46 protein-coding genes and 1 riboswitch (2 of these 47 cut by a window edge) are annotated in these 57,671 nt (G+C 53.3%); of the genes, 18 read left to right on the plus strand and 28 right to left on the minus strand.

What is annotated here, in order from left to right:
- The 7 genes from CKO12_RS06920 to CKO12_RS06950 form a co-directional block, all read right to left on the minus strand.
- Positions 1 to 3,670, minus strand: partial view of a glycosyltransferase gene (locus CKO12_RS06920; RefSeq protein ID WP_200154011.1) — the 5' portion only. The gene continues 1,757 nt to the left of window position 1, outside the view; only the first 3,670 of its 5,427 coding nucleotides appear in the window; its start codon is at positions 3,668 to 3,670; its stop codon lies off the left edge, out of view.
- A gap of 20 nt (positions 3,671 to 3,690) precedes the next feature.
- Complete coding sequence (locus CKO12_RS06925) at positions 3,691 to 5,037, minus strand: ABC transporter ATP-binding protein (RefSeq protein ID WP_200154012.1); 1,347 nt, start codon at positions 5,035 to 5,037, stop codon at positions 3,691 to 3,693.
- Entirely contained in the window at positions 5,027 to 5,902 is an 876-nt protein-coding gene (locus CKO12_RS06930) for an ABC transporter permease (RefSeq protein WP_200154013.1), read from the minus strand. The genes CKO12_RS06925 and CKO12_RS06930 overlap by 11 nt, the downstream gene beginning before the upstream one ends.
- On the minus strand, positions 5,877 to 6,680 hold the full coding sequence (locus CKO12_RS06935) for a SapC family protein (RefSeq protein ID WP_200154014.1): 804 nt from the start codon (positions 6,678 to 6,680) through the stop codon (positions 5,877 to 5,879). The genes CKO12_RS06930 and CKO12_RS06935 overlap by 26 nt, the downstream gene beginning before the upstream one ends.
- Before the next feature lie 11 nt (positions 6,681 to 6,691).
- Positions 6,692 to 8,416: a hypothetical protein gene (locus tag CKO12_RS06940; RefSeq protein WP_200154015.1), complete on the minus strand. Its 1,725-nt coding sequence runs from the start codon at positions 8,414 to 8,416 to the stop codon at positions 6,692 to 6,694.
- 245 nt (positions 8,417 to 8,661) lie between these two features.
- On the minus strand, positions 8,662 to 9,981 hold the full coding sequence (locus CKO12_RS06945) for a metallopeptidase TldD-related protein (protein ID WP_200154016.1): 1,320 nt from the start codon (positions 9,979 to 9,981) through the stop codon (positions 8,662 to 8,664).
- Positions 9,978 to 11,420 carry a TldD/PmbA family protein gene (locus tag CKO12_RS06950; protein WP_200154017.1) on the minus strand — a complete coding sequence of 481 codons (1,443 nt, stop codon included), beginning with the start codon at positions 11,418 to 11,420 and terminating at the stop codon, positions 9,978 to 9,980. Before CKO12_RS06950 ends, CKO12_RS06945 begins: the two co-directional genes overlap by 4 nt.
- A gap of 239 nt (positions 11,421 to 11,659) precedes the next feature.
- Here CKO12_RS06950 and fnr point away from each other — a divergent pair, with 239 nt between their 5' ends.
- Entirely contained in the window at positions 11,660 to 12,415 is a 756-nt protein-coding gene (fnr, locus tag CKO12_RS06955; RefSeq protein ID WP_200154018.1) for a fumarate/nitrate reduction transcriptional regulator Fnr, read from the plus strand.
- A 19-nt stretch (positions 12,416 to 12,434) separates the two neighbouring features.
- Here fnr and CKO12_RS06960 read toward each other — a convergent pair whose 3' ends face one another.
- The 3 genes from CKO12_RS06960 to CKO12_RS06970 form a co-directional block, all read right to left on the minus strand.
- On the minus strand, positions 12,435 to 12,620 hold the full coding sequence (locus CKO12_RS06960; RefSeq protein WP_200154019.1) for a PA3496 family putative envelope integrity protein: 186 nt from the start codon (positions 12,618 to 12,620) through the stop codon (positions 12,435 to 12,437).
- 166 nt (positions 12,621 to 12,786) lie between these two features.
- Positions 12,787 to 13,266 (minus strand): sulfur carrier protein DsrE2, encoded by a 480-nt coding sequence (gene dsrE2, locus CKO12_RS06965; protein WP_200154020.1) that lies wholly within the window; start codon positions 13,264 to 13,266, stop codon positions 12,787 to 12,789.
- Positions 13,267 to 13,323: 57 nt separating this feature from the next.
- Entirely contained in the window at positions 13,324 to 13,554 is a 231-nt protein-coding gene (locus tag CKO12_RS06970) for a sulfurtransferase TusA family protein (protein ID WP_200154021.1), read from the minus strand.
- A gap of 187 nt (positions 13,555 to 13,741) precedes the next feature.
- Here CKO12_RS06970 and infA point away from each other — a divergent pair, with 187 nt between their 5' ends.
- Complete coding sequence (gene infA / locus CKO12_RS06975; RefSeq protein WP_007193303.1) at positions 13,742 to 13,960, plus strand: translation initiation factor IF-1; 219 nt, start codon at positions 13,742 to 13,744, stop codon at positions 13,958 to 13,960.
- 6 nt (positions 13,961 to 13,966) lie between these two features.
- Here infA and CKO12_RS06980 read toward each other — a convergent pair whose 3' ends face one another.
- The gene (locus CKO12_RS06980; RefSeq protein WP_200154022.1) at positions 13,967 to 15,049 is read right to left on the minus strand and encodes an adenylate/guanylate cyclase domain-containing protein; all 1,083 of its coding nucleotides are present in this window, start codon (positions 15,047 to 15,049) and stop codon (positions 13,967 to 13,969) included.
- A gap of 138 nt (positions 15,050 to 15,187) precedes the next feature.
- On the opposite strand from CKO12_RS06980, the gene CKO12_RS06985 reads away from it, so the two are divergent.
- On the plus strand, positions 15,188 to 15,619 hold the full coding sequence (locus tag CKO12_RS06985; RefSeq protein WP_200154023.1) for a hypothetical protein: 432 nt from the start codon (positions 15,188 to 15,190) through the stop codon (positions 15,617 to 15,619).
- On the opposite strand, the gene CKO12_RS06990 is transcribed toward CKO12_RS06985, so the two are convergent.
- The gene (locus tag CKO12_RS06990) at positions 15,616 to 16,926 is read right to left on the minus strand and encodes an MFS transporter (RefSeq protein WP_200154024.1); all 1,311 of its coding nucleotides are present in this window, start codon (positions 16,924 to 16,926) and stop codon (positions 15,616 to 15,618) included. The two genes, CKO12_RS06985 and CKO12_RS06990, sit on opposite strands and share 4 nt — an antisense overlap.
- 147 nt (positions 16,927 to 17,073) lie before the next feature.
- Between CKO12_RS06990 and CKO12_RS06995 the strand changes: the two genes are divergently transcribed.
- Entirely contained in the window at positions 17,074 to 17,964 is an 891-nt protein-coding gene (locus tag CKO12_RS06995) for a phosphoribulokinase (protein WP_200154025.1), read from the plus strand.
- A 78-nt stretch (positions 17,965 to 18,042) separates the two neighbouring features.
- Here the strand turns inward: CKO12_RS06995 and CKO12_RS07000 are convergent, their stop codons facing one another.
- Entirely contained in the window at positions 18,043 to 18,348 is a 306-nt protein-coding gene (locus CKO12_RS07000) for a hypothetical protein (RefSeq protein ID WP_200154026.1), read from the minus strand.
- Positions 18,349 to 18,478: 130 nt separating this feature from the next.
- Positions 18,479 to 19,501, minus strand: a complete 1,023-nt coding sequence (locus CKO12_RS07005) for an SPOR domain-containing protein (protein WP_200154027.1) — start codon at positions 19,499 to 19,501, stop codon at positions 18,479 to 18,481.
- Positions 19,502 to 19,600: 99 nt separating this feature from the next.
- Here CKO12_RS07005 and CKO12_RS07010 point away from each other — a divergent pair, with 99 nt between their 5' ends.
- The 6 genes from CKO12_RS07010 (at position 19,601) to CKO12_RS07035 (ending at position 26,395) form a co-directional block, all read left to right on the plus strand.
- Positions 19,601 to 20,470, plus strand: coding sequence for a trypsin-like serine protease (locus tag CKO12_RS07010; protein ID WP_200154028.1), 870 nt, complete (start codon positions 19,601 to 19,603; stop codon positions 20,468 to 20,470).
- Positions 20,467 to 21,459 (plus strand): phosphoglycerate mutase, encoded by a 993-nt coding sequence (locus tag CKO12_RS07015; RefSeq protein ID WP_200154029.1) that lies wholly within the window; start codon positions 20,467 to 20,469, stop codon positions 21,457 to 21,459. The genes CKO12_RS07010 and CKO12_RS07015 overlap by 4 nt, the downstream gene beginning before the upstream one ends.
- A 96-nt stretch (positions 21,460 to 21,555) precedes the next feature.
- A complete protein-coding gene (locus CKO12_RS07020; protein ID WP_200154030.1) occupies positions 21,556 to 24,585 on the plus strand; it encodes a beta strand repeat-containing protein in 3,030 nt (1,009 codons plus the stop codon).
- Between the two features lie 89 nt (positions 24,586 to 24,674).
- The gene (locus tag CKO12_RS07025; RefSeq protein ID WP_200154031.1) at positions 24,675 to 25,010 is read left to right on the plus strand and encodes a zinc ribbon domain-containing protein YjdM; all 336 of its coding nucleotides are present in this window, start codon (positions 24,675 to 24,677) and stop codon (positions 25,008 to 25,010) included.
- A gap of 82 nt (positions 25,011 to 25,092) precedes the next feature.
- Positions 25,093 to 26,001 (plus strand): LysR family transcriptional regulator, encoded by a 909-nt coding sequence (locus CKO12_RS07030; RefSeq protein WP_200154032.1) that lies wholly within the window; start codon positions 25,093 to 25,095, stop codon positions 25,999 to 26,001.
- Position 26,002: 1 nt separating this feature from the next.
- Positions 26,003 to 26,395: a hypothetical protein gene (locus CKO12_RS07035; RefSeq protein ID WP_338032710.1), complete on the plus strand. Its 393-nt coding sequence runs from the start codon at positions 26,003 to 26,005 to the stop codon at positions 26,393 to 26,395.
- On the opposite strand, the gene CKO12_RS07040 is transcribed toward CKO12_RS07035, so the two are convergent.
- Positions 26,392 to 27,483 (minus strand): GGDEF domain-containing protein, encoded by a 1,092-nt coding sequence (locus tag CKO12_RS07040; protein WP_200154033.1) that lies wholly within the window; start codon positions 27,481 to 27,483, stop codon positions 26,392 to 26,394. The two genes, CKO12_RS07035 and CKO12_RS07040, sit on opposite strands and share 4 nt — an antisense overlap.
- Positions 27,484 to 27,621: 138 nt before the next feature.
- Positions 27,622 to 27,879, minus strand: coding sequence for a zinc ribbon domain-containing protein (locus CKO12_RS07045; RefSeq protein ID WP_200154034.1), 258 nt, complete (start codon positions 27,877 to 27,879; stop codon positions 27,622 to 27,624).
- 181 nt (positions 27,880 to 28,060) lie between these two features.
- Here CKO12_RS07045 and moaA point away from each other — a divergent pair, with 181 nt between their 5' ends.
- Positions 28,061 to 29,074 (plus strand): GTP 3',8-cyclase MoaA, encoded by a 1,014-nt coding sequence (gene moaA, locus CKO12_RS07050; RefSeq protein ID WP_200154035.1) that lies wholly within the window; start codon positions 28,061 to 28,063, stop codon positions 29,072 to 29,074.
- On the opposite strand, the gene cobT is transcribed toward moaA, so the two are convergent.
- Together cobT and btuB are read right to left on the minus strand one after the other, a co-directional pair.
- Entirely contained in the window at positions 29,071 to 30,126 is a 1,056-nt protein-coding gene (cobT, locus tag CKO12_RS07055) for a nicotinate-nucleotide--dimethylbenzimidazole phosphoribosyltransferase (RefSeq protein WP_200154036.1), read from the minus strand. The two genes, moaA and cobT, sit on opposite strands and share 4 nt — an antisense overlap.
- Before the next feature lie 93 nt (positions 30,127 to 30,219).
- Positions 30,220 to 32,079: a TonB-dependent vitamin B12 receptor gene (gene btuB / locus CKO12_RS07060; protein WP_200154037.1), complete on the minus strand. Its 1,860-nt coding sequence runs from the start codon at positions 32,077 to 32,079 to the stop codon at positions 30,220 to 30,222.
- 132 nt (positions 32,080 to 32,211) lie between these two features.
- A riboswitch (cobalamin riboswitch) is annotated at positions 32,212 to 32,416 on the minus strand.
- Positions 32,417 to 32,569: 153 nt separating this feature from the next.
- On the opposite strand from btuB, the gene CKO12_RS15140 reads away from it, so the two are divergent.
- Positions 32,570 to 35,476, plus strand: coding sequence for a methyl-accepting chemotaxis protein (locus tag CKO12_RS15140; RefSeq protein ID WP_200154038.1), 2,907 nt, complete (start codon positions 32,570 to 32,572; stop codon positions 35,474 to 35,476).
- 44 nt (positions 35,477 to 35,520) lie between these two features.
- Here CKO12_RS15140 and CKO12_RS07070 read toward each other — a convergent pair whose 3' ends face one another.
- Complete coding sequence (locus tag CKO12_RS07070) at positions 35,521 to 36,339, minus strand: undecaprenyl-diphosphate phosphatase (protein ID WP_242466242.1); 819 nt, start codon at positions 36,337 to 36,339, stop codon at positions 35,521 to 35,523.
- Positions 36,340 to 36,528: 189 nt separating this feature from the next.
- On the opposite strand from CKO12_RS07070, the gene carA reads away from it, so the two are divergent.
- From carA to greA, 3 genes are all read left to right on the plus strand, one after another.
- The gene (gene carA, locus CKO12_RS07075; protein WP_200154039.1) at positions 36,529 to 37,671 is read left to right on the plus strand and encodes a glutamine-hydrolyzing carbamoyl-phosphate synthase small subunit; all 1,143 of its coding nucleotides are present in this window, start codon (positions 36,529 to 36,531) and stop codon (positions 37,669 to 37,671) included.
- 88 nt (positions 37,672 to 37,759) lie between these two features.
- Entirely contained in the window at positions 37,760 to 40,969 is a 3,210-nt protein-coding gene (gene carB / locus CKO12_RS07080; RefSeq protein ID WP_200154040.1) for a carbamoyl-phosphate synthase large subunit, read from the plus strand.
- 39 nt (positions 40,970 to 41,008) lie between these two features.
- Entirely contained in the window at positions 41,009 to 41,485 is a 477-nt protein-coding gene (gene greA / locus CKO12_RS07085) for a transcription elongation factor GreA (protein WP_200154041.1), read from the plus strand.
- A 192-nt stretch (positions 41,486 to 41,677) separates the two neighbouring features.
- Here greA and CKO12_RS07090 read toward each other — a convergent pair whose 3' ends face one another.
- From CKO12_RS07090 to CKO12_RS07110, 5 genes are all read right to left on the minus strand, one after another.
- A complete protein-coding gene (locus tag CKO12_RS07090; protein ID WP_200154042.1) occupies positions 41,678 to 43,456 on the minus strand; it encodes an N-acetylglutaminylglutamine amidotransferase in 1,779 nt (592 codons plus the stop codon).
- A gap of 73 nt (positions 43,457 to 43,529) precedes the next feature.
- Positions 43,530 to 45,995 carry a sensor domain-containing protein gene (locus CKO12_RS07095; RefSeq protein ID WP_200154043.1) on the minus strand — a complete coding sequence of 822 codons (2,466 nt, stop codon included), beginning with the start codon at positions 45,993 to 45,995 and terminating at the stop codon, positions 43,530 to 43,532.
- Positions 45,992 to 47,272: an HD-GYP domain-containing protein gene (locus CKO12_RS07100; protein WP_200154044.1), complete on the minus strand. Its 1,281-nt coding sequence runs from the start codon at positions 47,270 to 47,272 to the stop codon at positions 45,992 to 45,994. Before CKO12_RS07100 ends, CKO12_RS07095 begins: the two co-directional genes overlap by 4 nt.
- Before the next feature lie 18 nt (positions 47,273 to 47,290).
- A complete protein-coding gene (locus CKO12_RS07105; RefSeq protein ID WP_200154045.1) occupies positions 47,291 to 47,977 on the minus strand; it encodes a YggS family pyridoxal phosphate-dependent enzyme in 687 nt (228 codons plus the stop codon).
- A 48-nt stretch (positions 47,978 to 48,025) separates the two neighbouring features.
- Entirely contained in the window at positions 48,026 to 48,733 is a 708-nt protein-coding gene (locus CKO12_RS07110) for a Crp/Fnr family transcriptional regulator (RefSeq protein WP_200154046.1), read from the minus strand.
- Between the two features lie 262 nt (positions 48,734 to 48,995).
- Between CKO12_RS07110 and CKO12_RS07115 the strand changes: the two genes are divergently transcribed.
- Genes CKO12_RS07115 through CKO12_RS07125 form a run of 3 tightly spaced genes read left to right on the plus strand, consistent with a single transcriptional unit; the run spans position 48,996 to position 53,271 of the window.
- Positions 48,996 to 50,915 carry an ATP-binding cassette domain-containing protein gene (locus tag CKO12_RS07115; RefSeq protein ID WP_200154047.1) on the plus strand — a complete coding sequence of 640 codons (1,920 nt, stop codon included), beginning with the start codon at positions 48,996 to 48,998 and terminating at the stop codon, positions 50,913 to 50,915.
- The gene (locus tag CKO12_RS07120; protein WP_200154048.1) at positions 50,912 to 52,480 is read left to right on the plus strand and encodes an AmpG family muropeptide MFS transporter; all 1,569 of its coding nucleotides are present in this window, start codon (positions 50,912 to 50,914) and stop codon (positions 52,478 to 52,480) included. The genes CKO12_RS07115 and CKO12_RS07120 overlap by 4 nt, the downstream gene beginning before the upstream one ends.
- On the plus strand, positions 52,477 to 53,271 hold the full coding sequence (locus CKO12_RS07125; RefSeq protein WP_200154049.1) for a hypothetical protein: 795 nt from the start codon (positions 52,477 to 52,479) through the stop codon (positions 53,269 to 53,271). The genes CKO12_RS07120 and CKO12_RS07125 overlap by 4 nt, the downstream gene beginning before the upstream one ends.
- Position 53,272: 1 nt before the next feature.
- Here CKO12_RS07125 and CKO12_RS07130 read toward each other — a convergent pair whose 3' ends face one another.
- The 4 genes in view from CKO12_RS07130 to CKO12_RS07145 are tightly spaced (at most 53 nt apart) and all read right to left on the minus strand, a layout consistent with a single transcriptional unit that may run on beyond the window.
- Entirely contained in the window at positions 53,273 to 53,662 is a 390-nt protein-coding gene (locus CKO12_RS07130; protein ID WP_200154050.1) for a DUF4280 domain-containing protein, read from the minus strand.
- A 27-nt stretch (positions 53,663 to 53,689) separates the two neighbouring features.
- Positions 53,690 to 54,217, minus strand: coding sequence for a DUF4123 domain-containing protein (locus tag CKO12_RS07135; protein WP_200154051.1), 528 nt, complete (start codon positions 54,215 to 54,217; stop codon positions 53,690 to 53,692).
- Complete coding sequence (locus tag CKO12_RS07140; protein ID WP_200154052.1) at positions 54,214 to 56,328, minus strand: type VI secretion system Vgr family protein; 2,115 nt, start codon at positions 56,326 to 56,328, stop codon at positions 54,214 to 54,216. The genes CKO12_RS07135 and CKO12_RS07140 overlap by 4 nt, the downstream gene beginning before the upstream one ends.
- 53 nt (positions 56,329 to 56,381) lie before the next feature.
- Positions 56,382 to 57,671, minus strand: the 3' portion of a protein-coding gene (locus CKO12_RS07145) for a methyl-accepting chemotaxis protein (protein ID WP_200154053.1). 699 nt of this gene lie beyond the right edge of the window; 1,290 of the gene's 1,989 nt are visible here — the last part of the coding sequence; its start codon lies beyond the right edge, outside the window; it ends in the stop codon at positions 56,382 to 56,384.

The raw sequence follows: 57,671 nt of genomic DNA on the forward strand, positions 1-57,671 counted from the left end.
TTAATTCGCGCTCAGTATCATCGTTAGAATGATCATCAATGACTAAGACTTCAATTGCCACTTGCGGCAACTGTTCGGCAATCGAATCTAAACATGCTAGCGTGTAATCAAGTTTATTAAAAACCGGAATAATGATTGATACCAATGGCGCAGCAGCGACACCGCCCGCAATGCGCAAATTTTTTACAACTGGCGTATTATGCGTTGGCAATGATGATGTGAATTGCGGCGCTTGCGCCCAGCGCGTTTGTTCAAGCCATGCCGAATACGCTGCGGTGCCACGAAATAATGGCGCGGCACTCCGAAATGCAATACTTTTTAATTGATACCGCGCCGTCGGTGGAACCGGCAACCGTTGCCAAATAAATTGTAACCTTGTTACCAAATTTGATCGCGCCATCCGCAGCGCCCGCCCTAAACCACGCAATGGACGTGTGAATTGCCACGACCACGAGCGATAAATTTGTGCTATTTCATTTTTTAATTCAGTACGTTCAGAATGATGCTGCGCCAGCAATTCCTCGTGTTTAATGTGAAATTGCGCATTCAAATTACTCAGATGCGCCAACAATTCCTCACGTTTAACATGCGATTGCACAATTACATCATTCAATTCGGCGCGATGCTGCGCCAGCAATTCCTCACGTTTGACATGCGATTGCGCAATCACGTCATTTAATTCAGCGCGGTGATGCACCAGCAACGTGTGCATTTGATCGCGGTGGTTTGCCAACTCGCACCAAGCGCGGTCTGCATCGTTAAGTTGTTGAGAAATAACAGCATCTCGTTCCGCCAACCCGCCATGCAGCGCGACATTGGCATCGCGCAGGCGCACGAGTTGGTCAGCGAGCGGTTGATCGCTGCTTTGCCACAGCGCAAACGGGCGCGGGCGCTCGCTACGATCAATCAATAAGTCTGCTGCGAGCAGCGGAGCGCCCGGTTCCCAACGCGGAGTCGGAGTTGGGGTCGCGTTGCGCGGCATGAGATAGTCGGTTTGATAAAAAAAGTTGTTATTTTTCAATTGCAAGTTGGCAGTCGGGGCATCGGCATCGGGCTGGCGCGGACTGACAATTTGCAGCAGCCGTTCGTTAATCGCCGCCGCACTCAATCCCAGTGGCAGCAACGTTGCATCGACCCGCGTCGCCAATCGTTCAGGAAATGCGCCAAGATTGGGCGCAACTACCGGCAAATCGGCAGCAAGACAGGCGCTGAGGGTGTAACTCCATGTTTCCGGCCACTGCGCCGGAAACCACGCTAAATGCGGCGCTAAAAAATGCAGCCGCGCTGCCAATTCAGTTTCAAGATAAGCTCCGTGTATAAACAATGGAATTTCGGCGGAAGATGGCACGGGTTGTAGTGGTTCGCCGAGCAAATGAAATTCCAACGGCAATTGGCGCTGCGCGGCATCTTGTGCGCACTCCACCAATACATTTAAACCTTTAGCAATTGACAATTGACCAAGCACAATAATGCGTAATGGCTTATTAAATTCTCTTTTATTGACGGTAAAATAATTGAATTCAGTAGAAGAATTGAATTGATCATGCCCCGCAATTTGCACTTCCAGCGTTGACCACACCTGTTGCAATCGCGCCGCGGTGTCGTGGCTTGGAACCAACACTCGCGCTGCGCCGCGCAGCCAGCGCTCCTGTTCCGTCCGCCACGCCGCAATGTCCCGACTCCGCGCCAGCCGATCCATCGCCAAACAGCGATTGCACTCCACTTCCGGTGGTTGCGCGCAAAAATGACCGGCGCTGTGCATCAAGTTGATGCGCGGGCAAATGGGGAAAAAATCGTGCACAGTCAAATCGTAAGGCACGTTGAGCGCATCCAAAATCTGCTGCGCCACGTCCGCAATGCCCAGCAAATGTTGAATATGGACGCGACTGATGCGCAGCGCCCGCAGCAATGATCGCAGGCGTGGAAAATCCTGCTGGCGCTGAAAATTTAGGCTGGCATCCTCGCTGCGCCGCTGCCAGTTGAGCGTTAAACCGTCGTCACCATCCGGGCGCAACACCAGCACTTCTGCTTTAGATTCAAGCCATTGCGCCAACTCGCGGATGTGCCGGTCAACGCCGCCGCCGAGATCGTGGCTGATAAACAACAAACGCGGCAGCGGCGACTGCGCCAGTCGCTGCCAACTGACACAATTACGCAACGCTCGTGCCGGATTGTGGCGAATATGCGTCGCAACCATCAAATCGTAGGCGGGATGACGTTCGCGGACGGTGATTTGCGCCTGCGCGATGCGCTCGGCTTTTGTGGTACCAAAGCTAACGCCGCCGTGATGTTGCACAAATACGTCAGATGCCAGCCGATGTCGCCAGCCGCGATAGTGCGCCCGCAGGCTGAAATCGTTTTCTTCACCATAACCGTGCCCGAATGCGACTGCGTCAAATAGCCCAACTTGCGCCAAACAAGCGCGGCGAATGTAGGTGCAATAGCCGACTGAAGTTGGCAAATCGACGCCTGTGCCCGCGTTGACGGTCGCCAACAGCGCATCGAGCGCGGCGACAGTCCAGCCTTCTGGCAACGGATTATCTTGGCAAAACAAGGGGTAACTGCAAATCGTCGCGCCGCTATTGGCGAATGGCGTAACGGTGCCAACATCTGGCGCTTGATACGCAGCAGCGCGGAGGCGGTCGAGCCAATCGTTGGCAACTTCGGTGTCGCTATTCAGCAACACGACGTCGCGGTCGGGATGCAACGCCATGCCGCGATTGACGGAAACAACGTAGCCAGAATTTTCTTCATTTTCCAATAAAGTGAAGTGCTTATGATCAGCACGCTGGCTTAACCACTCGCGCAGCGCCGGTTCTGGACTGGCGTCATCAATCACGATCAATTCAAACGGCGTGGTGACTGGTGCGGATAAGACACTTTCGATGCAGCGTTGTGTCAGCGCAACATCGGCGTAAACTGGAATGATGACATCAATCGGCAAATTCGCAGCATTCAATTTATCGGTCGTTGCCGTTATTTGTGATTGGCTAGTTGCTAATTGACAAGCAACGATGAATTGATAGGTATCTGCGTCTGCGTTGCTCAATAAATAATCGCGCACCGGCGCAGCGAGATTATCTAATAACAGCGGTGAAAATTCGCTGTCTTCAATGGGTACGATGACGCGCTCCCAATTGCAAATTTTCCAGCCGCATTCGTTTAATAACTGCGTTAATGAATTGCGCGTGAAAAAACGCAGATGTGTGTCATCAAGCAGTCCTTCTTGACGATAGCGCCATTCACCATTCAGCAATTCTGCAAGCAGCCCGGCATGGGCGATATTCGGCACTGATAACAGCAATTGCCCTTCCGGTTTTAATAAATCACCAAGACGATTTAACAATGTTGCTGGTGCGATTAAATGTTCCAAAATATCGGCGCAAATAATGGCATCATAACGCGCCGCACCGACTAACGTTGCTGGATCGGTGTGATTCAAATCCGCAATCCACAACGACCGAAATGCTAATTGCCCAACTTGCGCTGCGGTTGGATTCAATTCAATTCCATCTACTGCGCAGCCGCATTCAGTCGCAAGATATGTTGCCAGCACACCCGGACCAGCACCTAAATCAAGCACTTCTGATCCAAAGTGAATGAAACGCGCAAGTTGAGCGAGTGAATCGTTAGCGGCTGGATTGAAATGGCGATGATAATGATGTGACATGAATGATGAACTATGAATAATTAACTGAGGCGTTCCAATGCAATCTGTAGCATTGGAATTCCCACCAAACCGGTGGTCACGCTGCTGGTGTGGGCGCGAAACAACAGTGCGTCGTGTGCCCAATGATGATGAATGTGCGCTGCCTGCACGCCTTCAGCAACGCCGATGTCAATTGAATACTCGCCCGGCGGTAAAATTGGCAGCATAAACAAAAACTTCGCTTCAAAACGTTCGCCAGCGTTGACCGCCAGCGGGTTGTCAGCGCGAGTCAAAAAAGTGTTGTCGCCAAACAACAGTTGTCCGAGCCGATCCTTGACGAAAAAGCCCACAATCACGCGCTCCATCGCAATCAACGCCTCCACCACGATCAGCAATTGCACCTGATTTCCGCCGACTGCCCAACTCAACGTTGCGCCGTGTTCATCAGTCAACGCTGCCGTGATCACTCGCGCTCCGCCGGCGCCATGCGCCGCTGCATCGGCTTGAAAATCAAAGAGTTCGATGTCGTTACGGAAGCGGCTGTGGTTGAGATAAGACAGGCGTTGGTCAATTGGCGACAAGGTCGGACGCGGCGCAACGGGCGGCGGAGGTGCTGGCGGGGTGACGGTATTAACGCCTAATTCGCGCCGCTGTTGGTCAGAAATATCAGCAAGATAGGCTTCACAAACGATTTTTGCCGTGCCTTCTTGGCGCAGCATTCCGCGCTCTAACCACAGCGCCCGGTCGCACAAATTGAGCACTGCGCTGGTATCGTGGCTAACAAACAACAATGTGCCATTTTCACGAAATGCCCGCAAAAACCGCATACATTTTTGCGTGAAAAAGCCATCACCAACGGCTAAGGCTTCATCAATAATTAAAACGTCAGCGTCTACATGCGCAATCACCGCAAATGCTAAACGCACAAACATCCCGCTGGAATAGGTTTTTACGGGTTGATCAATAAATTCGCCAATATCGGCAAACGCTAAAATTGAGGATAACCGCAATTCAATTTCAGATTCCGCTAAACCTAATAACGCAGCATTCATCCGCACATTTTCGCGTCCCGTGAATTCGGGATTAAAACCCGCTCCTAATTCTAATAATGCAGCGACACGTCCTTTGATCTGAATGGTGCCCGCTGTTGGTGTTAAGGTGCCGCAAATCATTTGTAGCAGCGTGGATTTACCAGAACCATTGCGTCCAATGATGCCAATTGTTTCACCGCGTTGCACGGTAAAAGATACATCGCGCAATGCCCAAAATTCACGAAAGAATTGCCGCCGCCCACGCCACAATGCCTGTTTTAAGCGATCCTGTGGGCGCTCATAAATTTGATAACATTTGCTTAAATGCGCGACGTGAATTGCTAATTCAGAGCACATCGGCAAATCCTCGCCGTGATTTCTGAAACCACGCAAAACCAAGCATAGCCACTAAGGTTGAAAGCAGTAACGCGAATAGCCAGTGCGGCCAATCAGGCGCACTGCCAATAATCAAGACGTTGCGCGTTTGCTCAATAAAAAAGGTGAGCGGATTGAGATATAAAAGGGTGCGGAATGTTTCTGGCAAGGCGGTGGCGGGATAAAATACGGGGCTAAGAAACATTAAAATCGTGGTCACTGAACCCATCACTTGCGCAATATCGCGTAAAAATACACCTAGTGAAGCAAGCAACCAAGATACTCCTAATGCTAATAATAGCAACGGCAGCCATATTACTAGAACTAGTGGCGTGGTGAGTGGTATAGAACCATTTGTGAATAGAGAAAATCCTAGCAATACAATAAAGCTGATTAAAGCATGAAATAACGCTGAACCTAAACTCACCCAGCACAGTAATTCCAGCGGAAAAATCACGCGCTTAACGTAATTCACATTTTGCAAAATGAGTAACGGCGCACGTTGTAAACATTCCGCAAGTAAGCCATGCACAATCATGCCAGCAAATAAATTGGTGGCGAAATACACATTGCTGTTTTCAGTAGGATCGTTATTCCAACGCGCTTGAAAAACCACGCTAAACACAAAGGTATAAATCGCCAACATCAATAATGGCGTCAACAACGACCACAATACGCCAAACACGGAACCACGATAGCGATTAGCAATGTCGCGCCGAATTAAATCACGCAATAAAACGCGCCGTCGCCAAGCCGGACTTAAAAAATCAACGGCTTGAATGAGATGCGAATAGGTGATCACAGTGGGCGAGCGGTTGGTATTACCAGCCAAAGTGCAGGGTGTCATCTTGACCCAAACCTAATCCCAACTCTTTTAAATTCGGAGCCTGACGCTGTGGAATGGGCGGTGGCGCAGTGCGCAATTGCGTTTGTTGAGAACTGGCTTGTTCTAATAAATTGATTTGATTCATAGAAAAGAGTTGGGCATAAGCAACCGGCAATGCGCCGCTGCGACGTAACATCTGCCACGCTGCTTCATCTAAACCATTGAGCGCGGCTTCATCAATGCGATAAATACCGTCCACCTGTACTAAAGTACCATTGTGTTTTGCAGTTACCGCCCAAGGTTGAATGAGATTTTCAGTTTGCAGCGCGTCCACCATGCGTTGTGTCAGCGTACGATCGTGCTCAACTCGCGCTAAAAAAGTCATGACATCGCGGACGCCCGGCGCGGGTTGTTTTTCTTCAGTAAAAAACGGTTCACCCGCACCCGCTGCGACAATTAAACCGCTGGTTTCGTCAATACATAACACCGCTTCGGTGCCGCCCTCCGGTCGCGCTAAACCAAACGGATACCCGCGTAATGCCGCCGGAATATAACTGGCTAACCAACGCCCGTCGGGCGCAACAAACAGATTGGTTTCTGCTTGCAGCGCCGTTAAAGCAACTAATTGAAAACGCTCTTCGCGTTGAATAAAACCCAGCGGCAGTGCGGGTACCAATTTTGCAATTTCAGTCACCAGCGCCGGAATAAAATGCAGATGCGCAGCAAATGAATAGCTGGTGTAGCGTTGCCAATTGTGATCTGCAAAGGCGTCGGGAGTAATGGCGGTGAGTTGTGTCATTAGCTTGTCAGTTACTGTTGATAAGGATTTGACCGATTCAAGAATTCTTGATAAGCCTCGGTATCATAGGTGTTTGGTGGCAGTTGCGTACTAAACCAAGTGAAGTTGTACGGCGAAGTAATTGCGCCTTCTGGAATTTGTACCACGCCACCAAAATTTGTACAAACGCAGCCAATTGAGCATTTTGCTTCATCACCGCCGCCACTACCATCGCGACAAAGCGGATATTGCGGTTTTTGCGTAGCGATTGTTGCACCAGAATTGAGAATACTAATTTTGCATGTTGTTTCGCCATCGCACCCGCATTCTTGCCCATCCGCATCTGCTAAACCATTATTATCTTTATCGGTTCTACAAGAAGAAGCGCCACTGGTTGCATCAATTTGGCAGACACACCCAATAGAACATTGTGGGCTATCACCGCCACCGCTGCCATCTAAACACAGTGGATATTGAATTGTTTCAACCATAATTGGCGCTCCAGGATTTAAACTATCTTGTTTACAAGAATATCCGCCATCGCTACAACCACACGCTTGTCCATCAGTATCCGCTAAACCATCGTTATTCAAATCAGTGTAATAACCTACACAGGGAGCCGATAATAACTGTTTGTGATTAACACGCATCAAATAATAGCCTGCTTTATTGAGTCCTACGCGATAGGTTTTAGATGAACTATCGACACTGGTGCTGACGCTGTTCGTGGTGTTAATCGCAAGTAACGGCTGAAGCGTTTGATCCACTTGACCAGCTTCTAGTTGTTGCGCAGTGATTTGATCATAAATTTCAACAAACCAGTCACCAGTGCCACACACTTCTTTAGCACAGAATGTCAGCGTAATGATTTCATTGCCAGGTGAATTGTAAACAAACCAGTCATTTTCACCCTGCGCCCAAGTATAGGAACTGCTTGTCCCGGTACCAGGTACGACTTCATTAAAAGTTAAATTGATTAACCCGTACATGGTGACGCCAGTGGCTAATGGATTGGATTGGCTTGGAATGTTATTCGGTTCAATTTCTGCATCAGCCATTCCGACCAGCGGTTGCGCAGTCTCTAACCCACTGTCTTGCAATAAAGCTGATAAATAATAAGGGGAAAAATTTTGCGTTCCGGGTGTTGGCTGCACGGCAATATAATAAGTACCGACTAAACCTAAAGTCACGCGATAGGTCATCGCTTCATCTGTGGTTGTAGTCGGAACGCTACCTGTAATGGCAGTATCAAAATTAGCAAAAACAGTGCCCGCTGCATCTCGAACTGTGATTTTCCAACCTGACAGTGCGCCACCAGGTACTTTAAAGTTCAAAAGCAAATTTTGATTAGCAAGCGTCGTTTCGGTATAAAACCAATCTTGATCTTCCACGCCATAACTTTGACCCCAGAAATTGGCATCTAATACCAACGCATCTGCTGCAATCATGTTGTCATTCGGTTCAGTTTCGCCATAAACAGGATCAGGTAAACATGAGGCCAGCGTGATATTGCAACTTTGCGGATCTGCGAAACATTGCGCGATACCTTGCGCAGTGCCGGTTGTCGTCCCTTCACCAAGACCACGAGCGTAACCAGCGGCATCGCCCGCAATGCGACCATCTTCAAAACTTGCCTGCCGATCTGCTAAACAGGGATCAGTATTGCCGGGATAATCGCCCATGGTGAATTGCGCATTGGCTAACGTGACAGAACATAAAAAAACAAGACCGAGACCGATATGAATGAGCGTTTTCATCGACTTTCCCCGCGAAAGACTCCGCCGTAGTGCCGTCCATGCGGACGACTGATGATGTGTGGTTAAACGAGTACGCACGTTACTCCCGGCAAAGTGTAGCTGAATTGCCAGTGCGATCAAATCCAATCTGTATGAATTCCGCCATCAACTTGTTGTGAAAAATGCGAAATCGCACTGGCAACCTATATCTGCGCCACATGCTGCCGCAAGCTGTCTCCTTGCAGCAACAGCGGCAACCGAGTGCATCACAGCGCCAGCGTTAATCCTCCCACCAACAGCCCCGGCACCAGCGCACTGTCAGTCGAACGCCCGTCATACGTCTCCGCCGACAGCAGCAACTCCCGTTCACAGGTCACGCCTTCCAGCCGGTCGCCGAGCAGGTGAAATAGGCTGTCATCAAAACGCATCACCTTGATTGGACACACGATTTCACCATTTTCGACCCAATAACTGCCAAACCGCGTCATGCCCGTCACGCGGCACTCGTTTGGATCCGACCAATTGCAATACCACAGATTGCCGACATACAGCCCGGTGCCCAGCCGCGCCAGCACCTCCGCTTCCGGCATATCGCCCGCAGCCAGCGCCAGCGCCTCCGGCGTATCGCCCGCCGCATTCACCGCCACGCCATATTCCTTGCCGCTGCGGGCATCCACCAAACACTCGCCAAACTGCCCCGCCGCCAACAGCGTCACCGCGTCCGGCTTCATAAAACCTTCGGCCGTAAATCCCGCCGCCAACCCGCGCTGATGCTCCTCGCGCAGCGTGATCTGCGGCGCAAACTGCCGCGTCCCGCGCACCAATTGCAGCAACGGCGTTTGCTGGGTGCGATGATTTTTGAGATCAAAACCGCCCCAACTCAGCATGTGCAGCAACTCGTTCACCGCCGCTGGTGCCAGATATGCCCGATAACGCCCCGGCTCCAGCGTCCGCGCCGGACGCGCCATGATCCGCAAACCGTGTCGCAGCGCCTCTAACCGCTGGAGCAGCGCCGCACCATCCCACTGTAAACCGGCGAGACTGGCTTTCACCGCCTTATCCGTTTCCAGATAACAGCTCCAGTCCAAGTTAAAGCTATGGCTCTGATGCCAGTGACGATGACCGAGCGAACTCGCCAGCCCCGTGCTGAGATCGCCGCTCGCCCAAATGCCCACCACATCCAGCCCATCGGCTGCCGCAATCAGCGTCGCCAACAACTCCGCTGCGGCTGGCAACTGCGCACCCACGAAGCGGGAGCTGGCGCTCGCCGTCGTCGCGTAATGGAGATACGGATCGGGCGGCATCTCCACCAACCGCTCCCGCAGCCGCGCCAGCACCTGCCGCACCTGCGCCAGATCGGTTTTCATCTCGCCGCTGAGAACGCAATGCCCTTCCACTTGGCGCGAGCCGTCAGTCAGCATCACCCCCAATTCACTGCTCTGCACATGCCCAGCTTGGCGAATGCGATTGCGGTTGAGGCGCACAAAATCCGACGCCTCGCCGTTGAGCGTGCAAAACAGCACTTCGCTCCCGCTCAAGCTGGCGTTGAGCCGGTCAGTCAATGCAAAAAAACCGTCTTGATTCACGCGCCACCTCCAAACACTGCCACATCTCGAAATAAGCACGGTGGCGAGGCGTGGCCGACCGACACCGCTTGATTGGGTTCACCTTTGCCGCAGTTGGTAACGCCGCGAATTTCCAGCGTTTCCGGGCCGCCCACGCCGTCGAGACTGCGCCAAAATTCTGCCGAAATGCCGCGATAACCCGGATTGCGCACCACGCCGCGCAGCTCGCCGTCTTCAATCAAGCGTCCCCACTCGCAGCCGAATTGGAATTTATTGCGGCTGTCGTCAATCGACCATGAGCGATTGGTGTCCATCAACACGCCGCGTTCGACTCGTGCAATCAGGTCAGCCAAGCTGCCTTCACCGGGTTCCAGATTGATATTGCCCATGCGGTCAATCGGCGGACGGTTCCAACTGCTGGCGCGGGTCGCGGCAGTACCGGGTAAACCAGCGCGGGCTTGCGATAACGCGCCACCGAGCGGGCGCTCCAAAATGCCGCGTCGAATTAAATACTCGCGCCGCGCCGGAGTGCCCACGTCATCAGCAACCATCGACACCAATTCGCCGGGCACGGTCGGATCAAAGGTCACATCAAGCAGTTCGGAGCCGTAACGGTAGCGCCCAAACATGCCGGGAGTGACAAAACTGGTGCCGGCATAATTGCGCTCGTCGCCGAGGATGCGATCCAACTCCAGCGGATGACCGATGCTTTCGTGGATTTGCAGCACCATCTGACTGGGTAGCAGCAGCAGATCGCGGGTGGCGGTCGGACATTCCGGCGCGGTGAGCAGCGCCAGCGCTTCCTCGGCGACTCGCGGCGCGTCGTCCACAAAATGCACGGCAGCGAGGCGCTCCAAACCGCCCTGCTGCGCCCAATCCGCGCCGCCACCGTGTCGGCGTTGGGTTTGGCTGCCGGCGTTGGCGACGGCGACCAGCCCCGGCTGCACCGATTCAAACACCTGTGCAATGCGCCCGCCGTCGCTGGTGAGGAGCAAGTGGGCGCTGCGCTGGCGCGTCAACCACGCTGACCAATCGACAATGCGCTCATCAAGTGCCAGCGCGTGATTGGCGTCGCGCAGCAGCGCCAGCTTGTCGGTGATGGTGAGCGCCTTCCACGATTCCAGCACCGGGGCGTGATAGTCGGCGCGAGTGCTGCTGCGCGGATGCACGCTGGCATCAAACAGACCGAGCCGGGCATGAGCCTGCGCCCACGCGATGGCGCGAGCGACGGCGGCTGCCAATCCGCTCACGCTTAAATCGGAAGTGGCGGCATAGCCGATGCCGCCGCTTTTGACGATTGTCACCATCGCGCCGAGGGAACTGGCTAGGGTGCTGGGTTCAACAATGCCTTGGCGCACTTCGAGATGATCGCTGTCTTGGGCAACCAGGCGCAGCGTCCAATAGTCACAAGCGGGTGCCTGCGCTAAAAAACGATCAGCATATTCAGTGAGTTGTTCCATAGTAGCGGTGAACAAATGGAGAAAATTGATAGAAAAGTAGACCACACTTTTGTGGATACGGTTCCACATTGAAGTCGGCGATGAGGCGCGGGCAAAAAAGCGCAATAGCATAATCTAAAGCGCAGTTTTTTCCCTTGTAATCCATCAGTGATCCAGTTAAAAACTGGTGCGATTCAACGAAATGATATGGCAGACCAGCGTTGATGCGCTGCTACTGCCAAGACCAAAGGAGGGGGGTTGTGAGTCAATTGCGAGTGATTGCATTGGAATCCGTGCGCGCTGCTTGCCAAGGCTGCCTCTTGGCGCATTGCTGTTTACCGGAGGGATTGGTGCTGGAGGAGATCGTGCGTTTGGATGAAATTGCAAAACGCACCCGCTTGTTGCATCGCGGTGATTATTTATTTCAAACGGGTGATCGGTTTCGGGCGCTGTATATCGTGAAAACGGGAGTGGTGAAGCGGTTTGCGGCCAGCACGGCGGGTGAACAAGTGGTGGGATTTCATTTGCCGGGCGATGTGTTGGGTTTTGATGGCATCAATCACCAGCGCCACGATTGTTCAACGATGGCGTTGGAAACGGCGGCGCTGTGTGAAATTCCATTTGCGCGGCTGGAGGTGCTGGCGCGGGAGGTGCCGCGTTTGCAACATCAAATTTATTGCGTGTTGAGTCGCGTCATTAGCGGTGAAACGGAGATGTTGCTGCTGCTGGGAAAAAAGAATGCGGAAGAGCGGTTGGCGGTGTTTTTGGTCAATTTGTCGCAGCGGTTGCAACGGCGCGGGCTGTCACCGTCGGATTTTTATCTCAGCATGTCGCGCCATGACATCGGCAGTTATTTGGGATTGGCGGTAGAAACGATCAGTCGGTTGTTGATGCGTTTTCAGGAAGATCGGTTGCTGCGGGTGGAGCGCAAACATATTCAACTGCTGAATTTGCCGGCGTTGACTGCGTTGGGACACGGGACGGGAGCGACCCGCCGTCAGCAGCACCAACGCTGAGTGTGGCGGCAGGCGTGAATCATTCCGCTAACTCGTCGAAATCAGGATCATCAAGGAGCTCACGCAGCCGTTTGAGTTCGCGCATGTGTTCGATGCGGCGGCGAATGTCCAAACTGGCGGTTTGATTGCGTGATTCTTGAGAAGTAAGCGGGGGGATGCGCTCAACCGCATCCGCTGCCCCATAGCCGTTATCGGTGTCCAACATCACGCGCTGCCTCAGCGGTAGGTTACAGGGAAAACAATAGAGGCGGGCGTATAGCAGAAATCACGGCGAAATAAAAGTGCTTTTTCAGTTGGACGAGTTGTTGTTTGCAGACACCAAAACGCCGCTATAACAGCGGCGTTTTAAGAACGATCTGCGGGTTAAATCGTTAAATGTACAGGCAAATATCGCTCTCGCCGGCGAATTCAAAGAACGCAGCCGCGCCAGCGTATTCCACGCCGTCAATGAAGTTGCTTTTGTCCATATCGAACAAATCCACCGTCATCTGGCAAGCGACCAACTTCACCTCAGCTTCCTGACACAGTTCGCGCAGCATTTCCAAGCTGGCGACGCCCTTGTCTTTCATCTTCTTTTTCATCATCGCCGTCATCATGGCCTGCATTCCCGGCAGCGCCAGCCCGAGCACCGGAAACCATTTGTCCATGCCCAGCGGCATAGGCATTCCCGGATTGCCCAACGGCGTGACCTCCAGTGCCAAATCCTTCTTCAGCAATTGCAGCCCATAAAAGGTGCAAAAAATCTGCACTTCATAGCCCAGCGCTGCGGCGGTAGATGCCAAGATAAACGGGGGATAAGCCCAATCGAGTGAGCCTTTGGTGGCGATAATCGCTAATTTTTTCGGTTCCATCGTGTCCGCCTCGCAGTCATGCAAACGTGGTTGATTGCCGTCAGCCTGACGCTGCGCTTAGGATTTTCTAATCAAGAAATGGAACTTGCCGCCTTCTTCTTTTGATTCCATCAATTCATTGCCGGTCTGCTTGGCGAAGGCATCAAAATCCTTCACCGAGCCGGGATCAGTCGCCACGATATGCAGCACCTGACCGCTGGCCATTGCATTCAAGGTCTTTTTTGCCCGCAAAATCGGCAGGGGACAATTAAGGCCGCTTGCGTCGAGTTCTTGATCGAAATCCGCCATTAGGTCGCTCCAAATTGAAAAGAATGATTGCTTGACCGTAAAGGGCGGAGTTTATAGGCGAAATGTACCAAAAAGGCAAGAGAACGCCGCTAATATGTCACTCCAGCGCCGTTTTAAGCCGTTTGATGTGCTATGCTTTCGCCCCTTTTCACAACCATCTTTTTTCACTCACAAAACGATACCGCTTATGTCTAAAGACGACGTGATTCAAATGGAAGGAACGGTCACTGAGACCTTGCCCAACACCGTGTTCCGCGTAGAACTCGAAAATGGTCACACCGTGACCGCGCACATTTCCGGCAAGATGCGCAAGCACTACATCCGCATTCTGACCGGCGACAAAGTGACCGTAGAACTGACGCCCTACGATCTCACCAAAGGTCGCATCGTTTACCGCGCCCGCTGACGCCGTTCAGCGTCCCCACAACACCTGATCGACATACTGCTTCACCTTGCGATGCCCCGGCGTATCAATGGTGGTGAATTGCAAGTTGGTGCGATAACTGTTTTGACCGCCCCGCGTCCGCAACACTCGTGCGTAAACCTCCAGCGCCGACTCTGCACCCAAATCCGGCAGCAACGACATGAGAATCTCTGAATATGGCGGCAGAATCAGCGGCAAATCCGCGCTCATGCCCTCATAACTCAGGTCGTTGACCTTGCCGACAAATCGCTCTGTGAGCACTTTTTTAGCCTCAACTTTGCGGAATACGATGGGAAAATCGACCGCAATACGCGGCGATTTGCGCACCTCAATTTCTGGCACCGATAAGAAGCGCGGCGTGGTAATTGATTTCAATTCATACAACGTGACTGGATTGGTTTTTCCTTTCACAAATACATCATTCACCGCGCCAATTTCAATGACTTCTTTTGCGCGTTGATAACTCGCTTCGCTAATTAACACCTGCCCGCGCAAACTATAGCCTTCAATCCGCGCTGCTAAGTTCACCGGATCGCCAATCACCGTGTATTCACTGTAAATGGTGGAGCCAAAACTTCCCGCCATCACTTCGCCAGTGTTAATGCCAATGCCCGCATAAATTTGCGGCTCATCGCGTTCACCACTCTGCCAATTCATTTCCGCAATGGCTTGCTGCATATTCACTGCACAGGTCAGCGCCCGCAATAAATCTTCAGGATGTGGCTGGGGCACGCCGAATAGTGCCATTACTGAATCACCCATGAATTTATCAACCACGCCGCCATGTCGCGCTACCAATTGCGCCATTAAGCCATAAAAGCGATTGAGGACGGCAATCATCTTGGTTGTTGGCAAGGATTCCATCAGCGCAGTGAATCCGCGCAAATCCACAATTAAAATGGTGACTTCGGTGCAGATCACAGGCTGCGCCTCCAATAAAAAATCATTTAAAGGAGTGGTTAAGCGTTCGCGCAAGGTGTGCTCAAGTTGCGCAGTTAATGGCGCATCATAAAGGGTATTGACTACTTGGGTGACGCCGGTAAAAAGGTGTTCTCGTTCTCGATGCTGCATGGTGGCTGCTAAACTCCATTGCAATACAAATTGACAATTTTCATAGCTGTTAATCACGCATTTAGACGATGCTAACCGTTATGACAACCCCGTCACTGCTGGTGACATTGACCCGCCTTTCATTGTGAGACTGTATTTATGGATCAATTTACGCGCAATTATAGTATCGCCCTCGGTATTCTCATCATCGTGGCCGTCGGATTTTGGCTCAGGGCGTCATGGCAGCCGCAAGTTTGGGATTTCAATACGGTGCTGGAGTCTGATTCCAAGCTCTCCTCCTATCCGTACCAATTCAAACTGCGGTCGCTGGAAAACGGCGTGGCGGTATTGTCTACGCCGCGCTCGCCGCAATTCCCGGCGATCCAGTTTTTGGAGGTCATTTATCCGAATTTGCACGGTAAAGCGCAAGATGATCCGGCAATGATCGCGGCACAACAGGAGTTGATTGACCATCAAAAACGGGCGATGGGGCTGGCGCTGGCGCAGCCCGGCGTGACGCGGGTGGAGTGGGAATTGGACGTGCGCTGGTTGGCTGATCATGGCGTGCATAGCAGTCCGACGGCACCTTAATCTGCCGCTGGCGGGCGTTGTTGACAGCGGGTTTCGCGCCCGCGTGTCGCAGCGATGAATCCGCACAGCGCAAACCCGCTGGTCAGCCACAGTCCGCCGTGATAGTCGCTCAAGGTGTACAGGCGCATCCCGTCGCGCAGTGCCCCGTCCCAACTGAGGTCTAATATCCACCCGAAGGCAGGTTGTAACAGCGCCGCGCCGAGAAATAAGCCGGTGTTGACCAGCGCGATGGCCATGCCGGCAGCTTGCGGTGCGACCACTTCTTTTGCCACTGCATAGCCGACCACAAAACCGCCAGCGGCGATGCCTAGCCCGCCGTATAGCAGCAGCCCAGACCAGCCCGGCGTCCACGGTAAAACGATCAATCCGAGCCACATCAGGACTGACAGGGCGCTGGCGCCCAGTAAAAATGGTTGACGACGACCGACGCGGTCGGAGAGCCAGCCGCTGAGTAGGGAGCTGACGGCGAATCCGCTGAGGGTGACGGTGGTGTAGAGCGATGCTGCCGAGCGGGTTAAGCCGAAACTGTCCACCAGCAGTGGTACGCCCCACAGTCCGGCGAAGGCAAATAAACTGCCGGTGCCGCCGCACATGACGAAAAACGTGGGCCAGATCGCGGCGGTCGTGAGCACGTCCCATAATTCATGTCGCCAATGGCGCTGGCGCGACGGATGTGCGGGTAAACCGTCGAGTTCTCGCACTGACGGCAACCCAACTGCTTCGGGTTGATCGCGCACGAGCCACGCGGTGAGCAGTGCGATGAATAACGACAGGATGCCGATGCTGACAAAGACGGTGCGCCATGAGAGGACGCCGAGCACCAGCGCCAGCGGGCCGGCAGCGAGAATGGCACCGAGGTTGCCGAGCAATAACGTGATGCCGCTGATCGCGCCGTAATCGCGGGCGCGAAACCATTGGGTGTTGGAGCGCATCAGGCCGACAAACACGACTGAAACGCCCAATCCGACTAAAAAGCGTCCGCTGGCTGCCAGCTCAAAATCCGGCGCTAATCCAAATAAAATGGAACCGCAGCCGGCGACGATGCCGCCTAGTGTGACCACGCTGCGGGAGCCGAGGGTGTCAGCTAACACGCCAGCCGGAATCTGCATTGCGGTGTAAATGTAGTAATACATCGCCGCCAATGAGCCGAGTGCTGCGCCGCTCACCTGAAACGTGACCATCAAATCGCCAGCCACCACGCCGGGTGCCATGCGGTGAAAAAAGACAGTCATGTACGCCACCACCAAGATGGCAAAAGTACGCCAGCGCAACTGTGCAAAACGTCCAGCGGTAGTTCGGTCTGGCATCAATGAAATCCTATTTGAGAACGGCGCAATACGATAGTAGCGCCGTCTCATGGTATATTGACTGAACATTTCGCACTGGTTTGTCAGGTCGAGAACGGGTGCAGCACTCATGTTGAAGTCACGCAAAAAACGGGGAGAGAACACTGCATGTCAAAGAAGCATCCGATTGTTGCTGTCACTGGGTCTTCCGGTGCGGGAACCACCACAGTAAAACGTGCGTTTGAACACATCTTTTATCGGGATGGTATCAGCGCTGCCGTCATTGAAGGCGACAGTTTTCATCGCTTTGATCGCGCTGAAATGAAAACGGAAATGGCCAACGCCGCTGCGAGTCATACCAATCTCAGCCACTTTGGTCCAGAAGCCAATCGCTTTGATTTATTGGCAAAACTCTTTCACGATTATGGTGAAACCGGCAACGGTCAGAAGCGTTATTACATTCACAGCGATGATGAAGCAGTGCAATTGAATGCGCGGTTAGGGACTGATCTTAAACCCGGTCAATTCACACCCTGGGAAGGTTTACCGGCGAATACTGACCTTTTATTTTATGAAGGATTGCACGGTTTAGTCGTCAGTGAAGATGATAATGTGGCGCAACATGTTGATCTCGGTGTGGGCGTGGTGCCAATTGTCAATTTGGAATGGATTCAAAAAATCCAACGTGACAACTTAGAGCGCGGTTATTCTGCTGAAGCAATTGTCGATACGATTATGCGGCGGATGCCAGATTACATTCGGCACATTACTCCGCAGTTTTCATTGACTGATATTAACTTTCAACGGGTGCCCACAGTAGACACCTCCAATCCATTTATTGCGCGGGATATTCCCACGCCGGATGAAAGTTTTGTCATTATTCGTTTCAAAGACCCAGAAAAACTGCAAGTTGATTTCCCTTATTTATTGGCGATGATTCACGATTCATTCATGTCGCGCCGCAATAGCATGGTCGTCCCCGGTGGCAAGATGGGGTTTGCAATGGAAGTGATTTTGCAGCCGATCATTGAGCGCATGATGGAAGCACGCAAGGTGTAATTCACCGCCATGATATTCGCTCGCCGTCACCGTGTACGACGAGCGAATGGTTTGATGCAAGCAACGACACACTGTGTATTATTCCGCTTCATTAAGCTGCTGTTTGAGAGCTGCAATTTGTTCTCGTAGCAACTTCAATTGTTCAATGTCATCTTGAAGTTCGCTAATCTCCCTTTTCAAACGCCAAATAGATTGTGATGTATCACGCGCTTGGCGCAAATTTGCCATCGCCTCCTGCAATGCAACCACGCCCAGCGCCTGTTGTTGAAACTGCTGGCGCCGCGCTGCGTCGCTATCCACATCAGGCTGTTCATTGGCGCGATAAACCCGATCAAGAATTTGATCCAAATCACGCCCGAATGGTTGTTGCGTGCTCTGAAACATCGGTATTCACCATTGACGGCGCTTACATGTCTGTGCGCAATGACCGCGTTATCAATGGTGTCAGTATATCGGCGACAGGAGTTACAAACTGTGCGGCAGTTTTGACAATCACCACTCCCGCTTTACGCGGTTATGGCTGCGCTGGTGCCGCTGTGGATTGAATGTTTAATGCCGTCACGGTGGCATCTGCTGGCAATTTGCGAATCCACACATCCAATTCAGCTAATGCAGGCGGGAATTGCGCAATTGTCGTTTTTGCAGAAGCATAACTGGTGTGTAAACTATGAATTAACACAAACCAAGGTCGCCCGCGAAACGTCTCAGTTTGATAAAATACTCTTGGCGGCAAGGGCACTTTTTGCACATAAGTCATCAATTCTGCAAATGAAAAAAACCCAATCAGTTGTAAAGAATAAAGGGTGTCTGTCACTGCTACTGTTTCCGTAGCTGCTGAACTTGTGGCAGCTTGTGGCGTATTCACAGCAGTTGTTGGCGCGGGCGCAGCATCTACTTCCAATGCGGGATTAAATGGCACCGGTTTGATTTCTGTTGTGGCTTCTGAATTAACTGTTGCGGCACTGTCCAATGCTGGTTTTTCTACTGCGAGCGGCGGAGGTGGAGTGGGAATTGGCGCTGGTTCATTCAATGATGGTGGTGTCACTGATGCAGTTGGTGCTACCGCTCGCGCTAATCCTGTTACCCGCAGTGATAATTGCGTTAAACGTTCTTGTATGACTTTATTTTGTACGGCATTATCAGGAATTTGCCGTTGTAGCGTATTCGCCATATCGCGCAATTCTGCAATCTCAGCCACCAATTCAGTGTGCTTTTGTTGCGTGTGCATATAAAACCCGCCCAAGCTCATGGTAATGAGGATGACCAGTCCTGCGATTAAACTGAGTGTCAAAATGCGCGTCGTTTTAAGACGGTCTCGCAGCGATGTATACTGTTTACTGATTTGGTTCACTGCCCGCCGATGTTCATCATCAACATCAGCGATGCGCGTGATTAACGTGGCTTCACTATTTTGAAACGCGAGGCGATGTTTATCCAATGCCACCGTCAACCGATTTAATCGTTCTGATTGCGTGACAATCAACTCATCAGCCACCGTGCGTTCAGTGTCGTTGTCATCAAAAGGATTCGCTGCCATTGTCGCCTCCGTTTTATTTGTAGGTGCAGGTAAACTATTATACGCTCTGCTGCTTGTAGAGTTGCCTATACTCTGCTGATTATCACAACGAGAATCAAGATGCGTATCACATTGAATTACAGCCTTTTAGTGCTATTATTCAGTATTGCAAAAGCAAGCTGGGCGCTATCAGGTGGACAAATTGATGTGCCAGAACAATTCAAGGCAGTGGTGGCAATTATTATCAATGATCGCTTGCATTGTTCTGCAACTAAAATTGGCACCCATGCTTTTTTAACTGCGGCACATTGTGTCACTGATTTACATCAGGGAACGTTGAATACGCATTTGCAAGCGGGGCAAAAACTATTGATTAGCGCCCATTCTCAACCGCCAGCGCGTCCCGCAGTACTTCAATTAACCATTCAGCGAATTCAATTACATCCCGCTTATCAAACTGCATTGCACCGTTTTTTTGAATATAGAGAAACGCAAATCCGCGCTTATCAACAACGTTATCAGGGCGCTGAATTGGCGCAGCGGCTGCGGATGCTGGCGGCTAATCATCATTTCACAACACGCTTTCCTGATTTGGCAATCATTATGGTGCGTGACACAACGGCACAAATTCCTTATTTTGCGGTGGATTGTGCGCCGTTGGCGGCTGATGCAGCGGTGCAAATCGTGGGCTACGGGCGGACGGGCGCGGCGAGTGCGCCATTCGGACAGCGTCATTGGGGCACAACGGCGGTGATTCGCGTTGATTCGGTCAATTTTTACACCTATGGCGGGCAATTACGCGCAAATACGCCGTCACTCACGCCGGGCGATTCCGGTGGGCCGGTGCTCCGCAACGGGCGGGTGGTGGGCGTCAATGGCACCGTTTACGGTCTCCAGCGCGGCGCGGCGCGTTCTAATATGGCAGTCAATATCAATGGTTTAGCTGCGCCCAGCGCCTGCCGCGACTTTTTTCGAGATGTCACTCCATGATGCTCACGGTGATTTGTCCTGGTCTGCTCGGGCCGCTGCCGTATCTGCCGCAGCCGCGTCCGCCGTTGCCCACGCTCAACCGGTTGCTCGGACGGGCGCTCGCGCAGCAGGTGGCGATGACCTCGCCGGAGGCAGCAGTGCTCGCTGCTTGCGGTTGCCATCCTGCCGCGCCAACCGGGGCGTTATCGTTATACGGTGAAGCGGGCGACTGGGATGCGAGCGGCAACTGGTTTCACGCTGATCCGGTACATTTGCGTCCAGATCGTGAACAATTGCTGCTGTTTAGCGGCGCGACCATCGCTCCTGATGCGGCGGAAGCGGCAGCGTTGGTGGCGTTGTTTAACCAACATTTTGCTGCTGATGGGCTGCATTTGCTGGCGGCAACGCCCGAACGCTGGTATCTGCGCACGGCGCAACCGGTCGCGGTGGACAGCCCGCCGCTGGCGCAGGTGCAGGGGCGAGCGTTGCATCCAGATATGATGACGGGCGCGGATGCTCGCCGTTGGCAATGCCTGCTGAATGAAACGCAGATGCTGTTTTTTAATAGCGAAGTCAATCGGTTACGCGAACGGCAGCGGCGTCCGCTCATCAGCGGCATGTGGACGTGGGGCGGCGGGCAGTTGCCGCAAAGTTCCGCTGTTGCGCTGCCACAACTCATTGGCGATTTGCCGTTGCTGCGCGGTCTCGCTCGCCACGCAGCCGGTGAGCATCGCCCGCTGGCGCAGTGGCTTGCCGCTGCCGCACCCGTTGCTAATTGTTTGATTTATTGGGATAAAGCTGAAAAAGCACTGCAAAACCATGATGTGGCAGCTTGGGCAACGGCGCTGGTGGAACTCGACGCCGCGCTTGTCGCACCGGAGCGCCAACTCCGTGCTGAGGATGGGCAATTGGCGCTACTTGATCCAGAATTGGGGCGGCGTTTTCAAGTCTCGCGGACGGCGTTGCGACGGTTTTGGCGGCGACAGGATTTATTTGCGCTGATGGGGTAATGTGTCACACACTGCGATTTCGCAGTGTATGATAATCAAGTATTCTTATTGAGAGCAGAACGGTTTTAGTTTCCTCATTCGTTTTAAGGAGAGAAAATGGCTACATTTATGTTCAATACGATCACCAACGGTCAGGTGATCACGTTTAATCCAGTGACCGACGTCTTTCAGTTTGATAATCCAGCAATTAACGCTGGTTTAGGTTCGATTACTGCGGTAGGGAATAACCTGAACTTCGTTTATCCTGGAAAATCTTTTTCTTTGATGAATGTCAGCTTAGGGCAACTGACTTCAAAGAATATTACCTTTACCAGTGGTAGTAAGTTGTTAGTTGGTGATGATACGACAAATACAATCAATGATAACTCATCCAACACATTATTTAGTGGTGGTACCCAACCTGATTTACTGTATGGCATGGGCGGTGACGATACCTTAGATGGGGGCAGTAATGCAGATGTGATGATTGGTGGTGACGGTGCTGATACCTATACTGCCAATGATGAAGGCGATCAAGTTAACGAAACAAATGATTCAAAAGATCAGACTGAGCGTGATATTGTCAATGCTTCCGTTAGCTATACATTGAATGCGAATGTTGAAGATTTAGTACTGACGGGAACGAGCAACATTAACGGCACTGGTAATGAGCTTGATAATATCCTCACTGGCAATTCTGGCAATAATCTATTAGATGGCGGTTCTGATTCTAATGGCGACACCATGCGTGGTGGCAATGGTGATGATATTTACCTTGTTAGTAGCAATGATGACCAAGTTGAAGAATCTTCTTTATCAACCGCCGGTGGTGGTATTGACACCGTGCGTTCTTTTGTAAGTTATACCCTGCCAGACAACGTCGAAAACTTAGAACTGCAAGATATTTTCGGAGATATCTACGCTATAAATGGAACAGGCAACGCGCTCAATAACAAACTGATTGGCAATAACGATCCGAATGTTTTAGATGGTCTTGGTGGTGCTGATACCATGGATGGCGGTGACACCAGTGACATTTACTATGTCGATAATATTGGTGATGTGGTCATTGAAACGAACACTGCGGTCACTACCAACCAGATCGATTTAGTAAAGTCATTTGTTAGTTACACGTTGACTCCGAACGTTGAAAACTTGCAGTTAATGAGTGGCAACGATATTAACGCAACTGGGAACACGCTTAACAACATCTTTTATGCCAACACCGGAGATAACGCTTTTGATGGATTATCTGGTATAGATACGGTTTCTTATGAGGCGCAGCTTAATGCAAAAGCAATCTATTCTGGCGCTGATGCAACCTATACTGGCGTAGTGATTTCGTTGGCAGTTCCCGGAGCACAAGCAACTCGCGGTTCTGGTAAAGATACCTTTGTTAACATTGAGAATCTTATCGGGAGTCAATATAACGATTCATTGACTGGTGATGGCAAAGATAACCGCTTAGATGGCTCGACTGGTGCTGATCTTTTGACAGGCGGTGAAGGTAACGATACCTACATTGTTGATAGCGCAGATATCGTGGTTGAAACTAGTACAGCAACGACTCAAATTGATACTGTAGAGTCGAGTGTCAGTTACATTTTGAGTAAAAATGTAGAGAATTTAGTTCTGACTGGTAAAGATGCTGTCAACGGTACCGGGAACGAATTACCCAATGTCATTACCGGCAACGGAAGTGCGAATGTCTTAGATGGTATGGCTGGCGCTGATCGATTAGAAGGTGGTGCGGGCAATGATCGTTATATCGTTGATAGTTTTGATACTGTAGTTGAAAAGGCGGGAATGGGAACAGATACCGTATTGGCAGATATTAGTTATCTGCTTCCAGCAAATGTTGAGAATTTGCAGTTGTTAGGATCGGAAAACCTGAATGGCACTGGTAATACGCTGGCAAACGTGATTTATCCCAACACGGGTGATAATATCCTGAAGGGTGGCGGTGGTATTGATACAGTCTCTTATCAGTTTGGTGTCATCGGCACCGGCGGCACCGGCGTTCGCGTTGATTTAGCAATCACCACGGCGCAGCTGACCGGTGGTTCAGGAACAGATACGTTAGTCGGTTTTAGCAATATAACAGGCAGCATTTATAGTGATTTTTTGAGTGTAACCGATACTGATAACGTGTTGGATGGTTTAGATGGTAGTGATACAGTTTCTTATGAAAGTGCAACGGCTGGCATTATTGTTGACTTGAGCAGCAAAAATCCTCAGAAAACAGGAGGGTCTGGTACGGATAAACTGCTGAATGTCGAAAATTTAGTTGGCAGTACTTTTAACGATGTGATTACTGCTAGTAATGCCAACAATGTCATCACTGGTGGCAGCGGTTTTGATACAGTCTCCTATGCTACTGCAGCGGCAGTTAAGGTCGATTTAACGTTGACAACCATGCAAGATACTCGCGGTTCTGGTAGCGATACGCTTATCAGCATTGAAAATCTGACTGGTAGTAAATTTAACGACATTTTGATTGGCAATACTGATGACAATGTTTTGAACGGCGGACCCGGCATTGATAGTATGAGTGGCGGTGATGGTAACGATACCTACCTGGTTGACAACGTTCTTGATGTGATTACTGAAACCAGCACTGCGGTAACACAGATTGATGTCGTGCAAGCAAATGTGAGTATTACGTTGGCGGATAATGTTGAGAATCTACAACTGTTGGATGTTAAAAAGGTTGTCATCAACGGAACTGGTAACGTACTCAATAATAGCCTGACTGGTAATGCCAGCAACAATATGTTGATTGGTAGTGCCGGCAACGACACGCTGAATGGCGGTGGCGGTCAAGATACATTGCAAGGTGATGCTGGCGCAGATTATTTTAGCTTTGGATTTTTAACCGATACTACGGTTTCTAATCCCGACATAATCAGCGATTTTTCTCAGACTCAAAAGGATAAGATTGATTTATCCTTGCCTACGTTTTACTCAGAAGAGTTTACTTTTATTGGCAACAAAGTGTTTAGCGGTACTGCCGGTGAACTGCGTTTTGACATCAACGCAGGAAATACCATGGTGACAGGTGATACCGATGGCAATGGCGTTGCAGATTTTAGTATTTTGTTAATGGGAGTGACGACAACAATATCGGCAACCGATTTTGTGCTTTAACTATCGTTAGAGTCAGTTGCATCAATCCAAACGCCAATAGATTAAACGATCTATTGGCGCTTTTTTTACACTATTTTTTAGGAAAAAGAATGTCTATTCCCTCTTGTCCGAATTGCAGTTCTGTGAACAGTTATTTAGATAGAACATTGTTGATTTGTCCCGATTGCGGGCATGAATGGTCAAGTACACAGGATGCCGATCTCACCGAGAATCTTGATGTTATTCGAGATGCAAACGGCACCGCTTTAGCAGATGGTGATTCCGTCGTTTTAATTAAAGACCTCAAAGTGAAGGGGTCTTCAACGACATTAAAAGTCGGTACGAAAATTAAAAAAATTCGCTTGGTGGGTGGCGATCATGAAGTTGATTGTAAAACAGATACGGGTAGTTTTATGTTGAAAGCCTGTTATTTGCGTAAAGCCTGAACGCACACATTCAAGTCAAAGCCCTTCCGGTCTATGATATAAGCATATTCTATATCGGTATTTTGCCTAGAGCGATCTCGCAATGGCTGATCGTAGACTTCAAGTTTTTCATACAGTTGCGCGGTTATTGAGTTTTACCAAGGCCGCGCAGACGCTCCACATGACGCAACCGGCGGTCACTTTTCAGGTGCGTCAGCTCGAAGAGCACTTTAATACGCGGCTGTTTGATCGGACGCATAACCGCATTAGCCTCACTGAAGCGGGGCGCAAGGTATGTGAAGCGGCCGATCATATCTTTGAAATTTATGCAGAAATGGAAAGTGCAGTGCGCGGCATCACTGGTCAAATTGGTGGCATTTTAACAATTGGTGCGAGCACCACAATTGCTGAATACCTATTGCCACCGTTATTAGGTGATTTTTGTGCGCATTACCCGGAAGTGTCGATTCATTTGAAGGTTTCAAACACAGAAGGGATTGTTTCAATGGTGGAAAACAACGTCATTGATCTTGGAGTTGTGGAAGCACCAGTCACGAATAAAAATTTAGTGGTTGAAGTTTGTAAACTGGATCGTTTAGTCGCAATTATGCACCCCAATCATCCACTTGCCAGCTTATCAGAAACCACGTTTGCGCATCTTTTGGAGTATCCATTTATTTGTCGTGAAGAAGGTTCTGGCACCCGCGAAGTGATTAACGATTATTTGCAACACCAACCAGATGGATACGCAACACTAAAAATTGCTATGGAACTGGGCAGTCCAGAAGCACTAAAAGGTGCCGTAGAAGCGGGAATGGGCGTGTCGGTGGTTTCTGGAACCACGATTCAAAAAGAATTAAAACTAGGCACCTTGGTTGCTATTCCAATGGTACCGCCATTAGAACGCCCCTTTTCATTCGTGCATCAAAAACAGAAATTTCGGCAGCGGGTGATGGAAGAATTACTTGAATTTGCCCGCAATTATTGTCGCAGCCAAGGCCAGCGTTCTTAAAATGATGACTTCCAAAACTCCCGAATTGAGTATTAAACGGCGCTTAATTAACTGCTTGGCGCAATTATCGGCAGCGGATCGTGACGCCTTATTAGCATTTGCGGAGTTTTTAGTACAACGGCGCACTATAGAGGCGCCGCCAATGGTGTCACCTGATGCTCCTGTACCGTTGCCGCGCCCTACCCAAGAAACCGTCATTGGTGCAATTAAACGATTGTCGCAGACTTATCCCATGTTAGACCGCACTGCGCTCTTAAATGAAACTTCAACACTCATGTCGGCGCATGTTATACAAGGACGCACGGCTGAATCAGTGATTGACGCATTAGAAACGCTCTTTGCCCAGCAGTATCAAACCTATTGCGCACGCTATACCGAGGCGACAGATCACTAAAAAAAGTCAATGGTACTGGTGTGTTGATTGACAGCTTGTGCTTCAATTAAGCCGCGTGATAACAAATCTTCATAAAAACAACTTTGATTACGTCCATGCCCTTTAACGTAATACAAAGCCTTGTCCGCCTGTCCAATTACAATAGATGAACCAGGTTGGCGGGTGATTTCAGTGACACCAATACTAATCGTGACCTGCCCCACGCCCGGAAACGCATATTGTGCGATTGTTTCTCGTGTTCGTTCGCACACAGATTGCGCATCTTCATAAGAAAAAGTACGGAATAAAGCAACGAATTCCTCGCCGCCATAGCGAAATAATAAATCCTCTTTACGAAAAATTAACTCTAATTGGCGAGCGAGTAAAATCAATACCTCATCGCCGTATAGATGTCCCCACTCATCGTTAATCCGCTTAAAATGATCGACATCAAGCAAACAGAGCCACGCATGACAGCCGTCCAGCGTGCGTCGATTGCGAGTGCATTTTTGCTGAAACTGCGCATTACTCACCAATATTTTGGTGATTTCACTATCTAAAATTTCACGATTCAATAGACTCGTTAGCGTATCACGATGACTTTCTTCTAAGAGCGCCAAATAATTAGAATAGATGCGTAATAATCCATAAATCAAGCGTTTTGATTCAAAGCTAGGTTGTTTACCGCTGTGTAACAAGATGCCATAAATATCTTCTTGTTTGCCGTACACCGGATAAATAATGTACGCCACATCAGCTTCTATATCATGGTGTTCTACTAGCTCGCGCTGTTCAATGGCGCGAGTGATTAAATTTAGCACCCAATCAGGCAATTCGTAGTCATTCACCTGTTGTTCAGAAATGACGATGCCTTGATTGGCATAGATGAGCAATGATAATTTTACGCGATTTTCGTTTTCAACTACCGTGTTGCTCACTCGATAAAAACGAAATTCTTCACTTAAAAACAATTCTGATAATGTAATAGCGAGGCTGCGTTCTAATAATTCACGATCTTTGTAGCGCGTGATCTCAGCGAGTGAGTCAACAATACGCAATGTTGAAATTTTATTAACCAGCCCGCAATTGCTTTTCCGATCCTGAAACATGGCTTTTTTCCACGGCAAATGAAAAGGAATCTATACTGCGGGAGATTAGGGCATCATCCAGCAGAACATCGCCACCACAAAGCGCAATGAATTGCGTGATGGCGATGTATTCAGTGGAGTTTTAAGCGGCAGTAACGGTTAATTCAAGCCACACATGCCGCCCGCACAACAGGAGCCGCTGGCGCAACTCGGCGCAGTCCCACTTCCCAAACGATGGCTGGAGATCACGTTACCACCAGTTGCCAGTCGTTGCACCGGCGTATCGGCAGGAGTGTCGCCCAGTTCTAAACCTGCGCAGGCGCACAATTCGCCCCAGTTAGTGAGCGTGTCGCTCATTCGATGTGAGACTTCAATCACACGTTTATTATTTTCGCAGCGGTAATCATAGGTTGGCATTTACTTCTCCACGACAGTATTGAGGAATGAGACGATCATTATAAACGAGCAGATGCTGTTCGCAAAGTGAACTACTGCACACAATGGGGTGTATTCTTAAAAATACACATTTCATTGCCATTATTGTTGCACGACAGCACTCATGTTTGCTGTCATTTGATACAGGATACCGTCACTGCGCATGAATCATCGGGCTGTAGTTGAATCATCACCACTTAACGGTTTAAGTGACCGTTTTGGACGGCGCATTACTTATGTGCGTTTATCAATCACTGATCGCTGTGATTTGCGCTGTGTGTATTGTATGTCGGAAGGAATGCGCTTTTTACCACGCAATCAGTTATTAACTTTAGAAGAATTAGCGCGTGTGGGGCGCTGTTTCAATGCGCTGGGAGTGACGCGCCTGCGCCTCACCGGTGGCGAGCCGTTGGTACGGCGCAACGCGCTGTGGTTATTTGAACAACTCGGCGCGTTGCCAACGTTGCAAGAATTGACGCTCACCACCAACGGCACGCAACTTGCCCGCGCTGCCGCCGCTCTCAAAGCTGCGGGCGTGGCGCGAGTCAACATCAGTTTGGATTCGCTGCGCCCCGAGCGGTTCCGTGCCATCACTCGCGGCGGCGTGTTGCAAAAAACCCTCGCCGGCATCGCGGCGGCGTGCGCCGTTGGGTTTGAGCGCGTCAAGCTCAACAGCGTCATCAGCGCCAGCCGCAATCAAGATGAAGTGCTTGATTTAGCACGGTTTGCCATCGCGCACGGCATCGACATCAGCTTTATTGAGGAAATGCCGCTCGGTGATAGCGCCCGCCGCGCTGAGGTGTATTCCAGCACGCAGATTCGCCGCACCTTGGAGCAAGCGTTGGCATTGTTGCCAACCGACGAACGCACTGGCGGCCCGGCGACCTACTTTCGCGTGGCGGGCACCGCGAGCCGCATTGGCTTGATTGCGCCGCACAGCCACAACTTTTGCGCCGACTGTAATCGGGTGCGCGTGACCGCAGCGGGTCAATTACTGTTGTGTCTTGGACACACGGTGGCAGTCGATTTACGGCGCGTGTTGCGGGCGCATCCAGGCGATGACGAGCGCGTCAAACAAGCGTTAGTGGCAGCAATGGCGTTAAAACCGTGGGGACATCAGTTCGGGCACACGGACGCAGTGGCGGTCACGCGACACATGAATATGACCGGCGGCTAACTTTGGCTCACGCCCGCTTCCGCAAAGGTTGCCGTGTGCTGGTGCAAAGCACATGCCAGCCGCAGCAACGGCACCACCGCCAGCGCCCCAGTCGCCTCGCCCAGCCGCAGCCCAAAATCTAAATACGGTTGCGCTGCGAGCGCCGCCATCATCCGCCGATGTCCCGGTTCAGCGGATGCCGTCGCAAACAGCATCCACTCTCGCGCTGCCGGTTGCAGCCGCACGGTCGCAATCGCAGCACTACTCATAATGAAGCCATCCACCACAATCGGCAGCCCGCGCTGCGCTGCCGTGAGAAATGCGCCGACGGTGGCGACGATGTCAAAACCCGCCAAACGTCGCATCAATTCCAACGGCGTCGCGTCTGGCGTGAGGTGCAGCGCCAGCGCCGCGCTCACCGTGCGGGTTTTGCGAGCGATTCCTGACGCATCCAAACCGGTGCCCGGCCCGACCAGCGCCGCCGGTTCTTCGCCTAATAACGCACACGCCAGCGCCGTCGCCGAGGTCGTGTTGCCGATGCCCATTTCGCCGCAAATCAACAGCTTGGCTCCGGCAGCCAGCGCCCGTTCTACCCCATCACGTCCGATATTTAAGCCATCAATGAGCTGGCGCTCCGTCATCGCCGCTTCCCGCGCAATGTTGCCGGTGCCAGCGCCGAGCCGCTCGCTGCGCACTCCGGCAATCTCACCCGGATCAGTGGCGGTGCCGAGATTCACAATCTCCAAACGCACACCGAGCGCCTGCGCCATCACCGACACGGGTGCGCCGCCGGTGGCCATATTGCGCAGCATTTGAATCGTCACGACCTGCGGAAAAGCGGAAATGCCTTCGGCGACTGCGCCGTGATCGGACAAAAATTGCAGCACCTGCACCGGATCGGGCGACGGCGTCGCGGTGTTTTGCATTCCGGCGAGCGCGATTGCCATTTCTTCCAAACGCCCCAGCGAGCCATACGGTTTAGTTAATTGATCTTGGCGCTGGCGGGCGGCATCCGCTGCGGCGTGATTGATTGGATGGCATGGTTCATTCAGCCAAGCAAGTTCAATTGTCATGCGTTCATTCCTGCGCGAATGTTAATGAAATCTGCAAAAGCCCCTCTTTGAAAAAGGGGGGTTGGGGGGATTTGAGATAAGGCTTTTTCTTTATTACGGCGTATAACGCAGCGTTAAATACGCTGCTCGCCCTAATTGATTAAACCAAGCTGACGTTTCATAGTCTTCATCAAACGCATTTTCTAATCGCGCCTGCACCCGCCACGTCGAATTGAGCGCGTATTCAGTGCGGAAATCAACGAGCGCATAACCATCTAAGCGCGTTGTATTGGCGGGATCATCAAATCGCCGTCCCGCAAAAAATATCGTGCTGCCAACTGACCAACGCTCGAATTGGCGATCAATTGCCACTTGCGCCGTCTGCTCCGGTCGCCGCGCCAGCACGTTGCCGCGAGTGCTGCCGGGTGAACGATCTTCTGGATTCATCACGGTGACATTGGCGTTCACATCCCAAGCGAACAGCCGCGCCGTCGCCGTCGCCTCAACGCCCACAATGCGAGCGCGATTGATGTTGGCTGCCGTCCACGTTGCGGGATTAAATTGAATTAAATCATCAATTTCCGTTTGATACAGATTCAGCCCCCAGCGCCCCGCCGCATCCAACGCCAGCGGCAATGCGCCACTCGCGCCCAGCTCCCAACTGCGCGACTGTTCGGGATCAAGCGCCGGATTGCCGTAATTCGGGTAATACAAGTTATTGAAACTTGGCGCTTTGAAGGCGGTGCCATGCGCCAGCGTGAGCTGCAAACCATTGTCAAACTGATAACCGAGCGCGGCAGAACCGGTGGCGTGAGTGCCGAATTGCTGATTGTCATCTTGGCGCAGTCCGAGCGTGACGCGAACCGCGCCGAATTGTCCCTGATATGCGCCAAAACTGCCGACATTATCGCGGGATGTGACGCGGTAAGTGGTGGAGCTGGCGATGGCGTCGCTGAGAGCATCGACGCCCAAACTGATGTGCTGCGTTGGCGTTAGCGCGAAGTTGTTTTGCACCGAGCCAGTGGTGCGGGTGGTCTCAAAGGTGCTCACGCGCTGCGGGTCGATGCCGTCTAAATAGGCTCGCGCTAAATCCCAACTCTGCCCACCAGCGAAAATGACCGTCCACGCCGTCAACGGTTTGAGCGTGGCGGACGCGCCCACGACCTGCTGATCGGCGCGTGCCGTGTCGCCGGCAAAGATGGAGCCGTCGTAATCGGCGCGATTTTCCGAGCGCAGCAGATGCGCGTCGAATTGCACGGCGTCGCTGAACGCATAACCACCGCGCAGACTCACGCCCAGATTGCGATAACGATCCCGATCCGGCTGGATCACGCCGCAGCCAGCAAACGGAGCGGGGCGACCGCTGCAGGCGTTGATGCCGTCGGTGCGATCCAGATTGGTGCCGAGATTGAACCAGCCGTGCTCGCCACCACCGGAAAGTCCCGCCGTGACGCTGCTGGTATTCAAACTGCCGCCGGTGATGCTGAACTGCGGCGTCAACGCGCCACCACCTTTTGTGGTGAAAATTTGAATCACGCCGCCAATCGCTTCTGAGCCGTACAAACTCGAACGCGGGCCGCGTACCACTTCAATCCGTTCGACCTGCGCCAGCGGCAGATTTTCCAACGCGGTTAAACCAGCGGTCGCCGATCCCACCGGCACGCCGTCAATCAACACCAGCACGTGATCGGAATTGGTACCGCGCAGAAACAAGGTGGTTAAATGACCAGCGCCGCCGTTCTGCGACACGCTGATGCCCGGAATGCCGCGCAACACTTCCGGCACCGAACGTGCTTGCTGGCGCTCAATGTCGGCGCGTTCAATCACGGTGACGGCAGCGAGCGTGTGGCTGCTCGGTTCGGATGTGCGCGTGGCGGTCACGATGACGGGATCAAGCGTGGTCACTGCGGCAGCGTGGGCGAGGTGAGGCAACAGCGGCATGGTCAGAGCGACCAGCAGCGAGGGATAGTTCATTTGCTAACTCCAAAGCAGACCCGGCGCACCCGCGCAGGTCTGGCGATTGAAATGGAGTTGGCGGGCGCACGAGCGCAGCAACCGCACCCGGTCAGTCGCCCCACGCAACTCCGGTGAGAGCGCCAACCACGCGCTCGGCTTGATCTTTTGGCCGGTCTCCGGGCTGACGAGTGGAGCTGTTGCCAATTCCGACCGCGCCGCCTTCCCATGAATATTCACAGTGGCATTTGGCGCGGTTTCACTCGTTTACCGTTGCGGGGGCAGCGTCGGCATTGCACCGACTTCCCGTTTCACTCCGCGAGCGAACCCGCCGAGCACCGAAAGATCACGCGCACTATTCTAGGACGATTCAACCGTTGTGACTCGCTGCACCAATCGGCGCTTAAAATTCTCGGAATGATGCGGTTATGGCTGAAAACGCCAGACAACTGATGACTCAATGACCAACCGCATATTTTTTAATTAAAATCATTGGGATAAGGCTATCGCCATGCGCACCAATTTGCCCGTCACCGCCAATGAACATCTGATGTATGACGATCAATTGATCGTTTCCAGCACTGATCTCAAAGGCATCATCACTTCTTTTAATCGGGATTTCGTCGAAATCAGCGGCTTCACGAGCGAGGAATTGCTGGGCGCACCACACAATTTAATTCGCCATCCCGACATGCCAGCGGCCGCCTTTGCTGACCTGTGGCGCACGGTAAAAGCCGGCAAACCCTGGACGGGAATTGTGAAAAATCGCTGTAAAAACGGCGATTTTTATTGGGTAGAAGCGAACATCTCGCCGCTGCGCAAAGATGGTCAGATCACCGGCTACATCTCGGTGCGACGCAAACCGTCACGGGAACAAATTGCTGCCGCTGAGGTGATTTATGCGCGGCTGCGGGCGGGGAAATCGGCGCAATCGCTGGCGACATGTCTGCTGGCGCGATTCAACAACACCTACATCACGCACGCCCTGCCCGGCGGTTTGATGGTGATTACCGTGCTGTTTCTGGTGGCTTTGGCGGTGTCGCTGCTCGGTTTACAGCAAGCCAATCAACACATGACCAAGATGACGGAAGAGACGCAGGTTTTAGAACGCGCTTATCACGACATGCTGGGCGATGGCTTACAAATGGCAGCCGCCATCCGCTACATCTTGCTTGATCCCACCGATCAACAAGCCAATCGCAATCTCACCCAAGCGCAACAAACCTTCACCGCCACGCTGGAACAGGTGCAGCGTTTGGTCGCACATGATCCGGTGGCGCTGGCTGAGTTAGAACACATTCGTCACGCCCGCAGTCTTCACGCCGATATTCAAACGCAGGTCGTCGAACGCGCAGTGCGCGGCGATCAAAGTGGTGCTTTGGCGCTGTATCGCAGCGAAGACAACCGCATCTGGCGGGCATACAAAGTCCGCATTCTTGATGCCGTGCAGGGAGTGAAAGCGCAGGCACAAGTGGAACGCGAGTCCTTTTTGCTCGCCAGTCGCGCCGCGAAACAGCAAGCCATTATCGCCTCGGCACTGGCGCTTCTCAGCGCCCTGCTGCTCGGCATCTGGCTGGTGCGCAAAATCACCCTTCCGCTGCGCGTCACGCACGGTCATTTAGAAAGCATTTCCAATGGCGACTACAGCGCCCGGATTGAGGCAATTCATCACGACGAATTGGGCGAAATTCTGCTGGCGGTCAAATCGGTGCAAGCGCGGCTGGATTACGACATTCAGGAAACGCGGCGGATTTCACGGGAAAATCTGCGCATCCGCTCCGGTCTCGACAGCGTGACCTTGCCGGTGACGGTCTCTGATGATCGCAATCTGTTGCTGTATATGAATCAAGCTGCCTGCGAGCTGTGGGAACGGATGGCCCCTCAGATCGCCGTCAATCACCCCGATTTTAGCGTTGACCGCATGATTGGCACCGCTATCAACACCTATTTTGAAGATGACGCCGCCCGCGAGCTGTTCCGCGTCAAGCTGTCTGCCTCCAGCCAGCTCGACATGGAACTGGGCGGGCGCAGTCTGCGCTTGATCGCCAATCCGGTGCGCGACGGTTCGGGGGCGTATTGCGGACGGGCGACGCAGTGGACTGATCGCACGGTGGAGCGCATCGCGGAACAGGAAATCGCCGCCATCATCACTGCCGCTGCCAACGGTGATTTCACCCAGCGGGTGCAGATTGCGGATAAAGAAGGGTTTTTTCTGCAATTGGCGCAAGGCTTCAATCAGCTCATGGACATCGTCGCCAGCGGCTTGACTGGTTTGGCAGCCATTCTTCATGCCATCGCGCAGGGTGATTTAACCAAAACTATCGACGCCGACTACACCGGCACCTTTGGTCAACTGAAAACCGACACCAATCGCACCGTTGCCCAGCTCCGCGAGATCATCGGCAACATTCTTGATGCTTCGGCGTCCATCGGCAGTGCTGCCAGCGAAATCGCGGCTGGCAACGCGGATTTATCAAATCGCACCGAAGAACAGGCGACGAGTTTGGAAGAAACCGCTAGTTCGATGGAGCAAATCAACGCGACCGTTAAGCTCAACGCGCAAAATGCGGAGCAAGCCAATCAGTTGGCGCAGGATGCCAACGCGCTGGCGACACGCGGCGGGACGTTGGTGCAGCAGGTGGTTGGTACGATGGGCAGCATTCAGCAGTCCAGCAATAAGATCGCTGACATCATCGGCGTGATTGATGGCATTGCGTTTCAAACCAACATCTTGGCGCTCAATGCGGCGGTCGAAGCGGCACGCGCCGGTGAGCAGGGACGCGGTTTTGCGGTGGTTGCCGCTGAGGTGCGCAATCTTGCCCAGCGCAGTGCGCAGGCTGCTAAAGAAATCAAGCACTTGATTAGCGATTCGGGGCGACAAGTGGGCAGCGGGGCGCAGTTGGCGGGACAAGCTGGCGCGACGATGGCGGAGGTGGTTACGAGTTTTCAGCAGGTGGCGCTGTTGATTGGCGAAATTACCCGCGCTTCCAATGAGCAAAGTATTGGCATTGAACAGGTCACGCACGCGGTCGCCAATATGGACGAGGTGACGCAGCAAAATGCGGCGCTGGTGGAACAGGCCGCTGCCGCTGCCGAAAGTTTGGAGGATCAAACGCGCTTGCTCGCGCAGGCGGTTGCGACTTTCAAACTCAAAGCGCCAGCGCAGCGGTCGTCTACTGGACAAATTTTGGAATCACACGCGGTTCACGAGGATTGCGAGCGTTTGGCGGGTTGTCCGTTTTTCAACGACAAAATGAGCGGCAGTGCGGCAACGGCGGCGATACTGAAGCAGAAATACTGTCATGGCGACAAAACCGCTTGTGCGCGTTATTCCGTGTTGATGGCGCTGGGAAAGGACAAGGTGCCTGCTGATCTGTATCCGCATCAAACCGAACGTCTTCACGCTTTGCTTGGCTGAGTGGCGGAATGCCCGCGCTGGTGCAATGCAGCGCGGACGCAAGCTCAATTCCAGTTCACCAGTCCGGTGTACGCCGTCACCAGCACGAACACGCCAAAGCCGATGCGATACCACGCAAAGACGGTGAAGCTGTGGGTGGCGACGTAGCGCAGCAGAATTTTAACGGTGAGGCTGGCGGCGATGAAGGCGGCGATAAAACCAACGATGAAGACGGGCAGATCAGCAACGGTGAGTAAATTCCGCGCGTGATAGAGGTCATACACGGTCGCTGCCAGCATGGTGGGAATGGCGAGAAAAAAGGACAGTTCCGTCGCTGCCGAGCGTGATAAGCCAAAGACGACGCCGCCCATGATGGTTGCGCCGGCGCGTGACACGCCCGGCACCATCGCCAGCGTTTGCGCCAGCCCGACTTTCAAGGCTTCGCGCCAGCCGATGTCGGTGATGGTGTTGAAGCGCGGCTGGCGCGGCTGCCGTTCGATGTACAGAATCAATAAACCGCCGCCGATCAATGCCGCAGCGACGGTGAAGGGATTGAAAAGATAGGTTTTTATGGTGTGATGAAATAACACGCCGAGCACCAGCGCCGGCGCAAAGGCGATCAAAATGTTGCCGACAAACTGCCGTTCGGCGCCAGCGTGTCCCAGCCCGCTGACAACTTGCACCAGTCGCTGCCGATAAAACCAACAGACGGCGAGAATGGCGGCAAACTGAATCACGATTTTGAACACCTTGCTGTGTTCATCGGTGTAGTCGAGCAGGCTGCCGACGATGATGAGATGTCCGGTGGAGGAAATCGGCAGGAATTCGGTCAGACCTTCGACCACGCCGAGCAGTAACGCCTTCAAAAGCAAAATCATGTCCATAACATTTGTGAGTGATTTAACTGAGTGGGGTGAGCTGTTGATTTTACGGGCACATCCAACCTGCGTGGACAGTCTGGCGTCGCTTCTTTAGAATTCGTTGCGATATGCGCCTCAGTCAAAGGCGACCGCGATTTTTCATCCTCTTCATCGCGGCTTTTGCACCCCCCGCTTGGATTCGGAGAAAACCCCTTGAGAAAACCCGCAGTTCTGGTTCTGGAAGACGGTTCAGTCTTTCGCGGAACGTCAATTGGTGCCAACGGCATGAGCGTTGGCGAGGTGGTGTTTAACACTGCCATGTCGGGCTATCAGGAGATTCTGACTGATCCCTCCTATCTCCGGCAGCTCGTCACTCTGACTTATCCGCACATCGGCAACGTTGGCGTTAATCCCGACGATGAGGAGTCGGAGCGGGTGCAGGCTGCCGGTCTGATCATCCGCGATCTGCCGCTGCTGCCGAGCAATTTTCGCTCCCGTGAGCGGCTCGATGCCTATCTCGAACGCCAAAATGTGGTGGGAATTGCGGACATCGACACCCGCCGCTTGACGCGGATTTTGCGCGAAAAAGGTGCGCAAAATGGCTGCATTTACGCCGGAGATGGCAGTGATGAAACGGCGGCGCTGACCGCAGCGCGGAGCTTTCCGGGCTTGGCGGGCATGGATTTGGCGCAGCACGCTTCGACCAAGGAAGCGTATGCGTGGACGCAGGGCGTGTGGTCACTGGATGCGGGTTTGCCGCCGCCGATTACGCCCACTGCCGGACGGCTGCCATATCACGTTGTGGCGTATGACTACGGCATTAAGCGCAACATTTTGCGGATGCTGGTGGCACGAGGCTGTCACGTCACGGTGGTTCCGGCGCACATGCCAGCGGCAACGGTGCTGGCGCTCAATCCCGACGGCGTTTTTTTATCCAACGGTCCCGGCGATCCTGCGCCGTGCGCTTACGCCATCAGCGCGATTCAGGAACTGCTGGAAACGGATACGCCGCTGTTTGGAATTTGCCTCGGTCATCAACTGCTCGGGCTGGCGTGTGGAGCGCAAACGCGCAAGATGAAATTCGGCCATCACGGCGCGAATCATCCGGTGCAGGATTTGCGCACGGGCGCGGTGATGATTAGCAGCCAAAATCATGGCTTTGCGGTGGATGAGGCGAGTTTGCCAGACACGCTGGAGGCGACGCATCGCTCACTGTTCGATGGCTCGTTGCAAGGCATTCAACATCGCAGCCGTCCGGCGTTGAGTTTTCAGGGGCATCCCGAAGCCAGCCCCGGTCCGCACGATGTCGCGCCAGTGTTTGACCATTTCATTGAATTGATGCGTGAGCGGCAATAAAAAATGTAATTACATTATCGCTATTTAAAGTCGCGCAATTTTGACGCGACCGAATGAAATCATCACTGATCGAATCTACTGGAACCACATGCCTAAGCGTACTGACATTCATAGCATCCTGATTATCGGCTCTGGCCCCATCGTTATCGGTCAGGCGTGCGAGTTCGATTATTCCGGGGCGCAGGCGTGTAAGGCGCTGCGCGAAGAGGGTTATCGCGTTGTGTTGGTGAATTCCAATCCAGCGACGATTATGACTGACCCCGATATGGCGGATGCCACTTATATTGAACCGGTAACGTGGCGAGCAGTTGCCGCCATTATTGAAACCGAGCGCCCGGATGCGCTGCTGCCGACAATGGGCGGGCAAACTGCGTTGAATTGCGCCCTTGATTTGGTGCGCGAAGGTGTTTTGGAAAAATATGGCGTGGAATTGATTGGCGCCTCCCGCGAAGCAATTGATAAAGCGGAAGACCGTGATTTGTTTCGTAAAGCAATGCGCAAAATTGGGCTGGATATGCCGCGTTCGGCGATTGCGCATAGTTTGGAAGAAGCCATTCAAGTTCAAGCCTCAATTGGTTTTCCAACCATTATTCGCCCTTCTTTTACGATGGGCGGCAGCGGCGGCGGCATTGCGTATAACCAAGAAGAATTTGCGGAAATCTGTCGGCGCGGTTTAGATTTATCGCCGACCCGTGAGTTGTTAATTGAAGAATCGGCGCTCGGTTGGAAAGAATTTGAAATGGAAGTTGTCCGCGACCGCGCTGACAACTGCATTATCATTTGCTCAATTGAAAACTTTGATCCGATGGGCGTTCACACCGGCGATTCAATCACGGTCGCGCCCGCGCAAACGCTCACCGACCGCGAATATCAAATCATGCGCAATGCCGCAATTGCGGTGCTGCGTGAGATCGGTGTGGATACCGGCGGCTCTAATGTGCAATTCGCCATCAATCCCGTTGATGGGCGGATGATTATTATTGAAATGAATCCGCGTGTATCGCGTTCTTCTGCGCTGGCTTCAAAAGCGACTGGTTTTCCAATTGCAAAAGTGGCAGCAAAACTTGCCGTTGGTTATACGCTGGATGAATTGCGCAATGAAATTACTGGCGGCGCGACGCCCGCTTCCTTTGAGCCCAGCATTGATTACGTCGTCACGAAAATTCCGCGTTTTGCCTTTGAAAAATTCCCGCAAGCCGACGCCCGTTTGACCACGCAAATGAAATCGGTCGGCGAAGTGATGGCAATTGGGCGCACGTTTCAAGAATCGCTGCAAAAGGCGCTGCGTGGTTTAGAAATTGATCGTTATGGTTTGGATGAACTTGTTGATCTGAATGATCCGGCGGCGCTCGAAAAAATTCGGCTGGAAGTGCGCCAAACTGGTGCCGAGCGTATTTTTTATGTTGCTGATGCGTTTCGCGCTGGCATTACATTGGAAGAAATCCACGAATTAAGTTGGATTGATCCTTGGTTTTTAGCGCAGATTGAAGATTTAGTGCGGGTTGAGGGCGAGCTGTGTTTAGTGGGCTGCGCGGGTTTAACGCGGGAACGGCTGCTGGCATTAAAACGGCAAGGCTTTTCTGATCGCCGCATTGCACGTTTGCTTGGGCGCAGTGAGGCGGATATTCGGGCGCAACGCCAGCAATTTGATTTACATCCGGTTTATAAACGGGTGGATACTTGCGCTGCGGAATTTGCTTCCAGCACGGCGTATTTATATTCAACCTATGAAGAAGAATGTGAAGCGGAGCCAACGGATCGTAAAAAAATTATGGTGTTAGGTGGCGGACCGAATCGTATTGGGCAAGGAATTGAATTCGATTATTGCTGCGTTCATGCCGCTTTTGCGCTGCGTGAAGATGGTTATGAAACCATTATGGTGAATTGCAATCCCGAAACGGTTTCCACGGATTACGATACTTCTGATCGCTTATATTTTGAGCCGTTGACGTTGGAAGACGTGTTGGAAATCGTCGCCAAAGAACAGCCGCTCGGCGTCATCGTGCAATACGGCGGACAAACGCCGCTCAAGCTGGCGCGGGCGCTGGAGGCGGCGGGAGTGCCGATCATCGGTACCAGCCCGGACAGCATTGATCTGGCGGAAGACCGCGAGCGGTTTCAGCAATTGATTCAACAGCTTGGACTGCGCCAGCCGCCGAATGCAACTGCCCGCAGTGAGGCGGAAGCGGTCGCCAATGCGGCTGCGATTGGCTATCCGTTGGTGGTGCGTCCGTCTTATGTGCTGGGCGGGCGGGCGATGGAAATCGTGTTTGATGAGTCGGAATTGAACCGTTACATGCGCGAGGCGGTGCGGGTATCCAACGAGTCGCCGGTATTGCTGGATCGCTTTTTGGACGATGCGATTGAGGTCGATGTGGACGCGATTTGCGATGGCACTGATGTGCTGATCGGCGGAATCATGGAGCACATTGAACAGGCGGGCGTGCATTCCGGTGATTCTGCCTGCTCGCTGCCGCCATATACGTTGTCGGCGTCGCTGCAAGATCGGATGCGCGAGCAGATGACGCAGATGGCGCGGGCGCTGAACGTGGTCGGGCTGATGAACGCGCAGTTTGCGATCAAGGGCGACGATATTTACATCTTGGAGGTCAATCCCCGCGCTTCGCGCACCGTGCCCTTTGTCTCGAAAGCGATTGGGCTGGCGCTGGCGAAGGTCGCTGCGCGGTGCATGGTGGGAACGACGTTGGCGGAACAAGGCTGCCGCCGTGAGCGCCAGCCGAAGCATTATTTTGTGAAAGAGGCGGTCTTTCCGTTTATCAAATTCCCCGGCGTGGACACCGTGCTCGGCCCAGAAATGAAATCGACCGGCGAGGTGATGGGCGTGGGCGAATCGTTCGGCGAGGCGTATGCCAAGGCGCAGGAAGGCGCGGGCAGCGTGTTGCCGCGTCGTGCCGGCAAAGCGATGTTGAGTGTGCGCGAAGCGGACAAGCTGCGGTTGATTCGCGTCGCCCGCGATTTGCTGGGCTTTGGCTTCACGCTGTACGGCACGCACGGCACGGCAGCGGCGGTGCGGGCAGCGGGGCTGCCGTGTATTGGCGTGAATAAAGTGGCCGAAGGTCGCCCGCATATCGTTGATATGATTAAAAATAACGAGATCGGTTTTATCGTCAATACCACCGAAGGGACGAAAGCGATTGCTGATTCTGCGGCAATTCGCCGCGCTGCGTTGCAACACAAGGTTTGTTATACGACGACCATTGCTGGCGCAGAAGCGACCTGTTTAGCACTCAAGCAGCTTGATATTGTGAGCGTGAATCGCTTGCAGGATTTGTATTGAGTGCTTGATTTGATTTTCATTGGTACAGGATATTGTGTGATGAATAAAATTCCATTGACCGCTAAAGGCGCGGAAAAATTACGGAATGAACTCGATCAACTCAAGCGAGTTGAACGCCCGCAAGTGATTGAAGCGATTGCGGAAGCGCGAGCGCACGGTGATTTGAAAGAAAACGCGGAATATCACGCAGCGCGTGAGCAACAGAGTTTTATTGAAGGGCGCATTAAAGACATCGAAGGGAAATTGTCGAATGCGCAAATCATTGATGTGACGACGCTGGCGGCGAATGGGCGGGTGATTTTCGGGGCGACGGTGCGGGTATTGGAATTAGAAAAAGATGAGGAATTGACTTATCAAATCGTCGGCGAAGATGAAGCGGATTTGAAGCTGGGGATGATTTCAGTGGGTTCGCCAATTGCGCGTTGTTTAATCGGCAAAAGCGAAGGTGATATTGCTTCGGTAGTCGCGCCGGGTGGTATTCGTGAATTCGAGATTTTAGACGTTCAATATATTTAATTTGATCGTTTAATGTGTTGAAAAAAGGGCAAGCGATTTATCTCGCTTGCCCTTTTTTTAGGTGGAAAGTTGTAAAAATCCCCTCGCTGGAAAAGCCCCCCTTTGGAAAAGGGGGGTTGGGGGGATTTATCAATCCGCAGTTGGTTTGCAAGCCCACCTACGGTGGGCAAAATCCCCCCCGACCCCCCTTTTTCAAAGGGGGGAGTGGCGCTGCAACCATAATTCCAATAAGGCGACATGCCACAATTTATTGCCTTGAATACGGGTGTGATGCAGGTCGGGCGCATCTAATAATTGCTTGAGATATGGCGCACGATATAGCCCGCGCTCGCGGCAGGCTTGTGAATTCAGCGTGTCGCGCATCAATTCTAAAAATGCGCCGCGCACATATTTTAAGGCCGGCAGCGGAAAATACCCTTTGGGGCGATCAATTACTGCATCTGGCAATAATCCCCGCGCCAGCATTTTTAATGGATATTTACCGCCGTTGCGCAGTTTTAATTCCGGTGGGCACCGCGCTGCTAATTCAACTAAGTGATGATCGAGAAATGGCACCCGCGCTTCCAAACCCCACGCCATCGTCATGTTATCCACCCGTTTGACCGGATCATCGACAAGCAACGTCGTCACATCAAAACGCAGCACGGCATCCATAAATTCATCAGCACCCGGTGCCGCCAACTGCGCGGCAACCAGCGCGGCAGTGTGATCGTCGCCCGCGTAAGCAGCCGTCACCAGCCGCTGATATTCGGCGTGATCGCGGTCGAAATAGTGCCGCTGAAACCGCTCCAGCCGACTGCCGCTGGACTCGGCTGCCATGCGCGGATACCAGAAATAACCGCCAAACACCTCATCTGCGCCCTGCCCGGATTGCACCACCTTGATCTCACGCGACACCTGTTCTGCCAGCAAATAAAAGGCGACGGCATCCTGTCCAAACATCGGCTCTGCCATCGCGTCAATCGCCTCCGGCAGGCGAGCGAGCACCTGATCGTTCGGAATTAACGACTTGCTGTGGCGGGTGGCGTAACGCGCAACCACTTGATCGGAATAGTGAAATTCGCTGCCGGCTTCCTCCGGCGTATCCTCAAAACCCACTGAGAAGGTGCGCAAATCGCTGACTCCGGCTTCCGCCAGCAGCGCGACCAGCAGGCTGGAATCCAAGCCGCCCGACAGCAACACGCCGACCGGCACATCCGCGACTTCGCTGCGAATTTTGACGGCGTGGCGCAGCGCCGCGTGGAGCAGCTCCAGCCATTCCGGTTCGCTCAACACGCATTCGGGACGCGTGGCGAGTAATTGCCAATACCGCCGCTCGGTGCGATTGCCGCTGGCGTCCAGTGTGAGCCAGTGCGCGGGAGCGAGTTTGCGCACGCCGTTAAAAATGGTGCGCGGCGCGGGGACGACGGCGTGAAGTGTGAAGAGATGATGCAGCGCCACCGGATCAATGCTGGTATCGACGCCGCCGGCTGCCAGCAGCGCCTGCGGGCTGGAGGCAAAGCGAAAAACATTGCCGTGCTGCGTCCAATATAACGGCTTGATTCCAAAGCGATCTCGCGCCAAAAACAGCGTTTTATGGTTGGCGTCCCACACCGCAAAAGCAAACATCCCGTGCAAACGAGCGACGCAATCGCTGCCCCACGCGTGCCACGCCTTCACAATCACTTCGCTATCGCCGTCGGAGAAAAAGCGATAACCGAGCGTTTCTAATTCACTGCGCAGCGCCCGGTAATTATAAATCATGCCATTAAAAACTAATGCCAATCCCAATTCCGCATCCACCAGCGGCTGATTGGAACGGACTGATAAATCAATAATTGCCAGCCGCCGATGCCCAAACGCCAACGCCCCGTCGCTATAACTGCCGCCATGATCGGGGCCGCGCCGCGTTAATTTGCTCAACATCGCGGCAATGGCGCTCAAATTCGCTGGTGCGCCGTTGAGATTAAATTCTCCGCAAATACCGCACATGGGATGATTCCAAAAATTGAATGAAAGTTGGTTATTTGCAGCGCATGAACGCTTTATCATGCAAAGACGCCAATCACTCTACAGCGCAATTCACCCGCTGCAACAGCGCCAATAATGCCATCGGTTCCAACGCTGGAGCGCAAAAATAACCTTGGAATTCATCGCAGCCAGCCGCTAATAAAAATTCCCGCTGCGTGTCGTTTTCCACGCCTTCCGCAATCACGCGCAAATTGAGCGAATGTGCCAAGTTAATCACTGCCGTCGCAATGGCGGTATCGCTTTCATCGTCAGGAATATCTTGCACAAAGGAGCGGTCGATTTTTAAGCGGTGAATTGGAAACCGTTTTAAGTATGCCAAACTAGAATACCCGGTGCCAAAATCATCAATCGCCAGCTTGACTCCTAAATCCACCAGCGCATCCAAACGCACCAAGGTTTCATCAACGTTTTGCACTAAAATAGATTCAGTGAGTTCTAATTCTAATTGCCCCGGAAAGAGTGAGCTTGCTGCTAATAACTGCGCCACCGTGTCTACAAAATTGGTCTGTTGAAATTGCACTGCGGACACATTCACCGACATCATTAAATCAACGCCAACTGCTTGCCAGCATTCTATTTGTCGAATGGCTTCGCGCAATACCCAATCACCCAACACCACAATAAATCCGGTCTCCTCCGCAATGGGAATGAATTGTCCCGGCGAGATGTCGCCCAATTCTTGATCGTGCCAGCGAATCAGCGCCTCTGTGCCAATGATGCGTCCCGTGCGTAAATCAACCTGCGGTTGATACGCCAGCCGAAAATGTTCTTGCGTTAATGCTTCGCGCATGGCGTGATCAATTTTCATGCGGGTGAGCAAATCAACATTCATTTGCCGCTGATAAAAACGGACATCACCGCGCCCACGTTCTTTCACGTGATACATGGCGCTATCTGCGTTTTTAATTAAATCATCTAGCGTGTCGCCGTCTTCAGGATACAGCGCAATACCAATGCTGCAAGTGAGTGAAAATTTCATATTATCAATCAGCAATGGCTGTGCCATCGCAGTCAATAAACGCCGTGCGGTTTGTTCTGCACCTAAGCGATCAATATCGTGTAATAAAATGACAAATTCATCTCCGCCAAGGCGGGCGATGGTGTCAACTTGGCGCAAACAATCAACCAAGCGTTGCGCAACTTCAATTAACACGCGATCACCAAACACATGACCGAGCGAATCGTTAATTTGTTTGAACCGATCTAAATCAATAAATAATACTGCAAACGTATTGCGCTCACGCTGCGCTAATCGCAAAGCAAATTCTAAACGTTCGGTTAAACGCACGCGATTGGGTAATCCAGTCAGCGCGTCGGTATATGCCAATTGTTCAATCCGTTGCTGCGCCGCCTGCGTTTCCGAAAGATCGCGGATAAAACCGATGTAATGAAATGGAGCGCCAGCCGCATCCAATACCCGCACCAGCGACATCAAACAGGGGCGGGTGAGACCTTCTTTGTGGCGCTGCACAATCTCGCCTTGCCACACGCCGTCGCGGGCTAAAATGTCAACGACGCTGCGTTGCGGTTTGGTGCTGTGCCAGAGCGGGAACGGTTGCGATAAGAGTTTGCCGGCGAGTTCTGCCGCAGCGCAGCCGGTCATTTGCTCGCAAAACGGGTTGACCGCCACGATGCGGAATTCCGGGTCGGTGACGACGATGGCATCCAAACTGGCTTCAAACACCCGCGCTGCCAGCGTGAGCCGTTTTTCATCGGCGAGCCGTTGCGTGATGTTGCGAAAAGAAAACACCCGCCCAATCGGGCTGCCCCGCGCATATTGCGGCAGCGTCACTCGTTCCAACACCTGTCCGTTGCGCAGCAGCAACACGTCGGAGGCTTCCAACAGCGGATCGTGCGTGATTGCCGTCATCCGCCCGCTGTAAGCCGTCGCATCCAGCACCGAACGCGCCATCCACCCGTACACCCCGACATCATCGCGCTCGGTGAGCAACTGCTCCGGCAGATGCCACATTTCCGCAAAGCCTTGATTAAAGCCGCGAATCGCGCCCTCCAAGTCAGTCACCAAGATGCCGTCAGCGGTGGATTCCAGCGTCGCCCGCAGCTCGGCGACCAATTTTTCCAGCTCATCCTCAACGGCGCGGCGCTCGCTCTGATTGGCAATGGCGACCACATAAAACGGCGTGCCATCCAGATGCTGTACGCGACTGACCCGCCGCAGCACCGTCACCAACGTTTGATCGACGCGGCGCACCAAGGTTTCTGACAGCAGATGCTCGGCGCATCCGCTCGCCACGTCTTCCCAAAAAAAGACATCTTCTGGCGTGAAAGCGGTTTCCAGCACCGAGCTGCCCAGCACCGCGCTGCGCTCCATGCCGAGGAGATCGAGCGCGATCTGGTTGACTGCCACCACTTGCAGCGTGACCGGATTCACGATCCAGACCGCTTCAAGCAAGCCTTCAATCAATATCTGCCACTGCGCCACTGCACTGAGGTGAGCGGTGCTTGATTCGGTTGCGCCAGCATGGTGGAACTGCGTCATCGCCGCTCCTGCACATCAGCCAAATCTCGCGCTCGTTCAAAGAAATAGCACAGGCGCTGCCGAGGCGAGAGCGCATCAAAAACTGCGCGGGGCAATTGCACGGGCTTGAGACTCAAGCGGATGCCCAACGCCGTTTCATCTTCCAAATCAACAATCAAGCCATCGGCGGGGTCAGTGTGCGGTTCGTGAATGAGGATGCGCGGCTTGAGTGGACGCGCTGAATTGACCGACACCACCAGCGCATAACGCCCATCGGTCAGCAGCACCAGCGAGCCGGGCGGATACACGCCCATCATGCGAATAAAAATACTGAGATCGCGGGCATCAAACCGCTGTTTGGAATGGGCAAACATCAGCGATAACGCCTTGTGCGGCGTGATTGCCGCTACCGGATTGGCGGGATTACAGAGATTGTCGTAGTGATTCACGAGGCTGAGAATCCGCGCTGCCGGCACCAGCGCCTCACCTTGCAACTGCTGCGGAAAACCGCTGCCGTCCATATATTCGTGATGCTGGGCAATGATCGTACAGACCGCATCATCCACGCCCATCCGCTGCGCCAGCGCCACGCCATACGCGACGTGCTCTTGAAACAGCCGCCGTTCGGCCACGTTCAAACCGTCATCGCGCCAGCGCAACCGCTCCGGCAACATGATTTTGCCGATGTCGTGCAGCAACGCGCCGAGACCGAGCGGGCGCAGTGCGACCGCATCCAACCCCAGCCGCTTGCCCAGCAACAGCGCAATCACGGTGACATTGATGGTATGCAGAGCGGAATGTTCGCCCGCCTTTTCCGATAACAGGCGAATAAACGACTCGTCTTGCTCAAACAGATTGCCGATCAAACCCTCGACCATGATCTCCGCCTGTTCGCGGGCAATGTCCGGCTCGGTTTGCACCCGTTTGAGCAGATCACGAAACCGATGCGTCGCGTGTGAAAACTCCCGCTCACAGCTTGCCAAGCTGGCGCGTTGTTCTTGCAAGCGGCGGCGATGCGTGAGTGCCGGATCGGTATCAACGATTGGCGGCGGCGGTGGCGGGACAACAGCGGAAGTGGCGGCAAGTTCGCTGCGTTCTGGCGACCAGCGCACGCGCTGCAAGCCCAGCCCGCGAATGGTCTCAAGTTGTGCAGTTGAAATAATGCGGAAGTTATTGAGCGCGAACGGATGATCCATCCAGCCGAGATCAAGATACACATACATGCCCACACACAGCTCATTGACATCAATAAATTGTGCTTGGGTTTCGCTTCTCTCAGATGAATCTTGGTTTGACATGCGGCTGGTTATTCCATCCTAGCGAGCGCCAAAGATCGCGGTACCGATGCGCACCAGCGTTGCCCCCTCAATAATTGCAGCGACGAGATCATCCGACATGCCCATCGACAACTCGGCGAGCGCACAGTCCGGCGTCGCCACCTGATTGCGGAGCTGGCGCAACGCCTGAAACGAGCGCCGCTGTTCGTGCTCATCAGCCGTTGGTGCCGGCAAAGTCATCAGCCCGCGCACCCGCAAACGTGGCAACTGCGCACACTGCGCCAGCAGCGGTGCCACCGCCTCCGGCATGACACCTTCTTTGGTCGCCTCGCCGCTCAAGTTGACCTGCACACACACATTTAACGGCGGCAGCTCCGGCGGGCGCTGCTCATGCAACCGCTGCGCATGAACCGCATCTGCCAGCCCATGTACCCACGCAAACTGCGTCGCCAACGCCCGCGTTTTATTCGCCTGCACCCGCCCGATAAAATGCCAAACAATCGCTAAATCAGCCAATTCCGCCTGTTTTGCCAACGCTTCCTGCACATAACTTTCCCCGAACGCCCGTTGCCCGCTGGCATATAGCGCCCGCACCGCCGCCGCAGGTTGTTTCTTGCTCACCGCCACCAAAGCCACCGCATCAGCCGGACGCTGCGCTTGCGCACATGCGCCAGCAATGCGCGTGCGCACCGTGTGCCAATTTCTGCTTAATTCTTCAGAGGTCACTCGCACGAATCGCTTTTTTATTGTGAATAAATAAAGACTGAGCGCCGCTCAATCTTCCGCCATGCGCCGCAGCCCGGGCAAATCCAATTGGAACAGATTCGGTGCCGTCTCGGTCAACAATCCTTGCCGTTTGAATTCAGCGATGGTGCGGCTGGTGGTTTCGGTGGTCACGCCCAGCATCGCGCCCATATCCTCGCGGCTGAACAATTGGCAAAACGTGTCATCTGGAGCCAGCACCAGCCGCAGCAGCAACCGCGCCACCCGCTGCCGCGCCGCACCAGTGGATAATTCCGTCAGCCACGCATCGGCCTCCATCAACGCCCGCTGCCAGCGCGTCATCAATTCGTGATGCAGCGCCGGGTTTTCGCGTCCCAGCTCCCGCACCACCCGCGCCGGGAATCGACACACCTCCGTCATGTGCAACGCAATGGCATCATGCTGATAGGGTCTATCCAAAATCGCCTCCAGCCCCAACACATCCGCCACCCGCGTGATGCGCACAATGCGCTGGCTGCCATCTGGCAGATACTGCACCAGTTTTAACGCCCCGCTGCGCACCGTAAACATGTGCTCACCGGTGTCGCCGGTGCGATACAAGCTCACCCCGGGCTTGAGCGTAAACTGGTCAATTGGATCATGGATTTGGTCAAAATCGGCTTGTTTCAGCCCCGCAAACAAGACCGAAGTGCGTAACAAACAATTCTGGCAGTGAGCTTCACCAGACCAGGCTTCTTTCAATGTCACACTTTTTGCCATTGGGATTAAATGATTCCTGAGCGCATGGTTTGCAATTACAGCAACCAGTGAAAAATAAAATGCAGCAGCGCGATTATCATCTGGATCATTGATAAATCGCAAACCACCACTTTTTGCTTTGTTTTAAGAGTGACGCAGCGGCACACAAGCGATTGATTTTGAAAAATAGTTGACGGTTGTCAGGTGGCAGTTGTCAGTAAAATCTCACAAAATCAAGCTGATCTGCGTTGCTCTTATTCTGTTTTGACTGAGGAACCTCGGAATGACCCTGCTGAGTCTTGATGCCATTACCCTCTCTTATGGTCTGCCGCCACTGCTGGATGACGTGCGCGTCACCATCGAGCGCGGCGAACGCATTTGTTTAATCGGACGCAACGGCACGGGCAAATCCACCCTGCTCAAAATCATCGCCGGTGAAGTGCAGCCGGACGCCGGTCAACTGCGGATCACGCAAGGCGTGAGCATCGCCAAGTTAGCGCAGGAGATTCCCGCCGCGCACGATGCCAGCGTGTTCGACCTCGTCGCCGCCGGTTTAGGCGACCTCAGCAGCTTGGTGCAGGAATACTTTCATCTTTCGCATCATCTGACTGCCGACGCCAGCGCCGCCGACCTCGCCCGCCTCGCGCAGGTGCAGCAGCAGTTGGATGACAGCAACGGCTGGGAAATTGAGCGCCGCACCGAGCGCGTTATCTCGCGGCTGGGCTTAGATGCCGAAGCGTATTTTCCCGCGCTCTCCGGTGGCTTGCAGCGGCGGGTTTTGCTGGCGCAAGCACTGGTCACAGAGCCAGATGTGCTGCTGCTGGACGAGCCAACGAACCATCTCGACATCGACTCCATCGCGTGGCTGGAAGAATTCCTGCGCGAGTTCTCCGGCGCACTGCTGTTTGTGACCCACGACCGCCGCTTTTTGCAGCGCGTCGCCACCCGCATTCTCGAACTGGATCGCGGACATCTCACCGACTGGCCCGGCGATTACGCCAATTATCTGCGCCGCCGTGAGGAGCGATTACACGCCGAACAATTGGCGGCAGAACAGTTTGATCGCAAGTTGGCAGAAGAAGAGGTCTGGATTCGGCAAGGGATCAAAGCGCGTCGCACCCGCAATGAAGGGCGCGTGCGGGCGCTTAAATCGCTGCGTGAGGAACGGCGCGAACGGCGTGAACAAATGGGCAACGTGCGGCTGCGTGTCAGCGAGACCGAGCGTTCTGGCAAGTTGGTGGTTGAAACTGACGACATCAGCTACGGCTGGGGCGCGGAGCCGGTGATTCGCCACTTCAGCACCTTGATTTTGCGCGGCGACAAAATCGGCATCATCGGCGCGAATGGCAGCGGCAAAAGCACCTTGCTCAAATTGCTCCTCGGCGAACTCGCGCCGCAGCAGGGCATCATTCGGCACGGCACCAATTTACAGATCGCCTATTTTGACCAGCTCCGCGCCCAGCTTGATGTGGAGCGCAGCGTGCAGGACAACGTCGCTGGCGGCAGCGATCACATCGACATCAATGGCGCGAGTCGGCACGTGCTGTCGTATCTCAAAGATTTCCTGTTCACCCCGGAGCGAGCGCGGCAGCCAGTCAAGGCGCTGTCGGGCGGTGAACGCAATCGGCTGTTGTTGGCAAAGCTGTTTACGCGCCCCGCCAACGTGTTGGTGCTGGATGAGCCGACCAACGATCTCGACACCGAAACGCTGGAATTGTTGGAAGAATTGCTGGTGGATTTCGCTGGCACCTTGCTGATCGTCAGCCACGACCGCGCTCTGCTCGACAACGTCGTCACCAGCACGCTGGTGTTTGAAGGCGAAGGCGTCGTCAACGATTACGTCGGCGGTTATGACGACTGGCTGCGGCAGCGTAAATCCCCCCAAACGCCCTTTTCCAACAAATCCCCCCAACCCCCCTTTTCCAAAGGGGGGCTTATGGAGAAAGGGGTGGCGGTGGTTGCTAAAGCGAAACCGGCAGCGGACAAACTCAGCTACAAAGAAACCCGTGAATTGGCGGCGCTGCCCGCACAGATTGAAGCGTTGGAATTGGAACAGGCGGCGCTGCATGAGCAATTGGCTGATCCGACGCTGTATCAGGCTGACGCCAGCGTTGCCGCCGATGTGCGGACGCGGCTGGCGACGGTGGCAGCAGAACTCGCCACTGCTTACGCCCGGTGGGAAGTATTGGAAGCGCGGCAATGAGCAGCACTCGCGCTGTCAAGTGGCAGCAATTCCGCGATTCTCGCGTCATCAGCATGATATTTCTGGGTTTTACCGCAGGGCTGCCGCTACTGCTGATTTTTTCCTCGCTGTCATTGTGGCTGCGGGAAGCGGGCGTCGCCCGCGATGCCGTCACCTTTTTTAGTTGGGCAGCACTCGGCTATTCCTTCAAATTTTTATGGGCACCGTTGATTGATCGTTTGCCGGTGCCGCTGTTGACGCGCCAGCTCGGACGGCGACGTGCTTGGCTGCTGGTGGCGCAGTTCGCCATCATCAGCGCGATTGTGTTGATGGCGTCGATTGATCCGGCGCGAGGTGCCGAAAGCCTGACGCAGATGGCGCTTGCTGCGGTGCTGCTGGGATTTTCAGCAGCAACGCAGGACATCGTGATTGATGCGTATCGGATTGAAATTGCGCCGCCGGAATTGCAGGCGTTGCTGTCAGCGGTCTACATCGCGGGTTATCGGGTGGGAATGGTGGTGGCGGGCGCGGGGGCGTTGACGTTGGCGGCGTGGTTTGGCTCCACGACGGAGATTTACAGCTACGCAGCTTGGCAGACGACCTATTTGATTATGGCGGCGTTGGTGCTGATCGGCGTGTTCACGACGTTGTTGATTCAAGCGCCCGATCTCAAATCCCCCCAACCCCCCTTTTCCAAAGGGGGGCTGCCAGATTATCCGCCAGCCGCGTATCTCCGCCTGCTCGCAGTGTTTGGCGTGACTGCCGCCGCGTTTGTGCTGATGTTTTTTTTGAGCAATCAAGCATTTATAGCGATGAAAGCTGGCGCTGGGGCGGGCGCACTGACTCACTTTTTATTGGAATTGCTGCACTTTGCGCTGGCGCTGATCGCTGCTGGCTGCACCGGCTGGGTGCTGGTCAAAGTGGGTGCCGTCAATCGCACGCTGGCGCAGGAGACGTGGATTGCACCAGCGCAGGATTTTTTCCGCCGTTACGGACTCAATACCGCGTTGCTGTTGCTGGCGCTCATCGGGCTGTATCGTATTTCCGACATCGTGTTAGGCGTGATTGCTAACGTGTTTTATCAAGACCTCGGCTTCACGAAACCGCAAATCGCAGCGGCGGTGCAAACCTTCGGCGTGGTGGTCAGCATCGGCGGCGGCTTGCTCGGTGGGCTGCTGGCAACACGACATGGCGTGATGCGTATTTTGCTGCTCGGCGCAGTGCTCTCAGCCGCTACCAATCTGATTTTTGTAGTACTGGCGCACACCGGAGCCAATGTGCCGCTGCTGTATCTCGCCGTTGGCGCTGACAATCTCGCCGCTGGTTTGGCGAGCGCCGCCTTTATCGCTTTTTTATCCAGCCTCACCAACATCTCATTTACCGCCGTGCAATATGCAATTTTCAGTTCCTTGATGACGCTGTTGCCCAAACTGCTCGGCGGCTATTCCGGCGCGATGGTCGCCAATCTGGGCTATCCGGGCTTTTTCCTGTTCACCACCTTGATCGGAGTGCCGGTAATCGGGCTGGTGTGGCTGGCGGGACGCCGTCTCGCTCTGAATGAACCGACGTTGAGGACAAATCCATGATGATTATTCGTGCCGAGCAATTGGCGGTCTTTCAACAGGTTGCGCGAATCAATTTAGAAAATGCGCTGGTTGCTGAATTTCAAGCCGCCGCACCCACTTTGAGCGCCGCGCTGGGTGAGCCACCGCTGCGGCTGGCGGTGCAATTGGCGCTGGCTGCGGCAGCGGAGTTTGGGTTGCAAGCGCGGACGACATTGCGCTTGGTGGTGGAATTACGCTGGTTGTTGGGCAGCGCCGTGCTCACTGATCCGCAATATCAGTGGCTTGCAGACAGTTTGCGGACGGACGCGCCGGAGCCGACTCGCGCTGCGTCCGTATATGAACAGGCGTTGGCGTATCACGCGACGGTGATTGGTGCAGGTGCGGAATTGCAACGGACGGCGCGGCAACATTTTATGGTGTGGCTGCGCCAGCCGTTTACGTTGACCGGACACGATTTCGGGCCAGCGATGATGCGGGTGCTCACTGAGATTGATCCGCTCAAAGCGGGTTTGAGCGGCGAGCCGGCGCTGCAAGCGGTGGTGCGCAGCGGTTATGCGCTGGCACGGGAGCGCAGTGTGCCGACGTTGCGCGGTTACAGTGTGCTGATTAGCTTGATGTTTTTGTGCGGACACGGCTGCATTGACGATCCGCTGTGGCTGTGGATTGGCGCGACGTTGAACGATGCGAGCAGTGACATTGGGCAACGGATGGAGCGCTTGGAGGCGCTGACGCTGGCGTGGTTAGAACAGGCGACGGCTACACCTGCGGAAGGCATCGCGGCGGTAGGATTTACGCCGCTAGTACTTGATTAACTTACGGAATCATCTCGGTGAACTGACCGGGCAAGAGGACTGAAATCACGCCGCCGTAGCTGCAAATCAATTTAGAAGTCTCGTTGAGCGCCGGCATATTCGCCAGCAATACCGTCGGTGAACCGGGCACCCAAGGCGTGGCAGTCGCTGGAATGCACGGCATTGGCGTCAACACGCCGAGTGCGGCTGCGGTTGCTGAGGCGACGGTTGGATTGGCGGGGCTGCTGCACATGCCGAACGGCAAGATATTCACCAGCGGCACATGATCCATGATGTTAGCGGCAGGCATATTGCTGGTCAGGGTGCGATTGACCGGCAACACCATGAAAGTGCTGGGCGCAACGCCGAATGAACATTGCAACATGGCACCCGAACAAACGTGCATTCCCATTAAATTTTCCTCTTCAAAAACACTAAATTACGCGAGTTGCAGCGTTTGTTGGATGAGTGCGCCATCGCTCACAAATAGGCGCTGCAACGCAGTTGGCGTGTCGCCTTCCGCATAAAACGCCGTCGCCGGGCCGAAAAAATCGCTCAATTCAGCGGCGGTGCAGGTCGGCAGATACACCCGCAGCACTCGCGGATCGTAATAGCGAAAATAGCGCGGTTGCCCAGAAAATTCCCACACAGTCAACAAGTTACGAAAATGAATCCGCAAGCTGCGGAAATGCGCGGCGGAGACGATGAGAATGCCCCAATGCTTGCCCAAACCTTCGCTGATGAATTGCGCCGCCAACGCGGAATCGGGCGCGAATTGCACCAAATAAGGTGCGACCTGCGCCAATTCGGTGTCGATCTCGCCGGGTAATAAACAGACGTGTGGCACGGCGGCAGCGGTCAAACGGGCGGGCAAATTGGGCACCGCTGCGCCATCCAGCACCGCGCACAGCGGCTGCTGGGGATCAGCCAAACTGCGTTGAAAAACCTGAACTTGTTCCTGTTTCATACGAGTGCATCACCGCTTGCTGCCGCTGCCACCAACGCCTTGACCATTGTTTTCGTTTCCGCAGTTGCAATCGTTTTTGCCTTTTGCGCGGTCACGGTTGAGACCTTGCCCGCAGTGGCGGTCGCCGCTTCTTTCGGCGCAGTCGGCGCGGTGGCGCTGGCGGGTGAACAACCGGAACCCGCACCAGCCGCCCCGCCGCTGTTAATCATCACCATCGGCCCCGAAATCATCACGCCACTTGGGCCGATCACAATGAAGCTGCTAGAGTTTTTTAACGTCACGCTGGCAGTTCCTTCAATCACCACATTCATGCCCGATTTCAGATGGATTTCTGTGCCGGCATCAATTGCATATTTCACGCTAGTTTTGTGCTGGATATTGGTATTGGCTTTTAACGACACGCCGCCCGTGATGGCTTGATTATAATCACCAGTCACCGTCAAATGTTTATCGCCGCCAACTTTTTCCAATTGATTGCTGGTGACGGTTAAATGCTGTTTCCCTTTCACCTGTTCTAACTGATCTTTAACGACCAACGTATGCTGCTCATTACCAATCCAAGTCACTGCGTCATTTTTCACTCGCGTTTCATAATCTTTCTGCGCGTGAATAAAAAGCTGCTCCGAATCTTTTTTATCTTCTAACCGGATTTCATTAAAACCAGCGCCACCAGTACTGCTGCTGCTTTTAATCGTGCTTTTTGTCGCGTCGGCTGGCAATGTATAAGGCGGCGTGCAATCACCGTTATAGACCCGTCCGGTAATAATGGGCTGATCGGGATCGCCTTCTAAAAAATCAACAATCACTTCTTGCCCAACACGCGGCAGCATCATACCGCCCCAACCTTTACCCGCCCAAATTTGCGCCACGCGAATCCAGCACGAACTTTCTTCATTAGAAGTGCCGTAACGATCCCAATGAAATTGGACTTTCACGCGCCCGTGTGCATCTGTAAAAATTTCTTTACCCGATTCGCCCACCACAATTGCAGTTTGCGCTCCTTTAACCACTGGTTTTGGTGTCACTCGCGGAGGACGAAATGCTGTTTTTGCGTCAATTGCGGTGAAGGTGGTACGGAAAGGTTCACGCGATTCTAGCGTGGCAGTGGATTCAAAATCATCGGATTGCAATACTTCCTGCGTGGCAATAATTAAACACTTGCGATTTTGATCGCTCCGCAGATGACCTTCTAAAGTAAACCACGCGCCACAATATAAACCACGCACGGTGCCAGTTGCCTGCACAAGCTCATGCTCTGCCTGCTCTGCTTCCAAACGCACCTTGGCATAATCAGTGCCTTCTGTTGCCGTAGTATAATCATTTTGAAATTCAAATAATTCCATTTTTGCTAAAGCATGATCTTTAGGGGAATTGCTCGTGGCTAATAAATTTGTTTTTGGTGCTGTGAAATTAAAGGCGCGATGAACAAAAATCCCGGAGCGCACACTCTTATTCACGATCCAGCCGTCGATATGATCAATGGTTTTTAACCACGCTGACCGCTCATTGTGAAAAGGAACTGTCGCATAATCGGTGACTGTAGAATGCGCAGTGCTGTTATCCGTTAACACTAAAGTATGTTTACCATCTTCGTGCTTAAAGAAATAATAAATCCCTTCATGTTCCAATAACCGGCTGACAAAGTTTAAATCAGTTTCTTGATATTGAACGCAGTACTCCCAAGTCCGAAAGGTTGCCGTATAATGTTCTTCAATATCGGTTAAGCCATATTTAGAGAAAATCTCTTTGACAATCACGGGTACAGTTTTGCTTTGAAAAATCCGGCAATCGCTCGAACGGGATAAAAACCATAATAACGGCACCAGCGTTGCTTGATAACGGGCATAATTACCATGAAAACCAGTGAAGGCAAATTTTTGTACATAGCCATGATAAAAACGGCGCGTATTATTCAACACTTTTAACGCCACCGTCATTGCCGTGCCCAATAAATCATCCGGTGCCAATGTCGCGTCAGTGCTGAGTAACGTGAGTTCATATTCAAACGGTGCGCTTAAACGTTCCTGCGTCACCATGCTGTATAACAGCAACGTTTCCTCGCCCAGAATGGTATTGACCGATAAAAAACGATTTTTTTGCGTGGCAGTCATTCACTCATTCCTCAAATAAACTTGCCGCTTTAATGAAAAGCGGCAAAGATGTTTTAACGGCGCTCCGCACCACGAAACCGTGCAATCAATTCGTGCAGTTTATGCGAGAGCGTTGCAATATCTTGAACGCGCTCCTGCGCAATTAAAATGTTTTGATCGTTATATTGCGCCAGCCCGCCGACGCGCTCAACGTGATTTGCCAACGCCTGACTGCTGCCAGTTTGTTGTTTGGTTTGATGATTTACCTCCGATACCCGACTCAAAATATCGTCGGCGTGGTGGCGGATCGTTTCAATCGCGTCCGCCGCTTCCCGTGACAGCGCCACGCCACGATTGACCTGTTCGGAAGTCATGCCAACTGCGGTCACAGCCGCCGCACTTTCCTGCTGAATCGTCTTGATTGTATTGGTGATTTCACCCGTCGCCTGCGCCGTGCGATTCGCCAATTTGCGCACCTCATCAGCCACCACCGCAAATCCGCGTCCTTGCTCACCAGCGCGTGCCGCTTCAATCGCCGCGTTGAGCGCCAGCAAATTGGTTTGATCGGCAATTTCGCGGATCACGTTAATGATGGTGCTGATGTCACGCGACCGCTCATCTAATCGCTGCACGCCGCTGGCAACCGTCTGCATCGTGTGGTCAATCTGCCCGATCTCCTGCGCCGTCTGCTGCACAATCGTTGAGGCGCTGGCGGTGATGGTGCCGGTGTCCTGCGCCAGCTCCTGCAATTGCAGCGCCTGCCGCGCCACGCCACCGATTGAGCCAGTGATTTGCCCCATTTCGTCGGTCATCTGGTGCGCAGCATCAAGCTGTTGCCGCGAGTTTTGCACCACCGACTCGGTCGCCGCGCTCAATTCTTGGCTGCTCACATCAAGGCGACGGCTTTCTTCAGCAATCGCCACCACCAGCTCACGCAGCCGCTGCATAAAGGCGTTAAACGCCGCGCCGATGATGCCAATCTCATCTTGGCGCACGACCGCCACCTGCTGCGTCACATCGCCATCCCAACTGACCAGCGTGTGCGCGAGTTGCTGCAACGGGCGCATCAAATGCGCGAGCAGCGGCCACAAAATCGCCGCCAAAATCAGCAAACCCACGCTACCAATCAGCGCCGTCATCAGCATCATCTGCCGCGCCTCCGCCAGCGCATCGGCGAGCGGAAAGGTCAGCACCAGCGCCCAAGTATTCATCGCCTTGCCGGGTTGAATCGGGCGCACCAGCGACATCAAACCCGCGTCAGTGATGAATTCATACGCTTTACCGTCTTTGATCGCCGCCAGTGCTGCCGGCGGTAAATCATGCGCCGCTTGACTCAGGAGCGTGCTGTCGGGATGGCTCGCATA

It is taken from the genome of Chromatium okenii (assembly GCF_016583745.1).
Classification (GTDB): Bacteria; Pseudomonadota; Gammaproteobacteria; order Chromatiales; family Chromatiaceae; genus Chromatium; species Chromatium okenii.

Bases quoted from the DNA above. Each gene is read 5' to 3' on its own strand.
- CKO12_RS06925 (WP_200154012.1), bottom strand. From the start codon at position 5,037: ATGTGCTCTGAATTAGCAATTCACGTCGCGCATTTAAGCAAATGTTAT.
- CKO12_RS06930 (WP_200154013.1), bottom strand. From the start codon at position 5,902: ATGACACCCTGCACTTTGGCTGGTAATACCAACCGCTCGCCCACTGTG.
- CKO12_RS06935 (WP_200154014.1), bottom strand. From the start codon at position 6,680: ATGACACAACTCACCGCCATTACTCCCGACGCCTTTGCAGATCACAAT.
- CKO12_RS06940 (WP_200154015.1), bottom strand. From the start codon at position 8,416: ATGAAAACGCTCATTCATATCGGTCTCGGTCTTGTTTTTTTATGTTCT.
- CKO12_RS06950 (WP_200154017.1), bottom strand. From the start codon at position 11,420: ATGGAACAACTCACTGAATATGCTGATCGTTTTTTAGCGCAGGCACCC.
- CKO12_RS06960 (WP_200154019.1), bottom strand. From the start codon at position 12,620: ATGTTGGACACCGATAACGGCTATGGGGCAGCGGATGCGGTTGAGCGC.
- dsrE2 (WP_200154020.1), bottom strand. From the start codon at position 13,266: ATGGAACCGAAAAAATTAGCGATTATCGCCACCAAAGGCTCACTCGAT.
- CKO12_RS06970 (WP_200154021.1), bottom strand. From the start codon at position 13,554: ATGGCGGATTTCGATCAAGAACTCGACGCAAGCGGCCTTAATTGTCCC.
- infA (WP_007193303.1), top strand. From the start codon at position 13,742: ATGTCTAAAGACGACGTGATTCAAATGGAAGGAACGGTCACTGAGACC.
- CKO12_RS06980 (WP_200154022.1), bottom strand. From the start codon at position 15,049: ATGCAGCATCGAGAACGAGAACACCTTTTTACCGGCGTCACCCAAGTA.
- CKO12_RS06985 (WP_200154023.1), top strand. From the start codon at position 15,188: ATGGATCAATTTACGCGCAATTATAGTATCGCCCTCGGTATTCTCATC.
- CKO12_RS06990 (WP_200154024.1), bottom strand. From the start codon at position 16,926: ATGCCAGACCGAACTACCGCTGGACGTTTTGCACAGTTGCGCTGGCGT.
- CKO12_RS06995 (WP_200154025.1), top strand. From the start codon at position 17,074: ATGTCAAAGAAGCATCCGATTGTTGCTGTCACTGGGTCTTCCGGTGCG.
- CKO12_RS07000 (WP_200154026.1), bottom strand. From the start codon at position 18,348: ATGTTTCAGAGCACGCAACAACCATTCGGGCGTGATTTGGATCAAATT.
- CKO12_RS07005 (WP_200154027.1), bottom strand. From the start codon at position 19,501: ATGGCAGCGAATCCTTTTGATGACAACGACACTGAACGCACGGTGGCT.
- CKO12_RS07010 (WP_200154028.1), top strand. From the start codon at position 19,601: ATGCGTATCACATTGAATTACAGCCTTTTAGTGCTATTATTCAGTATT.
- CKO12_RS07015 (WP_200154029.1), top strand. From the start codon at position 20,467: ATGATGCTCACGGTGATTTGTCCTGGTCTGCTCGGGCCGCTGCCGTAT.
- CKO12_RS07020 (WP_200154030.1), top strand. From the start codon at position 21,556: ATGGCTACATTTATGTTCAATACGATCACCAACGGTCAGGTGATCACG.
- CKO12_RS07025 (WP_200154031.1), top strand. From the start codon at position 24,675: ATGTCTATTCCCTCTTGTCCGAATTGCAGTTCTGTGAACAGTTATTTA.
- CKO12_RS07030 (WP_200154032.1), top strand. From the start codon at position 25,093: ATGGCTGATCGTAGACTTCAAGTTTTTCATACAGTTGCGCGGTTATTG.
- CKO12_RS07035 (WP_338032710.1), top strand. From the start codon at position 26,003: ATGATGACTTCCAAAACTCCCGAATTGAGTATTAAACGGCGCTTAATT.
- CKO12_RS07040 (WP_200154033.1), bottom strand. From the start codon at position 27,483: ATGTTTCAGGATCGGAAAAGCAATTGCGGGCTGGTTAATAAAATTTCA.
- CKO12_RS07045 (WP_200154034.1), bottom strand. From the start codon at position 27,879: ATGCCAACCTATGATTACCGCTGCGAAAATAATAAACGTGTGATTGAA.
- moaA (WP_200154035.1), top strand. From the start codon at position 28,061: ATGAATCATCGGGCTGTAGTTGAATCATCACCACTTAACGGTTTAAGT.
- cobT (WP_200154036.1), bottom strand. From the start codon at position 30,126: ATGACAATTGAACTTGCTTGGCTGAATGAACCATGCCATCCAATCAAT.
- btuB (WP_200154037.1), bottom strand. From the start codon at position 32,079: ATGAACTATCCCTCGCTGCTGGTCGCTCTGACCATGCCGCTGTTGCCT.
- CKO12_RS15140 (WP_200154038.1), top strand. From the start codon at position 32,570: ATGCGCACCAATTTGCCCGTCACCGCCAATGAACATCTGATGTATGAC.
- CKO12_RS07070 (WP_242466242.1), bottom strand. From the start codon at position 36,339: ATGGACATGATTTTGCTTTTGAAGGCGTTACTGCTCGGCGTGGTCGAA.
- carB (WP_200154040.1), top strand. From the start codon at position 37,760: ATGCCTAAGCGTACTGACATTCATAGCATCCTGATTATCGGCTCTGGC.
- greA (WP_200154041.1), top strand. From the start codon at position 41,009: ATGAATAAAATTCCATTGACCGCTAAAGGCGCGGAAAAATTACGGAAT.
- CKO12_RS07090 (WP_200154042.1), bottom strand. From the start codon at position 43,456: ATGTGCGGTATTTGCGGAGAATTTAATCTCAACGGCGCACCAGCGAAT.
- CKO12_RS07095 (WP_200154043.1), bottom strand. From the start codon at position 45,995: ATGACGCAGTTCCACCATGCTGGCGCAACCGAATCAAGCACCGCTCAC.
- CKO12_RS07100 (WP_200154044.1), bottom strand. From the start codon at position 47,272: ATGTCAAACCAAGATTCATCTGAGAGAAGCGAAACCCAAGCACAATTT.
- CKO12_RS07110 (WP_200154046.1), bottom strand. From the start codon at position 48,733: ATGGCAAAAAGTGTGACATTGAAAGAAGCCTGGTCTGGTGAAGCTCAC.
- CKO12_RS07115 (WP_200154047.1), top strand. From the start codon at position 48,996: ATGACCCTGCTGAGTCTTGATGCCATTACCCTCTCTTATGGTCTGCCG.
- CKO12_RS07120 (WP_200154048.1), top strand. From the start codon at position 50,912: ATGAGCAGCACTCGCGCTGTCAAGTGGCAGCAATTCCGCGATTCTCGC.
- CKO12_RS07125 (WP_200154049.1), top strand. From the start codon at position 52,477: ATGATGATTATTCGTGCCGAGCAATTGGCGGTCTTTCAACAGGTTGCG.
- CKO12_RS07130 (WP_200154050.1), bottom strand. From the start codon at position 53,662: ATGGGAATGCACGTTTGTTCGGGTGCCATGTTGCAATGTTCATTCGGC.
- CKO12_RS07135 (WP_200154051.1), bottom strand. From the start codon at position 54,217: ATGAAACAGGAACAAGTTCAGGTTTTTCAACGCAGTTTGGCTGATCCC.
- CKO12_RS07140 (WP_200154052.1), bottom strand. From the start codon at position 56,328: ATGACTGCCACGCAAAAAAATCGTTTTTTATCGGTCAATACCATTCTG.